The organism is Brevibacterium sp. OS20 (assembly GCF_056837565.1).
The window spans coordinates 3,733,178-3,790,279 of sequence record NZ_CM166367.1; the positions used below are offsets into that span (position 1 = coordinate 3,733,178).

Annotated in this window: 49 protein-coding genes (1 of these 49 running past the window's edge); 24 read left to right on the forward strand and 25 right to left on the reverse strand. The window is 65.5% G+C overall.

Features of this window, described 5'->3' with window-relative positions; all coding sequences use genetic code 11:
* On the forward strand, positions 1-1,691 hold the 3' portion of the coding sequence (locus ACVZTU_RS16670; RefSeq protein WP_482400898.1) for an FAD-binding dehydrogenase. Its footprint begins 91 nt before the window's first position; 1,691 of the gene's 1,782 nt are visible here — the last part of the coding sequence; its start codon lies beyond the left edge, outside the window; the stop codon is at positions 1,689-1,691.
* A 54-nt stretch (positions 1,692-1,745) separates the two neighbouring features.
* On the forward strand, positions 1,746-2,585 hold the full coding sequence (locus ACVZTU_RS16675; RefSeq protein WP_482400899.1) for an SDR family oxidoreductase: 840 nt from the start codon (positions 1,746-1,748) through the stop codon (positions 2,583-2,585).
* A 26-nt stretch (positions 2,586-2,611) separates the two neighbouring features.
* On the opposite strand, the gene ACVZTU_RS16680 is transcribed toward ACVZTU_RS16675, so the two are convergent.
* Positions 2,612-3,544: an NAD-dependent epimerase/dehydratase family protein gene (locus tag ACVZTU_RS16680; protein WP_482400900.1), complete on the reverse strand. Its 933-nt coding sequence runs from the start codon at positions 3,542-3,544 to the stop codon at positions 2,612-2,614.
* Positions 3,545-3,577: 33 nt separating this feature from the next.
* Complete coding sequence (locus tag ACVZTU_RS16685; RefSeq protein ID WP_482400901.1) at positions 3,578-4,357, reverse strand: enoyl-CoA hydratase; 780 nt, start codon at positions 4,355-4,357, stop codon at positions 3,578-3,580.
* A gap of 108 nt (positions 4,358-4,465) precedes the next feature.
* Between ACVZTU_RS16685 and ACVZTU_RS16690 the strand changes: the two genes are divergently transcribed.
* A complete protein-coding gene (locus ACVZTU_RS16690) occupies positions 4,466-6,043 on the forward strand; it encodes a Na+/H+ antiporter (RefSeq protein WP_139469042.1) in 1,578 nt (525 codons plus the stop codon).
* Between the two features lie 187 nt (positions 6,044-6,230).
* The gene (gene clpB, locus ACVZTU_RS16695) at positions 6,231-8,837 is read left to right on the forward strand and encodes an ATP-dependent chaperone ClpB (protein WP_482400902.1); all 2,607 of its coding nucleotides are present in this window, start codon (positions 6,231-6,233) and stop codon (positions 8,835-8,837) included.
* A 226-nt stretch (positions 8,838-9,063) separates the two neighbouring features.
* Here the strand turns inward: clpB and ACVZTU_RS16700 are convergent, their stop codons facing one another.
* The 3 genes from ACVZTU_RS16700 to ACVZTU_RS16710 form a co-directional block, all read right to left on the reverse strand.
* Entirely contained in the window at positions 9,064-10,416 is a 1,353-nt protein-coding gene (locus tag ACVZTU_RS16700; RefSeq protein ID WP_482400903.1) for an HTTM domain-containing protein, read from the reverse strand.
* Positions 10,406-11,149, reverse strand: coding sequence for a DUF5819 family protein (locus ACVZTU_RS16705; protein ID WP_229664072.1), 744 nt, complete (start codon positions 11,147-11,149; stop codon positions 10,406-10,408). The genes ACVZTU_RS16700 and ACVZTU_RS16705 overlap by 11 nt, the downstream gene beginning before the upstream one ends.
* 260 nt (positions 11,150-11,409) lie before the next feature.
* On the reverse strand, positions 11,410-12,579 hold the full coding sequence (locus ACVZTU_RS16710) for a CaiB/BaiF CoA transferase family protein (protein WP_482400904.1): 1,170 nt from the start codon (positions 12,577-12,579) through the stop codon (positions 11,410-11,412).
* Between the two features lie 200 nt (positions 12,580-12,779).
* Between ACVZTU_RS16710 and ACVZTU_RS16715 the strand changes: the two genes are divergently transcribed.
* Together ACVZTU_RS16715 and ACVZTU_RS16720 are read left to right on the forward strand one after the other, a co-directional pair.
* Positions 12,780-13,814 carry an agmatine deiminase family protein gene (locus tag ACVZTU_RS16715; protein ID WP_139469038.1) on the forward strand — a complete coding sequence of 345 codons (1,035 nt, stop codon included), beginning with the start codon at positions 12,780-12,782 and terminating at the stop codon, positions 13,812-13,814.
* A 258-nt stretch (positions 13,815-14,072) separates the two neighbouring features.
* On the forward strand, positions 14,073-14,513 hold the full coding sequence (locus ACVZTU_RS16720; RefSeq protein WP_139469037.1) for a hypothetical protein: 441 nt from the start codon (positions 14,073-14,075) through the stop codon (positions 14,511-14,513).
* Between the two features lie 124 nt (positions 14,514-14,637).
* Here ACVZTU_RS16720 and cls read toward each other — a convergent pair whose 3' ends face one another.
* Positions 14,638-16,134, reverse strand: coding sequence for a cardiolipin synthase (gene cls, locus ACVZTU_RS16725; RefSeq protein WP_139469036.1), 1,497 nt, complete (start codon positions 16,132-16,134; stop codon positions 14,638-14,640).
* Positions 16,135-16,323: 189 nt separating this feature from the next.
* On the opposite strand from cls, the gene ACVZTU_RS16730 reads away from it, so the two are divergent.
* The gene (locus ACVZTU_RS16730; RefSeq protein ID WP_482400905.1) at positions 16,324-17,025 is read left to right on the forward strand and encodes an NUDIX hydrolase; all 702 of its coding nucleotides are present in this window, start codon (positions 16,324-16,326) and stop codon (positions 17,023-17,025) included.
* Between the two features lies 1 nt (position 17,026).
* Here ACVZTU_RS16730 and ACVZTU_RS16735 read toward each other — a convergent pair whose 3' ends face one another.
* Both ACVZTU_RS16735 and ACVZTU_RS16740 read right to left on the reverse strand, forming a co-directional pair.
* Complete coding sequence (locus ACVZTU_RS16735) at positions 17,027-17,911, reverse strand: enoyl-CoA hydratase-related protein (RefSeq protein WP_482400906.1); 885 nt, start codon at positions 17,909-17,911, stop codon at positions 17,027-17,029.
* Between the two features lie 107 nt (positions 17,912-18,018).
* Positions 18,019-19,413, reverse strand: coding sequence for an MFS transporter (locus tag ACVZTU_RS16740; RefSeq protein ID WP_482400907.1), 1,395 nt, complete (start codon positions 19,411-19,413; stop codon positions 18,019-18,021).
* 233 nt (positions 19,414-19,646) lie between these two features.
* Here ACVZTU_RS16740 and ACVZTU_RS16745 point away from each other — a divergent pair, with 233 nt between their 5' ends.
* The 3 genes from ACVZTU_RS16745 to ACVZTU_RS16755 all read left to right on the forward strand — a co-directional run bounded on the left by ACVZTU_RS16745 (position 19,647) and on the right by ACVZTU_RS16755 (position 22,440).
* Entirely contained in the window at positions 19,647-20,126 is a 480-nt protein-coding gene (locus ACVZTU_RS16745; protein WP_482400908.1) for a TM2 domain-containing protein, read from the forward strand.
* 146 nt (positions 20,127-20,272) lie between these two features.
* On the forward strand, positions 20,273-21,856 hold the full coding sequence (locus tag ACVZTU_RS16750) for an FMN-binding glutamate synthase family protein (protein WP_482400909.1): 1,584 nt from the start codon (positions 20,273-20,275) through the stop codon (positions 21,854-21,856).
* Positions 21,857-21,870: 14 nt separating this feature from the next.
* Positions 21,871-22,440 (forward strand): dienelactone hydrolase family protein, encoded by a 570-nt coding sequence (locus tag ACVZTU_RS16755; protein WP_482400910.1) that lies wholly within the window; start codon positions 21,871-21,873, stop codon positions 22,438-22,440.
* Between the two features lie 102 nt (positions 22,441-22,542).
* On the opposite strand, the gene ACVZTU_RS16760 is transcribed toward ACVZTU_RS16755, so the two are convergent.
* The gene (locus ACVZTU_RS16760) at positions 22,543-23,346 is read right to left on the reverse strand and encodes a 3-oxoacyl-ACP reductase (RefSeq protein WP_180987753.1); all 804 of its coding nucleotides are present in this window, start codon (positions 23,344-23,346) and stop codon (positions 22,543-22,545) included.
* A 296-nt stretch (positions 23,347-23,642) separates the two neighbouring features.
* Here ACVZTU_RS16760 and ACVZTU_RS16765 point away from each other — a divergent pair, with 296 nt between their 5' ends.
* The 4 genes from ACVZTU_RS16765 to ACVZTU_RS16780 all read left to right on the forward strand — a co-directional run bounded on the left by ACVZTU_RS16765 (position 23,643) and on the right by ACVZTU_RS16780 (position 29,629).
* A complete protein-coding gene (locus tag ACVZTU_RS16765; RefSeq protein ID WP_482400911.1) occupies positions 23,643-24,665 on the forward strand; it encodes a hypothetical protein in 1,023 nt (340 codons plus the stop codon).
* Between the two features lie 122 nt (positions 24,666-24,787).
* Positions 24,788-25,816 (forward strand): 3-oxoacyl-ACP synthase III, encoded by a 1,029-nt coding sequence (locus ACVZTU_RS16770; RefSeq protein WP_482400912.1) that lies wholly within the window; start codon positions 24,788-24,790, stop codon positions 25,814-25,816.
* Positions 25,817-25,823: 7 nt separating this feature from the next.
* Positions 25,824-28,598 carry an alpha/beta fold hydrolase gene (locus ACVZTU_RS16775; protein ID WP_482400913.1) on the forward strand — a complete coding sequence of 925 codons (2,775 nt, stop codon included), beginning with the start codon at positions 25,824-25,826 and terminating at the stop codon, positions 28,596-28,598.
* A gap of 62 nt (positions 28,599-28,660) precedes the next feature.
* Positions 28,661-29,629: an NAD-dependent epimerase/dehydratase family protein gene (locus tag ACVZTU_RS16780; RefSeq protein WP_482400914.1), complete on the forward strand. Its 969-nt coding sequence runs from the start codon at positions 28,661-28,663 to the stop codon at positions 29,627-29,629.
* Here the strand turns inward: ACVZTU_RS16780 and ACVZTU_RS16785 are convergent, their stop codons facing one another.
* From ACVZTU_RS16785 to ACVZTU_RS16795, 3 genes are all read right to left on the reverse strand, one after another.
* The gene (locus ACVZTU_RS16785; protein ID WP_167854476.1) at positions 29,630-29,845 is read right to left on the reverse strand and encodes a ferredoxin; all 216 of its coding nucleotides are present in this window, start codon (positions 29,843-29,845) and stop codon (positions 29,630-29,632) included.
* A 56-nt stretch (positions 29,846-29,901) separates the two neighbouring features.
* On the reverse strand, positions 29,902-30,879 hold the full coding sequence (locus ACVZTU_RS16790; RefSeq protein ID WP_482400915.1) for a fatty acid desaturase family protein: 978 nt from the start codon (positions 30,877-30,879) through the stop codon (positions 29,902-29,904).
* A 417-nt stretch (positions 30,880-31,296) separates the two neighbouring features.
* The gene (locus ACVZTU_RS16795) at positions 31,297-32,658 is read right to left on the reverse strand and encodes a hypothetical protein (RefSeq protein ID WP_434592143.1); all 1,362 of its coding nucleotides are present in this window, start codon (positions 32,656-32,658) and stop codon (positions 31,297-31,299) included.
* 122 nt (positions 32,659-32,780) lie between these two features.
* Here ACVZTU_RS16795 and ACVZTU_RS16800 point away from each other — a divergent pair, with 122 nt between their 5' ends.
* Positions 32,781-34,712: an acetate--CoA ligase gene (locus ACVZTU_RS16800; RefSeq protein ID WP_482400916.1), complete on the forward strand. Its 1,932-nt coding sequence runs from the start codon at positions 32,781-32,783 to the stop codon at positions 34,710-34,712.
* Positions 34,713-34,991: 279 nt separating this feature from the next.
* On the opposite strand, the gene ACVZTU_RS16805 is transcribed toward ACVZTU_RS16800, so the two are convergent.
* Entirely contained in the window at positions 34,992-35,939 is a 948-nt protein-coding gene (locus tag ACVZTU_RS16805; RefSeq protein ID WP_482400917.1) for a hypothetical protein, read from the reverse strand.
* 85 nt (positions 35,940-36,024) lie between these two features.
* Here ACVZTU_RS16805 and ACVZTU_RS16810 point away from each other — a divergent pair, with 85 nt between their 5' ends.
* Entirely contained in the window at positions 36,025-36,612 is a 588-nt protein-coding gene (locus tag ACVZTU_RS16810; RefSeq protein WP_482400918.1) for a MarR family winged helix-turn-helix transcriptional regulator, read from the forward strand.
* 107 nt (positions 36,613-36,719) lie between these two features.
* Here the strand turns inward: ACVZTU_RS16810 and ACVZTU_RS16815 are convergent, their stop codons facing one another.
* The 4 genes from ACVZTU_RS16815 to ACVZTU_RS16830 form a co-directional block, all read right to left on the reverse strand.
* Positions 36,720-37,205 carry an SRPBCC family protein gene (locus tag ACVZTU_RS16815; RefSeq protein WP_259358412.1) on the reverse strand — a complete coding sequence of 162 codons (486 nt, stop codon included), beginning with the start codon at positions 37,203-37,205 and terminating at the stop codon, positions 36,720-36,722.
* Positions 37,206-37,360: 155 nt separating this feature from the next.
* Entirely contained in the window at positions 37,361-38,830 is a 1,470-nt protein-coding gene (locus ACVZTU_RS16820) for an LssY C-terminal domain-containing protein (RefSeq protein WP_139469019.1), read from the reverse strand.
* A gap of 167 nt (positions 38,831-38,997) precedes the next feature.
* Positions 38,998-40,089, reverse strand: coding sequence for a MerR family transcriptional regulator (locus ACVZTU_RS16825; protein WP_482400919.1), 1,092 nt, complete (start codon positions 40,087-40,089; stop codon positions 38,998-39,000).
* Positions 40,090-40,297: 208 nt separating this feature from the next.
* Positions 40,298-40,987, reverse strand: a complete 690-nt coding sequence (locus ACVZTU_RS16830; protein ID WP_482400920.1) for a HEAT repeat domain-containing protein — start codon at positions 40,985-40,987, stop codon at positions 40,298-40,300.
* A gap of 99 nt (positions 40,988-41,086) precedes the next feature.
* Here ACVZTU_RS16830 and ACVZTU_RS16835 point away from each other — a divergent pair, with 99 nt between their 5' ends.
* Positions 41,087-41,710, forward strand: coding sequence for a GyrI-like domain-containing protein (locus ACVZTU_RS16835; RefSeq protein ID WP_259358414.1), 624 nt, complete (start codon positions 41,087-41,089; stop codon positions 41,708-41,710).
* Positions 41,711-41,792: 82 nt separating this feature from the next.
* Here the strand turns inward: ACVZTU_RS16835 and ACVZTU_RS16840 are convergent, their stop codons facing one another.
* Positions 41,793-42,059, reverse strand: a complete 267-nt coding sequence (locus ACVZTU_RS16840; protein ID WP_482400921.1) for a hypothetical protein — start codon at positions 42,057-42,059, stop codon at positions 41,793-41,795.
* A gap of 151 nt (positions 42,060-42,210) precedes the next feature.
* Here ACVZTU_RS16840 and ACVZTU_RS16845 point away from each other — a divergent pair, with 151 nt between their 5' ends.
* Positions 42,211-42,798: a peptidoglycan-binding protein gene (locus ACVZTU_RS16845; protein ID WP_240811993.1), complete on the forward strand. Its 588-nt coding sequence runs from the start codon at positions 42,211-42,213 to the stop codon at positions 42,796-42,798.
* Between the two features lie 100 nt (positions 42,799-42,898).
* Positions 42,899-43,258, forward strand: coding sequence for an ArsR/SmtB family transcription factor (locus ACVZTU_RS16850; protein ID WP_139909298.1), 360 nt, complete (start codon positions 42,899-42,901; stop codon positions 43,256-43,258).
* A gap of 97 nt (positions 43,259-43,355) precedes the next feature.
* Here the strand turns inward: ACVZTU_RS16850 and ACVZTU_RS16855 are convergent, their stop codons facing one another.
* The 3 genes from ACVZTU_RS16855 to ACVZTU_RS16865 all read right to left on the reverse strand — a co-directional run bounded on the left by ACVZTU_RS16855 (position 43,356) and on the right by ACVZTU_RS16865 (position 46,171).
* Positions 43,356-44,291 carry a DMT family transporter gene (locus ACVZTU_RS16855; protein ID WP_482400922.1) on the reverse strand — a complete coding sequence of 312 codons (936 nt, stop codon included), beginning with the start codon at positions 44,289-44,291 and terminating at the stop codon, positions 43,356-43,358.
* A gap of 40 nt (positions 44,292-44,331) precedes the next feature.
* Positions 44,332-45,465 carry a pyridoxal phosphate-dependent aminotransferase gene (locus ACVZTU_RS16860; protein WP_482401762.1) on the reverse strand — a complete coding sequence of 378 codons (1,134 nt, stop codon included), beginning with the start codon at positions 45,463-45,465 and terminating at the stop codon, positions 44,332-44,334.
* A 133-nt stretch (positions 45,466-45,598) separates the two neighbouring features.
* A complete protein-coding gene (locus tag ACVZTU_RS16865; RefSeq protein ID WP_482400923.1) occupies positions 45,599-46,171 on the reverse strand; it encodes a peroxidase-related enzyme in 573 nt (190 codons plus the stop codon).
* A 119-nt stretch (positions 46,172-46,290) separates the two neighbouring features.
* Here ACVZTU_RS16865 and ACVZTU_RS16870 point away from each other — a divergent pair, with 119 nt between their 5' ends.
* On the forward strand, positions 46,291-46,596 hold the full coding sequence (locus ACVZTU_RS16870) for a cupin domain-containing protein (RefSeq protein ID WP_482400924.1): 306 nt from the start codon (positions 46,291-46,293) through the stop codon (positions 46,594-46,596).
* Positions 46,597-46,737: 141 nt separating this feature from the next.
* Here the strand turns inward: ACVZTU_RS16870 and ACVZTU_RS16875 are convergent, their stop codons facing one another.
* The gene (locus tag ACVZTU_RS16875) at positions 46,738-48,219 is read right to left on the reverse strand and encodes a glutamate-cysteine ligase family protein (protein ID WP_259358417.1); all 1,482 of its coding nucleotides are present in this window, start codon (positions 48,217-48,219) and stop codon (positions 46,738-46,740) included.
* Positions 48,220-48,414: 195 nt separating this feature from the next.
* Here ACVZTU_RS16875 and ACVZTU_RS16880 point away from each other — a divergent pair, with 195 nt between their 5' ends.
* On the forward strand, positions 48,415-49,587 hold the full coding sequence (locus tag ACVZTU_RS16880; protein ID WP_482400925.1) for a M20 family metallopeptidase: 1,173 nt from the start codon (positions 48,415-48,417) through the stop codon (positions 49,585-49,587).
* 155 nt (positions 49,588-49,742) lie between these two features.
* On the opposite strand, the gene ACVZTU_RS16885 is transcribed toward ACVZTU_RS16880, so the two are convergent.
* Entirely contained in the window at positions 49,743-50,753 is a 1,011-nt protein-coding gene (locus ACVZTU_RS16885; protein WP_482400926.1) for a class I SAM-dependent methyltransferase, read from the reverse strand.
* Positions 50,754-50,926: 173 nt separating this feature from the next.
* Here ACVZTU_RS16885 and menC point away from each other — a divergent pair, with 173 nt between their 5' ends.
* On the forward strand, positions 50,927-52,051 hold the full coding sequence (gene menC, locus ACVZTU_RS16890) for an o-succinylbenzoate synthase (RefSeq protein ID WP_482400927.1): 1,125 nt from the start codon (positions 50,927-50,929) through the stop codon (positions 52,049-52,051).
* Positions 52,052-52,139: 88 nt separating this feature from the next.
* On the opposite strand, the gene ACVZTU_RS16895 is transcribed toward menC, so the two are convergent.
* Positions 52,140-53,771 carry an SLC13 family permease gene (locus tag ACVZTU_RS16895; RefSeq protein WP_482400928.1) on the reverse strand — a complete coding sequence of 544 codons (1,632 nt, stop codon included), beginning with the start codon at positions 53,769-53,771 and terminating at the stop codon, positions 52,140-52,142.
* An 88-nt stretch (positions 53,772-53,859) separates the two neighbouring features.
* On the opposite strand from ACVZTU_RS16895, the gene ACVZTU_RS16900 reads away from it, so the two are divergent.
* Both ACVZTU_RS16900 and ACVZTU_RS16905 read left to right on the forward strand, forming a co-directional pair.
* The gene (locus ACVZTU_RS16900; protein ID WP_172172002.1) at positions 53,860-54,744 is read left to right on the forward strand and encodes a LysR family transcriptional regulator; all 885 of its coding nucleotides are present in this window, start codon (positions 53,860-53,862) and stop codon (positions 54,742-54,744) included.
* 137 nt (positions 54,745-54,881) lie between these two features.
* Positions 54,882-55,991 (forward strand): tartrate dehydrogenase, encoded by a 1,110-nt coding sequence (locus ACVZTU_RS16905; RefSeq protein WP_482400929.1) that lies wholly within the window; start codon positions 54,882-54,884, stop codon positions 55,989-55,991.
* A 79-nt stretch (positions 55,992-56,070) separates the two neighbouring features.
* Here the strand turns inward: ACVZTU_RS16905 and ACVZTU_RS16910 are convergent, their stop codons facing one another.
* Entirely contained in the window at positions 56,071-56,979 is a 909-nt protein-coding gene (locus ACVZTU_RS16910) for a cation diffusion facilitator family transporter (protein ID WP_482400930.1), read from the reverse strand.
* Positions 56,980-57,102 lie beyond the last annotated feature (123 nt).

The following is a 57,102-nucleotide window of genomic DNA, read 5'->3' on the forward strand; positions in this document are numbered from 1 at the left end:
CCCACGAACTCACCCAAGCCGGCAAGCGGGTGCTCATCCTCGACCAGGAGAACCGCACGAACCTCGGCGGACAGGCTTTCTGGTCGCTCGGCGGACTCTTCCTCATCGACTCCCCAGAACAGCGGCGGCTGCGCATCCACGATTCGCTCGAGCTCGCCAAGGATGACTGGGCCACCTCGGCGGGCTTCGACCGAGACGAGGACCATTGGCCCAGGAAGTGGGCGGAGGCCTACCTCGAGTTCGCGGCCGGCGAGAAGCGCGAGTACCTGCGTGACCTCGGACTGAAGCTGACGCCGATCGTCGGCTGGGCCGAACGCGGCGGCTCCGGGGCCGGCGAGCACGGCAATTCCGTCCCCCGCTTCCACCTGACCTGGGGCACCGGCCCCGAGGTGGTCCGGGTTTTCCGCGAACCCGTCGAATCCGCGGAGGCCGCCGGACTCGTCAAGTTCGCCTTCCGGCACCGCGTCGACGAACTCATCACCGAGGGTGGTGCCGTCGTCGGGGTCCGCGGACGCACACTGGCCCTCAGCCACACGGCCCGCGGAGTCGAGTCGAACCGGGAGGAAGTCGCGGACTTCGACCTCCGCGCTCCCGCCGTCATCGTCACCACCGGCGGCATCGGACACAATTTCGAGCTGATGAGGAAATACTGGCCGACCGACCGCCTCGGCGAGTTCCCGGATACGATGCTCGCCGGAGTCCCCGCGCACGTGGACGGGCGGATGCTGCAGATCGCCGAGGATGCCGGAGCCAGCCTCATCAACCGGGACCGCATCTGGGCATATACGGAGGGCATCGAGAACTGGAATCCGATCTGGCCGGGGCACGGGATCCGCATCATTCCGGGACCGTCGTCGCTGTGGTTCGACGCCGAGGGCAACCGCTTCCCGGCCCCGAACTACCCCGGTTTCGATACGAATCGGACGATGCGCACGATCCTGGACACCGGACACGACTATTCGTGGTTCGTGCTCAACGAGTCGATCATCCGCAAGGAATTCGCGCTCTCCGGTTCGGAGCAGAACCCGGACCTCACGGAGAAGGACATTCGGATCACGCTCGATCGGGTGCGCTCCTCCGATGCCCCGGGACCGATCGAGGCCTTCAAGAGGTACGGCTCCGACTTCGTCGTGGCCGAAACCACCGAGGAACTGGTCGCGGGAATGAACGAACGCTCCCGGGGCCCGGTCATCGATCATGACCACATCGTGGAGCAGATCCGGCAGCGGGACCGGCAGACCGAGCACGGCTTCTCCAAAGATGCGCAGGTCCAAGCCATCCACAATGCGCGGTCCTATCTGGGCGACAAGATCGTGCGCGCGGTCAAGCCGCACAAGATCCTCGACCCCGCGCACGGACCGCTCATCGCGGTGCGGCTGAGCCTGCTCTCGCGCAAGACGCTCGGAGGGCTGGAGACGAACCTCGACGGGCAGGTCCTGGCGGGATCCGGCCCGGCTGCACTCGGCGGGCCCGGTGGCGGCGACAATGCAGGTGGTCCAGGCGCCGAAGACTTCAACACACCGATCCCCGGCCTGTATGCGGCCGGCGAGGTGACCGGTTTCGGCGGCGGCGGAATGCACGGCTACAACGCGCTCGAGGGCACCTTCCTCGGCGGGTGCATCTTCTCCGGCATGCGCGCCGGCCGCGCTGCTGCCAAGCAGGGCCGGGCCGGCGGCGCAGGTGAGTCTTGAGGCGACGCCTGGACACCCGCAAACCTCATCCGCACCCAACGATGGAGAACACACATGACCACCACCGCGCAGGCAGACCTCACCATCCTTGTCACGGGCGGCACCTCGGGCATCGGCCGAGCCCTCGCCGAGGCGCTGGCGGCGAAGGGCTGCACGGTACTGACGACCAGCCGGAACCCAGACCGCCTCGCACCTGCCGAGCGGATCCCCGGTGTCCGGTATCTGCGACTCGATCTGGCCGACCCGGATGGTCCGGTCGCCCTGGCAGAGGAACTCGAGGATCTCGGCCTGCTCGACGACATCGATGTGCTCATCAACAACGCCGGTGAGAGCCAGTCGGGTCCGTTCGAAGAGCTGCCGGCCGAGGCCATTGAGCGACTCTTCCGCACCAACGTGTTCGGACCCGTTCGGCTGAGCCAGCTCGTTCTGCCCGGTATGCGTGCGCGCGGCCGGGGGCGCATCATCATGGTCGGGTCGATGCTCGGCAGCTTTCCCTTGGCCCACCGCAGTTCGTATTCAGCGGCGAAGGCGGCTCTGCGTACTTTCGCCACGGCGGCACGGCAGGAGCTTTCACCCTTCGGTGTGTGGGTGAGCACCGTCGAACCGGGTTCGATCGCCACGGGAATCGGGCTGCGGCGGACGAAGTACCTCGAGGAGGGCTCACCCTATACGGACGACGTCACGACGATGCTCGAGCATCTCGATGCCAACGAACGCGGAGGCATTCCTGCTGAGAAGGTCGCCGCCACGATCGTCGATGCGATGGTCGCGCCGAGGCCGCGAGAGTTCTACGCCGTCGGCAGCAGGGCACCGCTTCCGTTTCTGCTCAAGCGCGCACTTCCGCGCGAACTCCTGTCGAAGATCGTCGCCGCCCAGCACGGTCTGAAGCGGTGAGCGCAGGCGGTCCGTTCCCAGCCGCCCTACTGCAGGCGGGACGGGATGAGGTGTTGGGTGGTCGAGATGCCGAGCACCCGCTGCTGCCGGGACAGGTTGTACGTCCGATCCGACTGCAGGTATCTGACGAGGAAGAGCTTCGCTCGGTCCCCGCGCTTGAACACGCCCTTGATCTTGAGTCCCAGCTTCGCCGACACCAGCGCCTTGTCCTTCGCGACACCCTCGATGACGACCTGGTCATAGCCCATCCGAGCAAAGTGAGTGACCACAGCCTCTTTGAGCCGGTACGGAATCGGGTCACCGATATTGAAGGGACCCGCCGCCGAAGGCACGTCGAGGCAGGCGAGCGCTGCCCGCACCACATTGCCGACATGCGTCAGGGTGATCTTCTGTCGTCCGCCGCCGGGCAGCCGCAGCACACCCTTCTTCGACATCCGCGACAGGAACGGCATGAGCATCGTCTCCCCCGGACCGTAGACAGCCGCAGGACGCAGGATCGCAGCATCGGGACGGAGCCTCATGACGAGCTGCTCGGCGAGAGCATGGGTGCGAGAGTACGCGTCGTCGAAGTCGTTGGGGTCCTTCGGCCCGGCCTCCTCCCACAGCTCTGCGTGGGGTTCGGACTCGGAGTACACCGTCGTCGAGGACACATGGACGATGCGAGCCGTCGGGAAGGCGTCGAGGACATTGCGCGTGCCCGTCACCTTCACGTCATAGAGAGCGTCGTCATCGGCGCTGACGGAGGCGATTCCGGCACAGTGGAAGACCGCGGTCACATTCTTGGCCAACGAGGTCACCGCGGCGGACGCGGGTTCGGTGATGTCCCAGTCCTGGAAGTTCACCCCGGGGATCTCGGGATCTCGCCGGCACAGCGCGTAGACCGTTTCGCCCCTTTCGACGAGCGCCCGTGCAATGGCACCACCGATGAAGCCGCTGGCTCCGGTCACTATCACCGCCACGACGTTCCCTCTCTCATCTTCACATCCACCGCCTCAGCGACGGTGCTGCCACTGCGGCTCCCTCTTCGTCAGAAAGGCGTCGATCCCCTCCTGCGCATCGGCCGCGACGGCATTGTCCGCCATCACCTGCGACATCCGCGCATAGGCATCAGCCACAGGCAGCTCCCGCTGTTCGTAGAACGCGGCCTTTCCTAGAGCAACTGTAGCCGACGAGGCGGACGCGACCTTGAGAGCCAATTCCAAGGTGGCGGACTCGAGGTCGGCGTCGGCGACGACATCGGAGACGAGACCGAACTTCAGCGCATCCTCGGCGGTCACGAAATCACCGGTCAGCAGCATCCGCATCGCCTGCTTCGCCGGCACCGCACGGGAGAGGGCCACCATCGGAGTCGAACAGAACAGACCGATCTTCACTCCCGGAGTTGCGAATCTGGCGGACTCGGCGGCAACGGCCAGATCGCAGGTCGCCACCAGCTGGCAGCCGGCCGCCGTGGCCACACCCTGCACCTGCGCGATGACCGGCTGTGGGATGGATCGGATGACCTGCATCAGTCGGGCACAGGCGTCGAACGTGGTCTGCTGCGTCTCCAGATCCGCCCCGCGGATCTCGGTGAGGTCATGACCGGAGCTGAACACATGACCGGCGGTGATGAGGATGACCGCGCGCACATCGGTGCGGTCGGCCACCTCGGTGAGGGTGTCGATGAGGTCTTCCATGACCTCACGCGACAGTGCGTTGCGCGTGGACGGCCGGTTGATCGTCACGGAGGCGACTCCGTCGTCGAGCTGCGCGAATACAATTGATTCCGACATAGCCTCATTCTGCCAAAGGTCGCCGGGCCCGGCGCGGAATCTGCGCAGACGATTTCCGCCCGCCTCCGGACACATCTGCCCCGGTGGGAGCGATTCGGAGGGACTGGCATGACCACACTGCTGATGATCATCGGATTCGGTGCCGCCACCTCGGTGGTGGTCGGATTGGGGCAGAAGCTCAAGCTCCCGTGGCCGGCGCTCATGGTCCTCATCGGCATCGCCGGTGCGTTCATCCCCACCTTCGCCGAGGTGGCCATCGATCCGGAGCTCGTCCTCCCTCTCTTCCTGCCGCCCCTGCTCTTCGCCGCCGCACAGAAGACATCGTGGGCGCTGTTCGCGATCCGGTGGCGCACGATCCTCGGCATGTCCGTGGCTCTCGTCGGTGTGACCGTGGCCGCCGTCGCCGGGTCCGCGGTCTTCCTCGTCCCCGGAATCACCATCGCCGCGGCCATCGCGCTCGGCGCCATGCTCGCCCCACCCGACCCGGTCGCTGTCGAAGCCGTGGCCAGCACCGTGTCGATCCCCCGCCGCATCATGTCGACCCTGCAGAGCGAAGGTCTGTTCAACGATGCCGCCTCCCTGGTCATCTTCCAGACCGCAATGGCCGCAGTATTGGCCGGCACCGAGGTGGACTACGCAGATCTGGCCGTGTCGTTCGTCGTCTCCGCCGTCGTGGCGATCATCGTCGGCCTGGTGCTGTCCTTCGCCGCCTGGTGGGTGATGGAGAAGATCGATCACACGATCGCTCGGTCCTCCCTCATGCTCGTCCTGCCCTTCGGCGTCTACCTCGTGGCCGAGCACTTCCACGCCAGCGGGGTCATCGCCGTCGTCGTGGCCGCCCTCGAAGTGCGGCGCCGCGATGTCGAGGGGAACTCGGCGGAGCGGGTGACGCAGAACTCGACGTGGCAGGTCCTCGAGATGCTCATCACCGGAATCGCCTTCGGACTCATCGGCCTCGATCTGCGTCTCATCGTCGAATCCGAACACGCCGACCTCGGGCGAGCGCTGCTCGTCGGCGCGCTCATCGCTCTCATCGTCGTCGCCGTCCGCTTCGTCTGGCTGCTGCTCGGCACTGTCATCGAACGCAAGAGACGCGAGGAGGATCCGGATGCCGCACCTTTGAGCGTCCGCGATGCCACGCTGATGACCTGGGGCGGGATGCGCGGCCTCGCCACGGTCGCCTTGGCGCTGTCGATCCCGGCCACGACGAGTTCCGGTGCCCCGTTCCCCGGGCGGTCCTATGTCGTCGTCGCGGCCGCGGTGGTCCTGCTGCTCACTCTGGTGCTGGCGGGCCTGAGCTTTCCGACCGTCGTCGCTCTCCTCGGCATCGACGACGAGGCGGAGAAGGAACATCAGGCGACCAGGGACATCGCTCTGCGTGCCTACAAGGCTGCGATGCGCGAGATCAAGAACGATGACAGTCTGCCCGACGACGTCATCGAACCCCTGCGGGCGAGGTTCAAAGTCCTGCACGATCAGCTCAGCGGAACCACCGATGACCAGGCGAGCTCGGAGCAGGCGATGGCGTTCAAGGAACACCGGGAGCAGATGCTGGCCGTGCAGAAGAAGGCCATGCAGTCCGCGCGCGCCGAGGTGCTCAAGGCCCGGCGCGAACGCGGCACCGATCCGGAGATCGCCGACCGCGTGCTCCACCGCTTCGACCTCCAGTCGGTCATCACGAGGTAGGGCCGGGCTAGTCCCGGCCGGGCAGGTTTCCGGGCCGGTCCCGGCTGGACAGGGACACGTATCCGGGCGGGCCGCCTCGGCGAAGTTCTTCTCGATTTTCAAAGTTGAGCGGAATAGACTCAACTTTGCCGGTGTTGTTCTTTTCGAGAGCTGAAATCAGCACAGAATTTGAGAAGGAGATGCGTACATGGACGCACAGATGACAACCAAATCCCGGGAGGCGCTGCAGACTGCGGTCAACGACGTCGTCGCCCGGAAGAACAATCAGATCGAACCGGCCCACCTCGTCGCGGCCCTGCTCGGCCAGCCCGATTCGCTCGCCGCGACCCTGCTGACGAAGGTCGGTGCTGAGCCGCAGACCGTGCTGCGGTCCATCGAGTCCGTGATCAGCGGATTCCCCACCGTCAGCGGTTCCACCGTCAGCCAGCCGGGACTCTCCCGCGCCGGCCTGGAGATGATGAACCTCGCGCAGGAGGAGATGACGGCCCTCGGCGACCAGTTCGTCTCGACCGAACACCTGCTGCTCGCCGCTGCGGCCGGCAAGGACGGCGCCGGTGAGGCGCTGCGCGCGAATGGGGCCAACAGGGACGCGCTGCTCGCGGCCCTGCCCGAACTGCGTGCCGGAAAGAAGGTCACTTCGGAGAACCCCGAGGAGACGATGCAGTCGCTGGAGAAGTTCGGCATCGATCTCACCGCCGTCGCCCGGGAAGGCAAGCTCGACCCGGTGATCGGCCGCGACAAAGAGGTTCGCCGCGTCGTCCAGGTGCTCTCGCGGAGGACGAAGAACAACCCCGTTCTCATCGGTGAACCCGGCGTCGGCAAGACCTCCGTCGTCGAAGGCCTGGCCCAGCGGATCGTGGCCGGAGACGTGCCCGAATCGCTGCGCGACAAGACGCTCATCAGCCTCGACCTGTCCGCCATGGTCGCCGGCGCGAAGTACCGCGGTGAGTTCGAGGAGCGGTTCAAGGCCGTGCTCGAGGAGATCAAGAACGCCGACGGTCGGATCATCACCTTCATCGACGAGCTCCACACGATCGTCGGTGCCGGTGCCGGCGGAGACTCCTCGATGGACGCAGGCAATATGCTCAAGCCGATGCTCGCCCGCGGTGAGCTGCGGATGATCGGTGCCACCACGTTGGACGAATACCGCGAGAACATCGAGAAGGATCCCGCTCTGGAGCGCCGGTTCCAGCAGGTCTTCGTCGGTGAGCCCAGCGTCGAGGACACGATCGCGATTCTGCGCGGGCTCAAGGAACGCTACGAAGCTCACCACAAGGTCTCGATCAACGACGGCGCCCTGGTCGCGGCCGCAACGATGTCGAACCGGTACATCACCGGCAGGCAGCTGCCGGACAAGGCCATCGACCTCGTCGACGAGGCGGCTTCCCGCCTGCGGATGGAGATCGATTCGGCTCCGGTCGAGATCGATGAGCTCCGCCGCGCCGTGGACCGCCTGAAGATGGAGGACATGGCCCTGGCCAAGGAGACAGACTCCGCGTCGATCGAGCGGTTGAGCGCCCTGCGCGCCGATCTCGCCGACAAGGAGGAGGAGCTGCGCGGACTCGAGGCCACCTGGGAGTCCCAGCGTGCCGGCCTCAACCGGGTCGGTGAGCTGAAGACGAAGCTCGACGAGCTGCGTTCGGCCGCCGAGAAGGCTCAGCGCGACACGGACCTCGAGACCGCATCCCGTCTGCTCTACGGCGAGATCCCTGCCGTGCAGAAGGAGATCGCCGAGGCCGAAGCCGCCGAGGCCCAGGCCGAGGCGGGAGCGAATTCCGATCAGATGGTCTCGGACAAGGTCTCGAGCAACGACATCGCCGAGGTGGTCTCCTCGTGGACGGGCATCCCCGCCGGACGCCTCGTCCAGGGCGAGGTCGAGAAGCTGCTGGGAGCCGAGGGCATCCTCGGTGAGCGTCTCATCGGGCAGAAGAACGCCGTCGCCGCGGTCTCCGACGCCATCCGCCGTTCGCGGGCCGGGGTCGCCGACCCGGATCGCCCGACCGGTTCGTTCCTGTTCCTCGGACCCACCGGCGTCGGCAAGACGGAGCTCGCGAAGTCGCTCGCGGACTTCCTCTTCGACGACGAGAAGGCCCTGATCAGGATCGATATGAGCGAATACGGTGAGAAGCACACCGTGTCCCGCCTCGTCGGTGCCCCTCCGGGCTACGTCGGATACGACGAGGGCGGCCAACTCACCGAGGCGGTCCGCCGTCGCCCGTACTCCGTCGTGCTGCTCGACGAGGTCGAGAAGGCGCACCCGTCCGTGTTCGACATCCTGCTGCAGGTCCTCGATGACGGTCGGCTCACCGACGGTCAGGGACGCACGGTCGACTTCAGGAACACCATCCTGATCCTGACCTCGAACCTCGGTTCGCAGTTCCTCGTCGACAAGAGCCTGTCGACCGAGGAGCAGCGGAGCAAGGTGCTCGATGTCGTGCATGCGACGTTCAAGCCCGAGTTCCTCAACCGTCTCGATGACATCGTGCTCTTCGACGCGCTCAGCCAGACCGAACTCGCGTCGATCGTCGATCTGCAGATCTCGCACATGTCGCGCCGGCTCTCCGACCGTCGTGTCTCGCTCGAGGTCACTCAGGGAGCCGAGGACTGGTTGGCGCTCGAAGGCTACGATCCGGCGTTCGGTGCCCGGCCGCTGCGCAGGCTGGTCCAGCGCGAGATCGGCGACAAGCTGGCCCGCGCTCTGCTCGCCGGCGACATCGTCGACGGGGACACCGTGGTCGTCAACCTGCCCGAAGACCCCGAGGCCACCGGCCTGGAGCTGCGCCCCAAGCGGTAAGGCTCCCGGCTGGGGCGTGCTGCGCGGAATCAGCCCAGTTTGAGTTGAATAGCACCTATTTGAACATGGGCTATTCAACTCAAACTGGGCTGTTTCGCTGACCGCAGCGCGGCACAGCACAGAAATGGGACACCCTGCTCTGGATCGCTCACTTTCTTCGGTGAGAATTTCAGAGCAGGGTGTCCCATTTCAGCATCTGCCGGTTGCTGAGCGCTATGCGCGACGGTTACTTGCCGCGAGAGCCTGCGGACGACCGCGTACGAGTCTTCGCAGACCCGCCCTTGGCAGCACCCGAACCACCGCGAGCACCCGAACCGCCGCGGCCACCGGCGGAACCACCACCATCCCCACCAGCACCCCGCGGGGCCGATGAGGTCCACCAATGCCGCAGATAGGCGCTGACCTTCGCGAATGAACGGTCGCGGATGAAGATCGCATCGACGGCGATCATCGTCAGCGAGAACCACGGCAGGCCCATGAGCAGCGCGATGCCCAAGTGGAAGGACAGGATGCCCAGCAGCGCGATGATGCGGGTGTAGCGGTTGAACAGCATGAACGGGAAGGCGCACTGGAAGAGGATCGATCCCCACGAGATCGCTACGACCATCGGCCCCCACGCCGTCATCAGGTCCGACAGCACCGGCCACGTGCCGAACTGCTGAGTGTGCAGCGGGTTGTACACGGCGAATCCGTGCTGCCAGGCCTCGCCTCCGGCCTTGTACAGACCGCCGGACATGTAGATTGCGCACACCTGGAACGCGAGCACGACGATGGCGAGATTGTTGGCCATGATGAGCGCCCAGCGCCACTGCCCGCCGTCGTTGTCCGGGAACTCCGGGTTCCGCGCGCGCCGCCTGGCGTCGAGGGACCATCTGCGGGTCGTATCGGCGAAGAGCATGGCGATCATAAACATCCGGTAGGCGTTGTCGCCCTGATCCCCTGCCCCGTCGTTGAGCTCGATGAAGCTCACCCACAGCACGAGGTAGATCGGCAGGACGATCCTTGTGCGCCACCCGAGGATGATGACGATCGCCAGCAGCGCGAGCCCGATCATCATCGCCGTGAACAGCGGCGGCGTCGTCACCGCTCGGTGGAAGAGGGAGAAGAGCCAGATGGTCGGGAAATCGCTCTTGGGTTCGGCGATCTCCCCGTTCCAGGCCGATCCCACACCGAAGGTGTAATGCCGAGCGCTGAAGTTCGTGAGGATGAGGCCGAGACCGGCGAATCCGATGAGGATCCGTGTCACCGCCAGCCCGTATGTCGCGTGGTACCGGCCGGTGAGCATCTCCTCGAGCCAGTTCCACCCCTGCGCGAGCTTCGTCCGCACGAGGGTCGTCACCGGGACCAGCCCGAATTCAGGAGCCGAATCACTCGCCGAGGCGGTCCCATCGTTTCCGCGGCCGGCGGAGTCCGAACCGTGGTCCTTCTCCGGTTTCCGCGCCGAGGCGGTGCCGGCGTTCGCGTGGCCCGCGGAGTCCTTCACCCGGCCCTGCGCCGAGGCGGCCGTGCCGGTCCGCTGGTCAGTGACCTCTGCATCGTGGTCGTCCCCGCCTGTGCGGGTCGTGTCATCACTGTTCACCGACGCACCTCACTTCGTCCGAGGCACAGAAGTACTTCGTGAATTCCTCTTGGGACTGATGATCTTCGACGACGAGTGCGCGCCATCCCACGGGGACGGGTTGGATGTTCGGACGCTTCGCGTCTTTGTCGTTGCGTTCGGCGAAAGGCACGACGTTCTGACGGGCGGCCTGGTATTGGACGCGCTGGACGTCGTCGCCCCAGATGGCCTTCGCCACCTGCGTCGCATACGCCGTGGCCAGATGTTCGCTCTCCAGGTAGGCGGGAATCGCGTTCTCCGGGTCGTCGTATTCCCCCAGCTTCGTCTCCAGCCGGTCGACGGAATCGTCGCCCTTGAAGTAGTCGAGTTTGACGATCGCCTTCTGATCGTCGGGCAGATCTTCCCACGAACCTTTGATGTCCGAGGCCACTCCGATGCCCAGCCCCGCCGACCGCGGCGGGAACAGCTTGTATGTCGAGTGGTCGAGTTCGACATCGGTAGCCCGCACCCATTGAGTGATCTCTTCGCCGCTGTCGGTCTTGATCACCGCGCGCACATCGAAGTAGTAGTCGCCGTTGATCGGCTCGGGGGCGAACACGCTCCACGACTGTCCCCACAGCGGGATCATGTATTTGGAGAGCAGGTCACCGGGAATCACCTCCCTCGCCGTCGAGGCAGGGGCGATCCACAGGAAGCTGGCGAAGATATGGAACCCTGTGATCGCCATCGCGATGACCATCAGGGTCCGTTTCACCGCCGAACGTCTCCGAGGTGTGACCTCGGTCGACTCATTGTCCATCTCGGTTCCGGAATTCTCTTGGGAATACGACTGCCGTCACCGCAGGTCCCGCGCCTCATCGGTCGCTTGGCAGATCTCTCGGTGACAACGCACAGTCAATAGGGTACTTCAGCTGTGGCACTGCCCGCCCGGGCAGCGGCAGAATCATTCGCGGTCATCAGGCGCAAGATGACTTCCTCACGATTACTTGCCGATTCGCGGCGCACGCCCGAGGTCTATTCGGCCGCCCTCAGCCACGCCTTGACCGCTTCCGTGGAATCGCCGAGCGTCGGCGGAGCCAGTTCGTAGCTCGGCGGGGTCTCGGACAACCGGATCGGGTTGCGGACGGTGGGGATGACGCGATCGCCCTGACCCGCCTCGGCGACGGGCTCGAGTCCCAGCGACGATGCCAGGTCCACACCCTGAGCGATCGAGTTGATCGGCGCGCAGGGCAGCCCTGCCTCGGTGAGGATGTCGAACCATTCCTGGTTCGTCTTCTCACTCAACGCGGCGATGAGCTCGGGCTCGAGGTCATCGCGGTTGACGTTGCGGTCGGCGAAGTTCGCGAACCGTTCATCGGTCGCCCATTCGGGGTGGCCGAGCACCTCGGCGAGCCGGGCGAACTGCTTGTCGTTGCCGCACGCGATGATGATCTGGCCCTCCGCCGTGGGCATCGGCTGGTACGGGTAGAGGCTCGGGTGCTTATTGCCCATCGCCTGCGGAGTCACGCCGCCGGCCACATATGCCGAGGTCTGGTTCGCCAGCCCGGACAGCGCCGAGGACAGCAGATTCGTCTCGACCAGCTGACCGATCCCGGTGTCCTTGCGGTGGTTGAGCGCGCCGAGGATGCCGACCGCCGTATGCAGTCCCGTGATCACGTCGACGACAGCGACACCCGCCTTGACCGGGCCCGACTCCTCGGAGCCGGTGACCGACATGAATCCGGACAGACCCTGGATGAGCAGATCGTAGCCCGGCTGAGGATTGTCGCGACCGAAACCCGTCACCGAGGCGTAGACGATGCCCGGATTGACCGCGCTGACCGTCTCATAGTCGAGGCCGTACTTCGCCAGTCCCCCGGCCTTGAAGTTCTCCACGAGCACATCCGCGCGAGCAGCGAGCTGCTGGGCGAAGGAGAGGTCGTCGGAGTCCTTGAAATCGAGGACGACGGAGTGCTTGTTCCGGTTCGCCGTGAGGAAATACGTCGCATCATCCCCTCGCCGAGGCGGCGCCCAGTGACGTGTATCGTCCCCGGTCTTCCCCTCCACCTTGATGACCGTGGCACCCAGATCCGCAAGCATCATCGTCGCGTAGGGGCCGGCGAGGACTCGGGAGAAATCGGCCACGATGGTTCCGGCCAGAGGCCCCGTCCCCTGCCGTCCGAATGCTGCGTCTGCTGCTGACACTTGATGCCTCCTTTGGCACGTTCTGCTTGCCTGTTCTTCGCCTGACTATACGGAATCGACATGGCCGCCCTGGCCTGTGGGGTGAGCGTCCGCGGAAACGAGCCGAGAGCCGGGCGGGCGGCAACGAAATCCGTCGACCGCCTCGGCGAGATTCTGGCTACACTCGGCTCAGCGACAGTCCACCAGCGAAGGGACGAACGATGACGTTGCACATGCCGGCGGAGACCGCCGCCCAGGACCGAGTCTGGATGGCGTTCCCGTCCTCCGGCTACGCGCTCGGCGACACGGAAGCCGAGGCCGAGGCGGCACGCGCCACGTGGGCCGCAGTTGCCCGCGCCACCAGCGAATTCACCCCTGTCACGGTCGTCGTGACCAGTGCACAGACCGATCATGCCAAGCGCCACCTCGGCGAGGGGATCAACCACGAGATCACGCTCGTCAACGCCGAACTCGATGATGCGTGGATGCGCGATATCGGGCCGAGCTTCGTCGTCGACGAGGCGGGTGCGCTGCACGCTGTGGACTGGGTGTTCAACGGGTGGGGCGCGCAGGAGTGGGCGACGTGGGATCACGATGAGCACATCGGAGAATTCGTCGCAGGCCTCGCCGGGACTCCCGTGGTGTCCTCGGATCTGCGCAACGAAGGCGGCGGATTCCACGTCGACGGTCAGGGCACGGTGCTCGCGACGCGCAGCGTCCAGCTCGACCCCGGCCGCAATCCGGGACTCACCGAAGCCGATGTGGAAGCCGAATTCGCGCGCACGATCGGGGCCAAGAAGGTCATCTGGCTCGACCGCGGACTCCACCGGGACAATCAGACCTTCGGCACCCGTGGACACGTCGACATCGTCGCCGCGATGCCCAGCCCCGGCGTCGTCCTCGTCCACGATCAGCGCAATCCCGAACATCCGGACTTCGAATTCAGTCGCGCACTCAAGGAGCAGTTCGCGGCCGAGACCACCGCCGACGGCACGCCCTTCGAGGTGGTGCCGATCCCGGCGCCCGAGGTGCTGCGCGACGAAGAAGGGTGGGTCGACTATTCGTATGTCAATCACCTCGTCACCAACGGCGGGGTCATCGCCTGCACCTTCGACGATCCGATGGACGCCGAGGCGGCAGCCGTGCTCGAGCGCGTCTACCCGGGGCGGAAGGTCGTCGGGGTCGATGCACGCGAACTCTTCGCCCGCGGCGGCGGAATCCACTGCATCACCCAGCAGCAGCCGAGCCTCGGCTGAGTCGAGCCGGAACCTGCTGCAGGTCCCGGCTTCCAACCCCCGGGCCACGCGTGCCGAGCCGGGATCCCGCGTGCCGAACCCGGGATCGTCGAGAATCTGCGATGACGGCGCGGGTGAATCCATACCCGTACGAGCACGACTCGGTATAAGCTGGATCTTGAGGGCACAGTGCCCGTGCGCTGCCACATCGTTGCCCGGATCTGTGTCGCACAGCAGAGCCGAATACGGTGACGTCGAGTTGCGAAGAGGAGCAAGACCATGAAGAAGAGATTGATTCTCCTGGCCGGTCTCGGAGTCGGATTCATTCTGGGATCACGCACCGGGCGCCAGAGCTACGAACGGCTGAAGGCCCAGGCTCAGGATCTGTGGACCGACCCGCGCGTCCAGGACACCGTCGAGAAGGCCAACCAGTCTATCCGCGAGAAGTCGCCGGCAGTCGCCGATGCCGTTCAGACCGCGGCCGACAAGGTCAACGCCGCCGCTGCCACGAACACTCCCGTCTCCGAATTCGACGGCGACGAGGACTCGACTGGTGCGAAGGCAGACACGACCGCGAAGAGCACCACCGCCGCGCAGGAAACAGCGAAGTCGAACACCACGGCGAAGCACAAGCCGTCGCCGAAGGCCCAGGACTCGATCACCGATCCCGAGCGTCACCTCGACGACGAAGGACCGGCAGGAGTCGCCGACGACGACTGAGCAACGGCAGACTGGCTGAGTCAGTCGGCAACAGCCCAGGAAAAGGTGAACAGCCCATGTTTGAAACAGGGCTGTTCACCTTTTTCTGGGCTGTTCGCGGAATCCGCCGCTGGTGGGCCGGCGCCTACAGCAGCGAGCTCGTCAGGCGGGCCACGTTCTCCAGATACTTCTTCAGCAGCGGCCGCGCCTGCCATTCCTCGGCATTGAGCTCGACCGAATTCGGTGCATAGCGTTCGGCCTCGAGGTCGTACATGCGCTGCGTGAATTCCTTGTTGACGATGAAGAGCGTGACCTCGAGGTTCATCGCGAAGGACCTCTCGTCCATATTCGACGAGCCGATGATCGAGACCTCGTCGTCGATCATGAGGAACTTCGAGTGCAGCACCGTCGGAGCGTGGTACATGAAGATCCGCACCCCGGCGCGCACCAACTCGTCATAGTACGACTGCTGCGCCTTGTGGGTCAGCCAATGGTCGCTCGTCTCGCCGACGTACAGACGCACATCGACTCCCGATCTGGCCTCGGTCGTCAGCGCGTGCAGCAGGGACTCGTCGGGCACGAAATACGGTGAGCAGACGACGACGCGACGATTCGCGTTGTAGATGAGGTGGTTGAACAGGCGCAGATTGTTCTCGTCCTCGAAGCCGGGACCCGACGGCACGATCTGCGCCTGGACGCCGCCGAACTCGGGGGCCTCGAGCTCGAAGCTGTCGGGTTCGTCGAGGATCTCGTCGGTCTCCGAATACCAGTCGGTGATGAACACGGCATCGAGCTCTTCGACGACCGGCCCACGGCATTCCACCGACAGGTCCTTCCACTGGAAGCCCTTCCGGCGGTTGCGAGCCTTGTTGTAAGTGCGGTCGATGATGTTCTGCGAACCGGTGAACGCGACCTCCCCGTCGACGACGAGGATCTTGCGGTGATTGCGCAGGTCGGGCCGCTGGTATTCGCCCCTCCAGGGGCGGATCGGCAGGGCACGGCGCCAGCTGATGCCCGAACCGTCGAGCTTCTTCACCAGTTCCGAGTAGCCCGGGTAGCCCAGCGATCCCACATGGTCGATGAGGACCCGCACACTCACACCGCGCCGGTGCGCGGCCAGCAGCGATTCGAGCAGCCGCCTCGTCGTGTCATCGATGGCGACGATGTAGAACTCGAAGTGGACGAACCGCTGTGCTCGGTCGACGGCATCGGCCATCGCCTCCATGCAGGCGTGGTTGTCGACGTGGAGGTCGAAGGAGTTGCCGTGGGTCATCGGCAGGGCACCGAGATCGAAGTTGAGCTGCGCTGCGGTGCTCAGCGGTTCGGGCATATGGTCCTGGCGTCCGACGATCGCCTGGTGGCGGATCTGATCCCGGAAGAGGTCATTCATCTTCGACTGTTTGTCCCGCCGCCGCTTCGGCAGCTTCGACGATCCCAGCAGCAGGAACGCCGCAATGCCCACATACGGGATGAGGAAGATCGCAAGCAGCCAGCCCAGCGCGACCGACGGCCTGCGATTGTGCGGAATCCACCCGAGCGCGATGATGCGGATGATCATGTCGACCAACAGCAGGATGACGATCAGCCAGTTCGGCCAAGCCTGATTGATGTTGAAGAACGGATAGATCCCGAAACTGCTCATATAGTGCCCGTTCAGCCCCGCCCTGTTCGTCACCGGTTGGGTTATCGGCCTCAGATGGAGGATGTCAGATTGCCATCCATCGTATCCTGCCCGCCCCGCGCGCACTCGCCCCACCCCACCGTCGGCCCTCTGCCCGAGCCCGGGCATACTGGAAGCAGACATCAATTGCTGAGAGCGAAGGTGCTGAACGTGATTCGAGACATCAACCCCGAGGGTTCCGACCGTTCGGATACCGCCGACAGCGCGAGCCGCGGTCCCGATATCGCCGACGCCGAGGCGGTCCCGATCAGGCCCGCCGTCAGCGTGCTCATGCTCCGCGACGGGGACGAAGGGATCGAGGTGTTCGTCCAGCACCGGGTGTCGACGATGGATTTCGCGGCCGGCGTCGTCGTCTTCCCCGGTGGCCGCGTCGACCCCGTCGATGCGACGACCGCACCGACCATCACCGTCCCCGATCCGCAGGTGCACACGTCCGCGTGGTCCGACTCGACCATCGCCGAGGATGCCGAAGGGTGGCGCGTCCTGCTGGCCACCGCTGTGCGCGAGGTCGAGGAGGAGACGGGCGCGGTCCTCGACCCGGCCGGGCTCAAGCCGTGGGCGAACTGGGTGACTCCATTGGGTCGGCCCAAGCGCTTCGATACGTACTTCTATACGATCGCGGCTCCCGAGCTCGCCGCCGCCCAGCATCAGACGACGGAGGCGCACACGAGCGAGTGGCGCTCGGTGACCGGGATCCTCGCAGATGAGGGAGCCGGACGGCTGAAGCTCATGCGTCCGACGTTCGTGCTGCTGCGTGAACTCGCGGAATTCCCCACCGTCGCCGAGGCGATCACCTCCGAGAGGATCATCGATCCAGTCCGCCCGGAGTTCCCCTCCAACCGCGGGTCCTGACTCAGCCCTTGGCGCGGGCCTTCATCGCGGCCAGGCGAGTGGCGACGACCTGCTTCTGCTCGTCGGTGCCCAACAGCGCGGCGAGCGCTTCCTGTTCGGCGTCGAGTCCGGTGCTGAAGTCGGAGTCATAGGACAGGTCAACAAGCCGCTTCGCCCACACCAGCGCCGACCGTGACTGGCCCGCGATCTGCCCGGCCAGTTCGAGAGCACGGGCCAGAGGGTCCTCGACGACTTCTTCGACGAGGCCGATGCGCAGAGCTTCTTCGGCACCGATCGTGACGGCGGTGACGATGAGCTTCTTCGCCTGAGCGGGTCCCACGAGTCGCGGCAACAGCTGGGTGCCGCACATATCGGGGATGATTCCCCAATTGAGTTCCATGAGTGAGAGCTTCGCGTCTGGTCCGGCCACACGCATGTCCGCACCGAGAGCGATCTGCAGCCCGCCGCCGAGCGCCGGTCCGCGCACGGCAGCGATGACCGGAACCTCGACGAGTGACCACACGTGCACGGCTTTCTGCGCCAGGGCCCGGGCCGAACCGAGCCGCTCGCCGATATCGACGGCGGTGGCCACGGAGTCCGCCGCTTCCGATTCACCGGCACCGGCGGCCTGCTCGGCTGCTTCCTCAGCGGATGAGCGGGTCGCTGCTCCGGCCTCGGCGATCCGGGCCATCTCGGTGAAGTCGAGACCGGCGCTGAAGGCACGACCGCGACCGGACAGGACCACGGCCTTGACTTCGCTCGAACCTTTAAGTGCCAGCCCCGCCTCGACGAGGTCTTCGAATACCTCGCGAGTGAGCGAATTGAGCTTGTCGGCACGGTCGATCTCGACGTGGGCGACGCCGTCGGTGATCGCGTAGACGACGGTCGAGTTGGTGGTCTCAGACATGAATGGGCCTTTCGACGACGATGCCGGTGCGCAAACCACCGGCACAAGCGGAACATGACGCAGCCGCAGGCGACAGGCCACCGACGCCGGCGACACTGAACGAGCGATCAGCTGCGTTTCCTGAAGCCTAGCGGAGCACCGGTCAGGGTCAAGACGAAGACCACTATGAGTGAGCTCGCGCACATGGCGACGACTCCCGGCCAAGCGAAGTCGGCGAAGAGGACCGCCGAGAGCCAGGCGCCGAGGCTCGTGCCCAGGTAGTAGACGGTGAGGTAGATGGCTGCAGAACGGGTCGAGTCGACTCCCGGCCGGGCGGCACTCGCCGCCGCGGAGGCACCCGTATGTCCGAGGAAGAATCCGGCGGTGAGCAGCGACATGCCGATGATGATCACCACGAGCGAATCGACCAGAGTCAGCCCCGCACCGGCGAGCGCGATGACCATTCCCGCCAGGGTGATCCGAGTGCGTGGGTACTTCGTGGCCAAGCGGCCGTAATACGTGGTGACGACGGTGCCGACGAGGTAGATGAGGAAGAACAGCGCGACTGCGCCCTCGCTCAGGTGCCACGGATCCTGCTGGAGGCGGGTGCCGAGCATCGTGAACGATCCGCCGAAGACGATCATGCACAGGAACCCGGTGAGGTAGATCCTCCACAGACCTCCGCGCAGCGGAATCGCTCGCCGAGGCGGCTGCGCGCTCCCAGCCCCACCGTCGTCGGCGGCGGCGTCGCCGGAAGAGTCGGCATCGCCGTCGACGGACCCATCGGTGGCGGCCGGGACGCCGTCACCGTCGGCGAGAGCATTGCTGGCACTGCCGTCACCTTCGGTGACAGCGTCAGGGTCGGCCGCCTCGGCGAGGGTGGGATTCGTGTCGGACGGAATGGAGTCGTCCGTGTCGAGGACAGCCCGGCTGCGGGCGGTGGAGAAGAGATCGTGGCGCAGCAGCCAGACGACGATGAGCCCGAAGATCAGCGACACGACCGCGGTGAACGCAAGCCCACCGTGCCAGCCGAGGAATTCCGACGCCAGCCCGGTGAGCAACCTCGAGCAGAGCCCGCCGATCGTGTTGCCGGCGATGTAGACCCCGATCGCCCCGGGCAGCGCGGCCGGCGGCAGACGAAGCGACAGATAGGCCATGGCCGTGGCCGGCACCGAGGCGATCGCCAGTCCCTGGAGGAACCGGACGACGATGAGCAGCTCCGGGGTCGGAGTGAAGGGAAGGACGAGCGCGAGGATCGCCGCGACGATCACCCCAGCACCGATCTGGCGGGCGTGGCCGATCCGCGGGGCGAGCATGGAGAAGGGAATGAGGAAACAGGCCATGGCCACGTTCGTCGCGGACACGGTCAGGCTCGCCGTCGGACCGTCGATTCCGTAGGCGTCGCGGATCGCCGGCAGCAGGCCCTGGGTCTCGTAGAGGACGAGGAAGACGGAGACTCCCGCGAGGAAGACCGCGGCTACGGTACGCCGAGTGCTCGTCGGACTCGGCTCACCTGTGCTCATGAGCCCTACGCTATGCCTCCGGCATTCGCGGCTCAAACGATTCCGGGTCCCGGACCGTGTGAGTCCGGACACCGCGGGTGGCTGTGGGCACCCGACGCCGGTGTGCCCCGCGTGTACCTGCGGGATCGCACAACACCGCGGGGATGCGGAGGATAACCCCATCGCGGAGGCGGCCCTGCGACTTCTAGGCTGAAGACCATAAGTTCGACGAGCAGTGAATGGACGTGCCAGCGATGACGGCGACCAGCGAGATTCCCGCACTCAGCGCAGACCCCGCGAACCGCTCTGCCGCACCCTCTGACTCACCCTTTGCTCCACAGAACCCAGCCGCGCCCTCCCCCGGTGACCCCACCTCGTCCCTGGAATCGCTTGCGCCTTCCGAAAGCCAGCCCGCGGACGTGCCCGGCAACCGCTCCTTCGTCATCACCTGGCTGCTGTCGATGCTCTTCGGGGTCCTCGGTCTTGATCGGTTCTACACCGGCCGATACCTCACGGGCGCGCTCAAGCTGCTCAGCCTCGGCGGGTTGGGGATCTGGTGGCTCATCGATCTCGGCATCGTTCTCGCCGGCGGCCTGCGTTATCGGCGGGAGCCGCTGCGCGGTTACGCGCAGGACAAGGAGATCGCGTGGATTGCCACCGGATTCACCCTCATCGTCGCCTATTCGATGCAGATCGACGAGCTCGTGACAACGCTGCTCGGCAGCCTCTTCTGAGACGATCCAGCCTCCGGTTCTGATGCGTCTCGGCAGCCTGTTCTGAGACGGTTCGCCGACAGTTCACGACTGTCTCAGGTCTGCCTTTCCTGAAAACTGCACGTTCTCGGTCTAGGCTCGAGATCAGGACAGTCCAAGGAGGCACAATGAAACGGCAATTCCCCATTGTCCGGATGGTCACCGGCGACACGGCAGGCAAGCAGATCGCCGGAGCGGCGGCGGCCGCCTCGGCGCTCGGACTCGGCGCGCTGGCAGCATGGGATCTCACGCAGAAGAAGCATTCGATCCTGCGCAACTATCCGATCGCTGGGCACGCCCGATTCCTGCTGGAGTCGATCCGGCCGGAGATCCAGCAGTACTTCATCGAACGAAACTGGGACGGACGCCCGTTCAATCGCGACACCCGCACCACCATCTACGAACGAGCCAAAGGCACCCACTCGGAACACGCGTTCGGCACCGAGCACGATGTCGACCGCGCCGGCTACGAGGCGCTCATGCACTCGAACATGCCGATCCCCAATCCGCCCAGGCCACCACGCGTGCGCATCGGCGGTGACGAGTGCACTCAGCCCTACGACATCTCGTTGCTCAACGTCTCGGCGATGAGCTTCGGCTCGCTGAGCAACAACGCCATCCGGGCCCTGAACAAGGGTGCGGCGCTGGGCGGATTCGCCCACGACACCGGTGAGGGATCGATCTCGCCGTATCACCGTGAGCACGGCGGCGACCTCATCTGGGAGCTCGGCACCGGATACTTCGGCGCCCGCACCCCCGAAGGAGAATTCTCCCCCGAGATCTTCGCCGAGAAAGCGCAGGACCCGCAGGTGAAGATGGTCTCGCTCAAGCTCTCCCAGGGTGCGAAGCCGGGCATCGGCGGCGTGCTGCCCGGGCCGAAGGTCACCGAGGAGATCTCCGAGATCCGCGGCATCCCCGTCGGCCAGACCTGCATCAGCCCTCCCGGACACACGGTGTTCTCGACTCCGATCGAGCTGCTCGAGTTCATCCGGCAGATGCGTGAGCTCTCCGGCGGCAAACCCGCCGGATTCAAACTGTGCATCGGCTCGCGCACGGAGTTCCTCTCGATCGTCAAGGCCATGGTGGAGACCCAGATCCTGCCGGACTTCATCATCGTCGACGGCTCCGAAGGCGGCACCGGTGCTGCACCGTTGGAGTTCGAGGACAATGTCGGTCTGCCTCTGACTCAGGGGCTGATGATCGTCCACAACGCGCTCGTCGGCGCGGGCCTGCGGAAGAAGATCAAGGTCGGCGCCTCGGGCAAGATCGCCACTGGCACCGATATCGTCAAACGCCTCATCCAGGGTGCGGACTTCACGAACTCCGCCCGCGCGATGATGATGGCCGTCGGCTGCATCCAGGCCCAGGCCTGCCACACGGGCAAATGCCCCGTAGGCGTCGCCACACAGGATCCGCGGCGAGCGCGCGCCATCGACGTTCCCACCAAGGCCGAACGTGTGCGCAACTACCACGACGGAGTCGTCGCCGAGGCGGTCCGCCTCATGGCATCGATGGGTGCGGCCGCACCGGACGAGCTGGAGCCGACGATGCTGCGACGCAATGTCTCGGCCTCCGAATCCTGGTCCTATGCTCGCCTCTACGACTGGCTGAAGCCCGGCGAACTCCTTGATGACACCCCCTCGGAGTGGGCAGACGACTGGGCCACGGCCCGCGCGGACACCTTCACCATCCCCCGCGGACACAGCCGCTGAGTGAGAGGATTCCTATGACCACTCTTGTCCTTCTCCATTCGGCTCTGGGGCGGACGTCCGGGATGGATGCCATCGCCGAACGCTTCGCCCTGGCCGGATGTGCCGTGCACACTCCCGACGTCTATGCGGGCAGGACCTTCGACGACGCAGAATCGGGAGTCGCCCACTCCCAGGAGCTCGGGTTCTCGACCCTCGTCGATCGGGTGAAGGACGCCTGCGAGGACCTCGGCGACGATCTCGTCTTCGGCGGATTCTCGCTGGGGGCCGCCCTCGCTCAGCAGATGGGCAAGAACGATCCGCGCGCCCGCGGCGTCCTGCTCTTCCACGGCGGCGGCTTCCCGAAGCCGACGCGCTGGCAGGCCGGAGTTCCGGTGCAGGCTCATTTCGCCGTCGATGACTCCTGGCGTAGCCCGGGAACGATTGAGACGCTCATGGAGTCTGCGACGAAGGCGGGTGCGCAGGCGGAGTACTTCCTCTACCCGGGCAGCACCCACCTGTTCAGCGACCCGACCACCCCGGACTACCGCGAAGACAGCGCAGAACTGCTCTACGAACGGGCTTTGGCTTTCCTCGACCGTTTCTGAAGTCCACTTCCCGGCTCCGGGACGCCCTTGCACGCAGACCATCGGTTGTCCAGCCTCGTCCACGCTGGCGGGCGCGGCCCGCCCATGTCACAGTCGGCCGCCTCACCCCATGACGAGGCCGTTGTCGACGATGAGGTTCTGGCCGGTCACCGCACGCGAGGCGGGAGAGGCGAAGAACACCACCGCCGAGGCGAAGTCCTCCGGAGTCGTCACCCGTCGCAGCGCACTGGCGGCGGCGATCTGGTCGAAGACCTCTTCGGGCGTCGCCGAGGACGCATCGGTGGTGCGCAGCAGTCCGCCGGAGACCATGTTCACCCGCACCCCGGCCGGGCCGAGGTCCTTCGCGAACGTCCTGGTCAGCGACAGCAGCGCCGCCTTGCCTGCCGTGTAGTCGTGGTACGGCACGACCGGGTCCTGGAACAGGTTGGTGCCGATGTTGATGACGCGGCCGGAACCGAGCTCGCGGAAACCGTGCATCGCGGCCTGGATCGTGTTGACCGCACCTTCGACCGAACCGCGGAACTGATCGGCGAAATCCGAATAATCGATCTCGTCGGCCGGTTGGCGTTCATCGCCGTTGAACGAGAAATCTGCGAGAGCATTGTTGACCACAGTGGATACGGGAGAACCGAACTCGGCGGCCGCGGTTTCGAACATGGCGTCGACGGCGCGGGAATCGGTGACATCGGCTTCGATGGCCACCGCACGTCCACCGCGAGCGCGGACCGCCTCGGCGAGTTCTTCTGCGGTCTCGGCCGAGTACCGGTAGTTGATGACCAGGGCCGCACCCTCGGGCGCGAAGGCCTTCGCGATCGCAGCGCCCAGGCCGCGACCGGACCCGGTGACGAGCACGACCTGCTCATCGAGTGGCAGGGCCTCGGAGGTGAATGCCTGTGGGTTGCTCATCGCGTGTCTCCTTCGGACGTCGGTGGGCGGATCCTGACCCCACCATACCCAGGAACCGCCAGCACCGAAGCCGAGCGCCGCGAGACGGTCTGCAGCGCGGCCGAGCGCCGCGAGACGGTCTGCAGCGCGACAGATGTTGGGTCGATCCACGGTGATATCGCGGCCCAGAACACCGTGGATCGACCAGCAAATCGCTGCGAACCGCGCGCACATGGGCCACGGAACGTGCTCTGAGCGGCATGAGTCCATAGACTGAAAAGAAGACCACCGTTGTCCATCCCCAGGAAGTCACCCTTATGAACGAGCTCGGCGCCGGCATCTCCATCGGAGTCCTCGCGGCTCTCGTCGTCTTCGTCATCTACTTCATCGGAGCGAAGCTCGGACGATGGCAGCCCAGGAACCCCGCCAGTGGAGGCGGTGCTCAGGGCGGCTACCCACAGACTCAGTACGGTCAGAACCCCTACGGCCAGCCCGGCTACGACCAGTCCGGTCGCCCGTGGAGCAGCGAGGACGAGACCCGCGTTCTTCCCAGCAACGCGCAGGGCTACAACGCACAGGGCTACGACGACGCCGATCTGCCGCGAGCGACGAAGAACGAACTCGCCGCCAACGTCCAGCACTCCGGCCAGATGATCGAGGCCAACCGACGGGCTGCCACCGCGGCCAACGGCGACACCGTCGCAGTGTTCACCTACATCCTCGGTGCCGCACTCATCGCCGTCGTCGCCTTCGTGTTCTTCAACAACCTGCTGCTGCCGGCCACCATCGGCGCGCTGACGGGCGCGATCATCTGCGTGGCGCTGTCGGCGACCTACACGATCAAGCACCTGGACTTCTGGCCGGACAATGCGACGATCTCGATCATCAACCTGCTCGTCGCCCTGGCCGCGTCGATCTTCATGTACATCGGGTCCGTGCAGACTGTGCGCGACAACATCAGCCTGTCCACGATCACCGACTCGTTCGACGCCCTGCCCTTCGGCGACGGCTTCTCCGCCTTCGCCGTGGCCATCGGCGACCGGGTGGTGACGTTCTTCAAGGACTTCGGCTTCTTCGGCTTCGTGTTCCTGCTGTTCATGGGCATCGGCTGCATCATCGTCTTCACCCTCGCCGCTAAGTCGCTCGTCGACGTCATGGATTGGCGGATCTTCGCCCAGTTCGGCCACAACGTCACCGATCGTCCTATGTCGTATTCGCGTGCCGTGCGCTTCCAGACGTCGAAGGTCTCGCACACTGTGACCTCGCTCGTTCTCGCCGTCATCGCTGTGCTCGCCGCCACAGGATTGCTCTATGACGGCTTCACCTGGTTCACACGCTGATGAACATCTCAGAAACCGGGCGGTAAGATAGGTCCGGAATTCCCCCGTCGTGACGCGTCACGCGCGCCTCTGCGGCCGATATCGACACCGACGAACGACCCGAAAAGGGATGAGTACTTCAATTGGCGAATGGCAATGCAACATTTCGGCACTCGAACGTGGCCCTGCTCGGCCTGACCGAGACCCTGGCCCCGAACGAAGTGACCTCGCAGGAATTCGACGAGCGCCTCGCCGATACGCTGTCATCCCTCAACCTGCCGCAGGGTCTGCTCCAACGAGTCGCCGGTGTGTACGCCCGCCGCAACTGGGATGAGCCCCACCAGTTCGCCGATGGTGCGATCACGGCCGGAAAGAAGGCCCTCGCCGAGGCGGGGGTCCCTCCCGACGCCATCGGACTGATGGTCAACACCTCCGTGACCCGCGAACACCTGGAACCGTCTGTGGCCGTCGGCGTCCACGCCGGCATCGGGCTCGGCCCCCAGGCGATGAACTTCGACATCGCCAACGCCTGCCTCGGATTCGTCAACGGAATGACCCTGGCCGCGAACATGATCGACGCCGGGCAGATCGAATACGCCCTCATCGTCGCCGGCGAAGACGCCTCCCGTGTTCAGGAGGCGACGCTGCGTCGCCTCAACCGTCCGGGCATCACCCGCGAGGAATACCTCAACGAATTCGCGTCTCTGACCCTGGGTTCCGGCGCTGCCGCCGCCGTCCTCGGCCCTGCCGACAAACATCCGGAGGGCCACCGCATCCTCGGCGGCATCACCCGTGCGGCCACCCAGCATCACGAGCTGTGCGTCGGTGACCACAACGGAATGTTCACCGACACGAAGGGGTTGCTCTCCGGCGGCATGGAACTCGTCGTCGCCGCGTGGGAGGAAGCCCACGAGACCGGTTGGAACTGGCGGGAGATGGACCGCTACGTCATGCACCAGGTCTCCGATGTGCACACGAATTCGATCACGAAGGCCGCGAACCTCGACCCCGACCGGATTCCCGTGAGCTATCCGGAGCTGGGCAACGTCGGCCCCGCCTCCCTGCCCATCACCCTGTCCCGTGAGGCCGAGAACCTCAAACCCGGCGACCGCATCCTGTGCATGGGCGTCGGCTCCGGCCTCAACACCGCCATGACCGAGATCGAGTGGTAGAGACTTCATGAGATTTCCTGCACGGCCGGCCACGACTCCCCCGCAGCTGCCCGAGTGGGACCCCGCCTGGTCCCGAATCGTCGAGGCGGAAACCTCCGACGGGACGCACGCGTTCCATGTGCTCGACACGCTGCCGGCCCTGACCGCTGCCGGGGTGGAGCCGACGGGCACGATCGTTGCCCTCCACGGCAACCCGACCTGGTCGTATCTGTGGCGCAGGCTGGCGCAGGCCACCATCGATGCCGCACAGTCCGGCGGCCGCGCCTGGCGGCTCATCGCCCCCGACCAGCTCGAGATGGGCTTCTCCGAACGGCTCGCCCACTCCTCGATGCCGGCCCCGAAATCCGCAGAGGTCCGTCGCATCGCCGATCGCATCGCTGATTTCGACGCGGTCGTCTCAAACCTGTTCGCCGAGGTGGCCGCCACCGGATCCGCCACCCACCCGATCGTGACGATCGGTCACGACTGGGGCGGAGTCCTCTCCCTCGGCTGGGCCGCCAGGAACACCGAACTGGTGTCCGCGGCGATCAGCCTCAACACGGCCGTCCACCAGCCCGAGGACGCCCCGGTGCCCGCACCGCTGCGCGCGACCCTGGCCGGGCCCATGCTGCCTGCGGCCACCGTTCTCACCGACGGTTTCCTACGCGTCACCCTCGCTTTGGGTGACCTCGATGCCGAGATCAAGGACGCCTTCCACGCCCCGTACCGGAGGGCAGAGGACCGATGGGCGATCGGCAACTTCGTCGCCGATATCCCCGTCGATGGCACTCATGCCTCCGATCCCGAACTCCAGCGCATCGGCCAGGACATCGCTGCCTTCGACAAGCCGGCCTTGCTCGTCTGGGGCCCGAAGGATCCGGTGTTCCTCGAACGCTATCTGCGCGACCTGCGCCAGCGCCTGCCGCAGGCCGATGTGCACCGATTCGAAACGGCCTCCCACCTCGTCAGCGAAGACCACGACGTGCCCGGTCTCGTCCTCGACTGGCTGAGCGCCCAGTTCGATGCGCCCACCACCGCGAACACCCCCACCGAGGCGGCCCCCGCGAAGGGATCGTCCGAGCGGAAGGGCACGGCCGCCTCGGCGACGGGATCGATCCCTGCCGCCGCCGGCTCAGCGTCCGAGGCTGATATCCGCCCCGTCACGGCGATCCTCGATGCCCGCCGTGAGGACGAGGCGATCGCCTCGGTCGACTTCGCGCAGAATCCGGCGCAGCAGATCACGTGGCGCCATCTGTGGCACGTGACGACGTCGATCGCGAACGGGCTGCTCGACCTCGGGGTGAAGCCCGGGGACCGGGTGTCCATGCTTGTGCCTCCGGGCAACAACCTCACCGCCGCCCTCTATGCGTGCCTGAAGATCGGTGCGGTCGCCGTCGTCGCCGATGCCGGACTCGGCCCGAAGGGAATGACTCGGGCGATCACCTCGGCTGATCCGCAGTGGATCATCGGCGAACTACCCGGACTCGCTCTGGCCCGCGCCTTCGGCTGGCCGGGACGACGCATCTCCGTACGTCCGCTCGGGCCTGTGCGTTCCCGGATGTTCAAGGCGGAGACGAGCCTGACGGCACTCTCCCGCACCCCGCACCGGGCCGAGCTGCCGACCCCGTCACCGGATGCCGATGCGGCGATCCTCTTCACCTCCGGGTCGACGGGACCGGCGAAGGGCGTGCGCTATACGCATGCGGACATCTCCGCGCTGGCGGCCATGCTGACCAGGACCTTCAACGTCACCGAAGGCACCGGTCTGGTGGCTGGGTTCCCACCGTTCGCCCTGTTGGGACCGGCCATCGGGGCCACCTCGGTGACACCGGACATGTCGGTGACGAAACCGAAGACGCTCACGGCCACAGCGATCGCCGATGCGATCATCGCCGGACGGGCCACCATGGTCTTCGCCTCCCCTGCCGCATACTCGAATGTCGCCGCGACCGCCGGAGAGCTCGACGAGCAGCAGCGGGAAGCGTGCGCCGGGGTCGAACTCGTGCTCTCGGCGGGTGCGCCCGTGCCGCTGGAGCTTATGGATGCCATTGCCGAGGTGTTCCCGAACGCGTCCATCCACTCCCCATATGGCATGACCGAGGGGCTCCTGCTCACCGACATCGACCGTGACGGCGTGGCCGCCGCCGATGCCACCGGTGGTCTCGGGGTCTGCGTGGGGCAGCCGATCGACGGCGTCGAACTCGCCCTGGCCCCCATCGATGAGTCGGGACGTTCGGCCGATGAGCTGCTGCAGGGTGCGGCCGTACAGGGCCGCCTCGGCGAATTCGTCGTCAGTGCCGCCCATATCAAGTCTGGCTACGACAACCTCTGGCGCACCAGTGCGGATTCTGCGCGTGATGATCTGCACGGTCTGACATGGCACCGCACGAACGACATCGGCCACATCGATGAGAACGGTCGCGTGTGGCTCGAGGGACGTCTGCAGCATGTCGTCACGACCCCGCGCGGGCCGGTCGGGCCCGGAGGCCTCGAAGCGCTCATCGACGCCGATGCCCAGGTCTCCCGCAACTCTGTCGTCGGCATCGGTCCCGTCGGCACCCAGGCGCTCGTGGCGGTGCTCGATGCCGAGGGCACCTCGCTGTCTCCCGGTCTGGCGCCCTTGGACCTGACAGCGCGCCTGCGGGAGAAGGTCGCCGAGGCGGTCGGTCATGATCTGACCGCTGTGCTCGTGGCACCCGAGTTCCCCACCGACATCCGCCACAATTCGAAGATCGACCGCTCCCGACTCGCCGCCTGGGCCGACAGCGCCCTGGCTGGTGGGCCGGTGCGGGGAAGCTTCTAGAGGCATCGCCGATATCTGCGCCACCCCCGAATCTGCGTCGTCCCCGTTCACGAGGAGCTGAAGTGAGAATCACCGTCACCGGAGCCTCCGGGCTGCTCGGTTCGTCCGTCGCGCGTGCGCTCGTCAACGCCGGTCACGAGGTCACCACTCTGCAGCGTCGCCCCTCAGGGGTCGACGGTGCCGTCGATGTCATCGGTTCGGTGACCGATGCGGCCGCCGTCGATCAGGCCGTCACCGGCGCCGAGGCGGTCGTTCATTTGGCCGCGAAGGTGTCCATGATGGGTGATCCCAAGGATTTCGAGGCCGTGAACATCGGCGGGACCCGCACACTCGTCGATGCGGCGCGGGCCGCCGGCGTGCAGCGTCTGGTCCATATCTCATCTCCTTCAGTGGCGCATACCGGTGAGTCGATCATCGGCGACGGTGCTGAACCGGCATCTCCGGAGTCTGCGCGCGGCGAGTATGCGCGGACCAAGGGGGCCGGTGAGCGGATTGCCCTGGGAGCGGACTCGTCCGACTTCCGGGTACTCGTCCTGCGGCCCCACCTCATGTGGGGTCCTGGTGACACTCAGCTCACGGAACGGGTCATCGATCGCGCCCGATCGGGGCGGATGCCGGTGCTCGGTTCGGGAGCGGCGTTGGTCGACACCCTGTTCGTCGACAATGCAGTGGAGGCGATCGTCGCGGCGGTGACCGCGGTCGATTCCACCCATGGTGAGGCATTGGTGGTGACGAACGGTCAGCCTCGGCCGATCGGTGAGCTGATGTCACGCATCGCGATCGCCGGCGGTGCGGCGGAGCCGAAGCTGCGCATTCCGGTGGCACCGGCGCTGGCAGCAGGGTCTGTGGTCGAAAAGGTGTGGGAGTTCGGAGAGCATGACGACGAACCGCCGTTGACGAGGTTCCTCGCCGAACAGCTGTCGACCGCGCATTGGTTCGATCAGCGGCGGACGCAGGAAGTCCTCGGTTGGGCTCCCCGAGTCAGCATCGAAGAGGGGCTGGAGAAGTTGGCACAGCACTACCGGCCCTGATCAGCGCGGAGGGATCTGATGCTCGTCGAGCTGGATCGCCTTCGACGGGCACAGGTACTCTGCTGCCCGGACGGCCTCCCGCTGCGATTCGGGAGGTGACGTGTCGTTGAGCTTCGCAAATCCCTCATTCTCATCTGGGTTCGAAAAGACTTCGGGCGCGACGAATCCGCAATTGCCGGACGCAACGCACATGCTCGAATGCAGTGTGATCTTCATCGGTTCGCTCCTGAGTGGTGGATGCGGCACATCGGTTTGAGGATCAGGCATGGACGTCACCCTCGGTATCGTCGCACGAGCGGACAGGTGTAGGGATCCTGTCCTCTCACGCCGACCTGGCTGAGATAGGCGACAACCGTGGCCGCTGCCTCGGTCAGTGTCCTCTCCGTGTACGGGATGTCGTAGCGGGCGCAGCGCTCGCGGACGATCGTCTGCATCTTCGGGAGGCTGGTGCGCGGCGCGGCCGGGAACAGGTGATGTTCGATCTGGAACTGCAGACCGCCGAGGAAGAATCGTGCCACCGGCCCGTCCTTGATATTCCTGGACATGACCACCTGCCTGCGCAGGAAGTCGATGTGGATTCCCTTCTCGACGGTGGGCATCCCGATGTGGTTGAGGGCGAAGGCCCCACCGAGAAGGATCCCGAAGAAGCCGACCTGCACACCGAAGAACGCGCACGCCATGCCGAATGGCAGCACAACGAAGAGAAGCGAGAGATAGCCTCCATGCCGGACCGCGATCAGCACGATCTCGGTGATGCGGTGAGGCACATTCGGAGCCGAGAACAGGGTCTTCAGCGATGCGTAATGAAGGTTCGCTCCCTCCAAGAACAGCAGGGGGACGAAGAACGCGCCCTGGTGACTGGAGAGAAAGGCTCCTATCCCTCTGCGACGGCCCGCGGCGTTGGGGGTCATTGCAATGAGACTGGAGTCGATGTCGGGGTCGACACCCTCCTGATTCGGATAGGCGTGATGCGTGTTGTGTTTGGCCATCCACCAGCTGAAGCTCAGCCCCATGAACAATCCCGCGATGATGCGCGATGTCCACTCGTTCCATGCCCTGGAGGCGAAGATCTCACGATGCGCCGCTTCGTGGGAGAGGAAACCGAGCTGTGCCATAACCATCCCGATCAGACCGGCGGTGATCAGTTGGAACCAGCTGGTCCCGAAGACGATGACGGCGGCGAGCAGACCGGCCAAAACCACCAGCCAGGCAGCGATCCGACTGATATAGAAGGTTCGGTTTCGAGTCATCAGACCGGCATCATGGATGGTTTCGCTGAGTTGCCGATACGACTCGACGTATTTGGCGACCGCCATTGATTTCACCCCGCCCGAGAATGGTCGACGGGTTCACAGGCTGGAGCCATTGTCCAGTGCCGTTCTAAACCCTTTTCAACATCGTAGGTTCGCTGGTCGTAAACAGCAATGGACGAGTCTCATAGACAGACCACGCACAGCCAGGGGTCGTGCCTCACATAGATTTCCCCGCGGAACTCTTCGCTCTCAAACGTCGACACAACGACGGGATCTCGGCTTTCTCCGTCCCGTCATCAGAAGCGGTGCCCGGCGAGTCAGCTTCAGCAAGCTCATCCGCTGACTTACTGGGTTCCCCTGCCCGCAGGGCGACTTCGATGTCGTCGAGACTCACCCCGCGTCGGCGCGAGGGCTTCAGAGCCGGTACTGGTTGTTCTCCTCGGCTGAGGGACCTCTGCGTTCCGGTGCCGCAGCTTCCTCAGCTTGTTCATCGGCAGGCTCTTCTTCAGCCGAGTCTGCCGAATCCTCGGCCTCGTCCGGCATCTTGCCGGAGAGCGCGTCGGCCGACATTCCGGGTTCACCGGTCGGCGGCGCCTCGAGCGAGGAGCCACTGGCGGATTCGTCGAATTCCTCGGGGTCGAGCGTCGCCGGGTCTTCGGCGGGTCCTTCGAGTTCGGGGTCGGACGCCGAGGCGGACCCGCTGTCACTGACATCGTCCTTATTCAGCGACGGAGCCGCGGACATGTCGTCGTTCTTCGCATCGGTTGCACCGGCCTGCGGGGCGCTGGTGGGTAGAGAGGGGAACGACGGCGGCATCGGCGGAGGCGGGGGCAGTTCGGACGAATCCCCTGACTGCGCGGCAGGCTTTTCAGCGGGCCGAGCCGGTTCATCCTCGACAGCGGCTGTGCCGGCGGTTTCGGTGTCACCGACGCGGGTGCTTCCCGCTTCGGTGTCTGCGGCGCTGGCGTTGGCGGCTTCGGAGCCGCCGGACGGCGCGGAGGCTGATGGCTGCGCGGAAGTGACGGGTGCTGCCGACTGTGCGGGCTTCACCACCACTGTGGGCTTCGCAGAATCCGTGGGTCGTCCCTCTTCTTGCGGGGCCTCGCCGCTTTCGGTTCCGTCAGATTCCAGCGACGATTCCGTCTCGCTGTTCTGCTCATCTGCGTGCTCGGCCGCGTCGGCCTCAGACGCTTTCGACCCGGCGGTCGTCGCCTCGTTCGGCGCAACGGTCGCCGCACCGTCGGCAGCGGCGCTGGTCTCAGCAGACTCCTCGCCCTCGGTCGTCGCCGCGGCCCCAGCCGCGTCCGAGCCTTCAGCTGTCGCACTGCCAGCGGACTCGCTCGCAGTCGGAATCGCCTCGGTGGGTGTCGACTGAGCCGATGCACCCTCGGCGGAAGCCCCCTCGGTGGAAGCCTCCTCGGCTGACCCATCGGACGAGGCCGCCTCCGACGATTGGGCGGTCGACCCCGGCAGGGCACCGTCGATGCCTTCGAGGCTCACTCCCGCCTCGGCGGCGAGTCGGGCACGTCGTTCGGCACGGGCCTTCGCCCGCTCGTCTTCGCTCTTCTGCGCCTTCGCCTTTGCCTTCGCCGATTCGCCCTTCGGCTGGGTCGGGCGCACGGCCTCCCAGATGAGCAGGACGACGAGCATTGTCAGCCCGACGATGACGCCCATGAGGATCGAACCCCACGGTCGCGCCATCGCGAAGAAGTCGAAGATGGCGTTCAGACCGAACATGACGGCGAGGCCGAGGATCAGTGCAACCAGGAATCTCATATCCCCATTGTGCCCTCTCCTGGTCCGAGTGCAGGGAAATGGGTCCACTTTCGTGCCGGTGGCGATCCCCGAGGATGCGCCCCACCTCAGCGAATGACTGTGCCATGCGTCACAATGGGAGCATGAATACCACCATCGAGAACTCCGCTGAAAGCTACGACGACGTCGTGGCCCGCATCGCCGAGGACCCAGAGGTCTTCTGGCTCGAGCAGGCCAAGAACCACATCGACTGGGTCACCGAACCGACGAAGGCCGTCGACGATTCGAATGCGCCGATCTATCGCTGGTTCCCCGACGGCGAGCTCAACGTCTGTTACAACGCGCTCGACCGACATGTCGCGAACGGCCGCGGCGACCAGGCCGCCATCATCTACGATTCGCCGGTCACCGACACAGTCCGTTCGATTACCTACGCCGTGCTTCTCGACGAGGTCTCCCGCTTCGCTCGGGCCCTGGCGGACAGAGGGGTGACCAAGGGCGATCGCGTCGTCATCTACATGCCGATGATCCCCGAGGCAGCCGTGGCCATGCTCGCGTGCGCCCGCCTCGGCGCGATCCACTCGGTCGTCTTCGGCGGCTTCGCGCCGAACGAGCTCGCCGTGCGCATCGACGACACCGCCCCGAAAGCCGTCATCTCCACTTCCTGCGGAGTCGAGAAGAGCCGAGTCCTCGAATACAAGCCGATGCTCGATGAGGCCATCGAGATCGCTGAGAACAAACCGGACTTCACCGTCATCGTCCAGCGCGACGAACATCGCTGCGAACTCGGCGAGAACGACCTCGACTACGCCGAACTGCTCGCCCAGACGCCCGAGGGCATCGACCCGGTGACCGTGAAGGCCACCGACGAGCTCTACGTCCTCTACACCTCGGGCACCACTGGCAAACCGAAGGGAATCGTCCGCGATTCCGGCGGATATGCGGTGGCCGGAGCGTTCTCGATGCCGACCGTCTTCGGCCTCCACCCGGGCGACACGATGTTCACCGCCTCCGACGTCGGGTGGGTCGTCGGGCACACGTACATCATCTACGCACCCCTGCTGGCCGGCGTCACCTCGGTGCTCTATGAGGGCAAACCCGTGGGCACACCCGATGCCGGAGCCTTCTTCCGCGCCATCGAGCAGCACAAGGTCAACGTCCACTTCACCGCCCCGACCGCCATGCGCGTGGTGCGCAAGGAGGACCCGAACGGCGAGCTGATGAAGAAGTACGATCTGTCGAGTCTGCGTGCGGAATTCCTCGCTGGCGAGCGCCTCGATCCCGACACATATGAGTGGACGACGAAGATCCTCGCCGAGGCGACCGGACGCGACGTCCCCGTCGTCGACAATTGGTGGCAGACGGAGACCGGCTGGCCGATCACGGCGAATCCGCTGGGACTGACCCGGTTCCCGCTCAAGGCGGGATCCTCGACGAAGCCGACTCCCGGCTTCCACGTCGAGGTCGTCGACCCCGGCGGTCAGCCAGTTCCGGCCGGGGAGGAAGGACTCATCGTCATCCGGCTGCCGTTGCCTCCGGGCACCATGGCCACGGTGTGGGGTGACGACGAGCGGTTCATCTCCTCCTACCTCGCCGCCTTCGACGGCTATTACCTCACCGGCGATTCCGGCTATCTCGATGAGGATGGGTACGTCTTCGTCATGGGTCGCACCGACGATGTCATCAACGTCGCCGGCCACCGCCTGTCCACCGGCATCATCGAGGCGGTCGTCGCCTCCCACCCGGCCGTGGCCGAGGCCGCTGTCATCGGCGTCCACGATGATATGAAGGGACAGATCCCACGTGCGCTGGTCGTGCTCGGGGATTCCGCCGAGGCGGCCGACCCGGACACCGTCATCGACGAACTCGTGGCGCTCGTCCGCAAAGAGATCGGACCGGTCGCCGCATTCAAACGCGTCGACATCGTCGCGGGTCTGCCGAAGACCCGGTCGGGCAAGATCCTGCGGAAGACGATGCGGCAGATCGCCGATGGCGTCGACGATCCGGCAGTGCCGTCGACGATCGAGGATCGCAGCGTGCTCGATGATCTCGGGGCGGTGCTCTCCCGCAGCTGAGCGGTGAGCGGCCCGTGCTGCCGCATGATCGTTGCGCCGGCAGAAGTGCCGTGGATACGCCTGTGCACCGCGCGGGGAGTCTCGGCACACAGACGCAGACGCGATCCGGTGCGAACCGTGGAGGTTCGCACCGGATCGCGTCAATGTTTCACGGTGCCGTTCTGTTGATGGACAGCGCGGATGTGCGGGCCGGCATCGCGTTCTCGGGTGGTCGGGAGAGTGTCTTCGCACGACCCAACGGTCGGCCGCCGGCGGAGAGCACTCCACCGGCGGCGTCGCTTACGAGTTGCGTCCCTGTTCGAAGCCCGCGGCGAATCCGCGCTCGAAGGCCTCTTGGACCTCCTGTTCGCGGCTGCGGCGCTCATCGGCCCAGCCGAAGGGGTCGAATCCTCGTCGGCCCGGACCGAAGCCGGGACCGAAGTTCGGGCCGAATCCGCGCCGTCCGCGGCCTCCCCCGCGGCGGCGGTCGTGGTCGCCGTTCCCACCACGGGGTCCATGAGCCTCGTGACGGTCAGGGCCGCCTCGGTGATCGTCATGGTCGTGGGGGTGTTCGCGGTCGTACGGTCCGTTATGGCGGGCCGAGTCGTCGCCGCAGCGATCGGGGCCGAAGTTGTCGACGATCTTCGCCAGCGAGGCCTTGAGGTTCTCGAATTCTTCGGAGGTGAGCACCTCTTCGATGCGATCGCCGACTCCGTCGCGCATATCGCGGAAGCGCTGGCGCAGCTCTTCGGGATCGATGTTCTTCGATGGCCCCCATCCACCTCGGCCGCGCGGCGGACCGTAGGTCACAGGCTCTTCCGGGTAGGCGGCACCGTCGGCGACGACCTCATCGGAGTCCCAGCGGCGACGTCCTCGCCGCATACGTCCGAAGTCGCGAGGGTCGAATCCGGAGTCGACCGCAGCCGAGCGGAATTCGCGACGCAGCACGTGGCTGAACTCGCGCAGCAGCTGCGGCAGATCGGTGTCGGTGACATCGCCCTTGCCGTCGCCGGAATCGGCACCGTTCACGGGCTCAGTGCGTGCGGCCGAATCATTCTCCGCCGCATCGGTCTTGCCCGCTTCGCCCGGCTGTTCGCGATCGGAGCCGAGACTCGAGGCGCTGCCGGCGACGGTGTCCTCGTCGGTGTTCGGCGAGTCTGTCCGGCCATCGGCACCTGCTGCGCCGGCTCCTCCGGTCGGGGTGGTGAAGTCGTCGTTGTCATCGTTGAAGTCTTTGTTTTCAGTCATGTCATCTCCTTAGTTGTCATCTGACATGTACATGCAGAATGACATGCAATTCGATTGCATGTCAAGTGGCATGTAAAATCGAATCATGAGCACGAACGATGACATTCAGGCGATCGCCGAGGCGCTCACCCGCCTGCAGTGGCGGCGCGGGCCCGGCGGTCCGCGTGGATTCGGCCCCTTCGGCGGGCTCGGTGAGCACGGCGGCCCTGGCCAGCGCGGGGGCTTCGGTGAACGCGGTGGATTCGGAGACCGTGGTGGATTCGGCAGCGGCCGGAACTCAGACGATTTCCCCTTCGGCGGCAAGCGTCATCCCGGTGGGCCGTTCGCCGCACACGGCCGCGGGCGTGCACTCATCCGTCTGCTCGTCTCCCTCGTCCAGGCAGGCACGGCGCTGGGAGTCAGCGCACTCGGCGATGCGATCGGCGTCGATCAGCCGCGCGCGTCCAGGCTCGTATCCCAAGGCGTCGAGCTCGGACTACTGCGTCGCGAAGCAGACCCGGACGATGCCCGACGAACCCTCATCGCGCTGACGGACAAGGGCCGCGCGATCACCAACAGATTCCGCGGCGCCCAGCGTGACAACGTCGATCAGGCATTGAGCACATTCACCGAGGACGAACGGGCACAGCTGGCATCGCTGCTCACGCGCCTCGCCGACGCCTGGCCGAAATGAGTGCCTCTATCCGTCTGTTCTGACCGGACTGCTGTCCCGGCGGGACGGCCACTCGGATGCGGTGAGCAGTCAGGCCTCGGCCGCGGCTGTCTGCCAGGCGCCTGATCTCAGCCTTCGGCGAGCTGCTTGAGTCTCTTGAGCGAGGCGAGCAGATTCGCCGCGGTCGTCGACTGCGCCCGCGACAGACGCTTCGGATCGCGCAGCTCGGTCCAGTCATAGGTGTGACGAACCAAGACCGAGTCGTCCCCGGTCGATTCGATCTCCCACACCCACTTCTGACCGAACGGCTCTCCACCCACTTCGGAGGGCTTCCAGGCGATGAGCCTGCCCTCGGCGAAGTCGACGATGTGGTTCTCCCGGTCCACGCCCTTGGTCAGAGTCGTGACGAACGAGCTCCCGGCCCCCTGCACTCGCTGGCCCTCGACGGCCGAGCCGAGGTTGTCATTGCCGTCCCATTCCGGCTGACGCTGCGGGTCGGCGATGAGTTCGAAGACCGCCTCGGCGGGAGCTGAGATCTCGATCTCGGCGGTGACGACCTTGAGGACCGGATCGATCGAATCGAAGACGGAAGCATCGGGGGTCTGGTCGGTCATGGAGTCCTGCCTTCGTGTGTGGTCCAGCCTCGGCGTCGAGCTGAAGTGCGGAGTCCGGACTGGATCGGACACGGTCAGAATACACGGACCCGCCACCCCGGGCCCTGCGGGCGGGAACCCGCCGCCCCATTCCTCACGGGTGGGAACCCGCCGCGTCAGTCCTCGAGGGCGCGGTCCTGTCGTTCGGCACGCAGGGCTGCCGTGCTGAAGCGGGTGAACATCCGGGAGGAGTCGCTCGACAGCGCCAGCAGCACCGCCACCTGCATGGCGATGGTCGTCAGCGCATACATGTTCGTCGCCAGGTCGCGGTCTCCGGTGAAGTAGTTCGTCATCGACACGATCACGGAGATCGTCGAGAGCGTGAGGATCCACAGCCTGGCCCGGTTGCTGCCGCGGAACACCGACGTCGAAGCGATGACCTGCAGACAACCGATGAGGAGGCTGACGCCGACGAGCACTCCAGCGACGATGCGCGTGGCCGTGTCATCGCTGATGGCCGCGATGTCCGAGCTGTAGCCGACGACTTCGGAGCGCAATCCGTTCCAATCGAGAAGCATACTGATCACATCCCACGCCTGGAAGAGCAGCAGGACGAGCACGAGGGCGGCCCCGACGACGGTCTGCAGCGGGCGCTGTCGCCACAGCGTCTTCGTCACTTCGGACACGCTGCGTGAATCGGAGTAGATGCGGGTGGCGTCGAGCGCCAGCTCCAGGCGTTCGGGATGGTCGGCTTCGTCGGCGACCACCTCGGTGACGTCCACGATCGGCAGGTGCCCGTCGGTGATGATCGCATCGCCGCCGCCGTTGCGGGAGTGGTATCCGGTGGAGAAGTCCTTGATCCGATCGACCGCGATCACTTCATTGGCACGGGTGACTGTATCGACGATGTGGTCTCGTTCGACGTCGGTGTTCTCTTCGATCTTGTGGGTGAACTGGAGGGTGAACAGGGAGATGCCGACGGCTTTGTCATAGGTTCCGGCGGCCAGCCAATCGGCCTGATGTCCGCCGGGCAGCAGCCATCCGCGCGGGCATTTCCAGAACCGCACATGGTGGCGCTGGCCCGGATCTCCATCGACTTCCTGCTGGTAGGCGAAGTCCTGACGGCGGCCGAACAGCAGCAGCGGGGACACCGGCGCCTGCGGGTAGCTGCGCTTCGTCACCGTCGACCGGATGATCTCCCACGTCGATGCGGGAGTGATGCTGTCGGCGAGGATCCATCCGGCTTCGCGCATCGCATGGTGGATCTGCGCTTCCTCACCACGCCAGGCGAGATTGACCGGATCGCCGAGCAGACCGTCAGAGGTGCGTGTGCGGCCGATGAAGTAGTTCGGCACATAGATCTGAGACAGGATGCGGTGCAGCCTGGGCAGAGCCAGATAGGACACGACTCCCCAGAACACGAGCAGCGTGAGCACCTGCCACCAGCCGAGGCTGAATCCCTTGAGCAGGATGAGCAGCGCCAGCCAAGTCGAGGCCGCACCGGCGAACAGGAAGAACAGGTAGTCGAGCACTCCGGTGGGCGTGAAGTGGTGTCGCCGATAGACGAACGGCTGCCTCAGCCGCCGCTTCTGCCCGACCGCCGCACCGGCCGCATCCGTTCCGTCCGTCGTCCCGCCCGTTGTCATGAGGGCCAGTTTAGTGATCCGGCAACAGCCACCGGAATGAGGAAGACCCGACATCCCTTCGCCGAGGCGGCCGGAACGCAGATTCCCACCGCCCCTTCACCGAGGCGGTCGGAACGCGGATTCCCGTCTTCCCCTCACCGAGGCGGCCCGACCGAAATCGGCCAGGTTCACTCCTTGTCCGATGTCTGCTCCCGTCGTCGGCGATCGAGTGCGGCGAGCGCGGTGGCTGCGAGCTCCGGGCTGTCATCGCCGCTGAGCTCGGCAATGAGGTCACTGCTGCGGTTGCCGGAGATCTCGAGGAGGACTTGGAGCACCCGGAACCGTATCTGGGGATCGTGCGAGTCCGCTTGTCGGTGCAGTTCGATGAGAACCTTTTCTCCGATGTCGGCAGTCGGTCCGGTCGCGTCGACGATGAAGCCGAGGGTCTCGGCTGCCTCGATGTCCCTCGGTCCATTCATCGCCATGTCGAGCAGCACAGGAACAGCTTTCTCGTCACCTGAGCGGCCGAGGGTGAGCGCGGCGATGCTGCGGATATCAGAGTCGACATCGTCGAGTCCCTTGTCCAGTGCCTGACGGATCATCGATATCGAGCGTGAGTCGAGTTTCTCGTCCGGTGTGGTTCTGCGGATCTCGTCGAGGGCGAGCAGGGCATTGCGACGCACTTGGGCCGATGCGTCGTCCATTCCGACCACCACATGGGGCACGGCCTCGGCACCGGCTTGGGCGAGCGCCCACCGCATGGCCCCGGCCGCGTTGAGCACGGTCTCCTGCAGGACCGCCTGCGCCAAGGCCTCGATCGGCATTCCTCCGTCGACTCCGCTGCCGAGTGCGGCTTTGTGCCGTTGGATGACATCGCCGGATTCGAGAGAGCGCATGAGATCGATGGTGTACAGGAGAGACTCGCCGTCGGCTCGACCGAGCCGAGCGACGGACTGGAGGTGGTCGAGCAGACGCTGCTCGGCCGCGATCCGCTCACGTGCCTGGTCGATGAGGTCCCCGAGCACTGTGCCGGGGTCGAAGTCCGGCTCGGACAGCACCCGACCGACTTCGGTCAGAGACATCCCGAGTTTGCGCAGACCTTCGATGTGGAAGATGCGCCCGATGTCGGCGTCGGAGTACTCCCGATAGCCGCCAGGCGTCCGCTGGCTGGGCGAGACGAGGCCCAATGATTCGTAGTGGCGCAGCATGCGTGCGCTCACACCGGAGCGCCGGGCCACTTCGCCGATGAGCATTGCCACCTCTTCTCTGCTGTCAGCCACTCTATGCCGCGATCGCGGCCCTCCGGGTGCATTGTTCCGAAGTTCTTCGATGCCTGGGACCTTTCGGACGTCGTTCAACGGCCGCAGGCGGACTTCGCACAGGTGCTGGAACCGCGCACTGAAGGAAGGGATCCGAGACCTCGGCCGTGTGCCGACGGGCTTGCCCCGCCCGTCGGCACACGCGCGATCGGACCTTCCCTGTGCCGATCTAGACCGTGGCCTCGGACCCCAGTGCGACCACCCGCTTGGCTGCGTCCAAGGCGTGGGCGAAGCCGGCATCCGGGTCATCGAACATGTCCCGAGTCGCCATGGCGTGAGCCCGCACTGTGTCGTCCTCTGCATGAAGCCTCTCATCGACCACTGACACGAGATCCTCGCCGAGGGAGACAATCGCTCGACTGAGGCTCTTCTGCATCTCGAGATCTCCTCGCCCCAACTGCGTCACCAGGGCGGATGCCAGCTCTTCACGATCTTCACCGGGGACAAGGGCAACGGCGGCTCTCCACGCGCTGCGGGCCACCTCGGTGTCGGCATGGGCGATGAGGGCGGTGCCGATCCGGGCCGGGTCCATGGCCGGCCAGGCGCGGACGTCACCGATCTTCGACAGGGTGTGCAGGGATTGACTGATCGCCTGCGACAGCGGCGAGTCGAGTTCGGCGACGAGGCGGGCAACGGTGTCGCCGGCGGGCAGCCGAGTGAGCGCCCAGGTGAGCATGTCGCGGACGAAGAAGTCCGGTTCGATGCGGCACCGGGCGATGAGCACGTCGAGGTCACGGGGCTCGGCTCGTGTGCCGATGGCCATCGCCGCCTGCAGGCGCTGCTGCGGGGTCGACGCACTCAGCGCTTCGATCATGGGGTCGCCGGTGTCGGTCCGGTGGTGTTTGAGTGGATGTGTCATGGTCTCCACCTCCTTGCCACCCAGTGAAGACCCTGACATCGTGTCAAGGTCAAGCAGATCAGACCCATCCCTTTCCCAACCCACGGAGCGGAGCCTCGTATGGACAAGATCGATTTCAAGAGATCGCTGCCGAGTTTCCGCGCGAAGCAGGGGCGATTCGACCTCATCGAGGTGCCGGAATCGCAGTACATCATGATCGATGGCCACGGGGACCCGAACACCTCGCCGGATTTCGCATCGGCGCTGACGAGCCTCTATCCGATCGCCTATGGGCTGAAGTTCCTCAGCAAGCTCGAACTCGGTCGCGACTATGTCGTGCCACCGCTCGAGGGGCTGTGGTGGGCCGATGATATGGCGGCGTTCACGAGCGCTCGGGACAAGTCAGCGTGGGACTTCACCCTCATGCTGTTCGTCCCGGACTGGCTGGACGCAGGCCACGTCGACGGCGTCATCGACACGGTCCGGGCGAAGGGATCGGCGCCCCGCCTCGGCGAGATCCGATTCGACACGCTGCGGGAGGGAACGTGCGTCCAGACCCTGCATGTCGGACCCTTCGACGACGAAGGGCCCGTCCTCGAGCGCATGCACACCGATGCCATTCCCGAGGCAGGGATGACGATGGCGGGGAAACATCACGAGATCTACCTCAGCGACGTTCGCCGGACCGCGCCGGAGAAGCTGCGCACGATCCTCCGCCAGCCGGTGATCCCGCTGGGCGACTAAGGCTGATTCGGATCGGTGATCTGGACGGATGCCGACGATGCTGCTCGCCCGTCCTACCAGGGACTCAGCCGCGGCCCGAGACTCAGCCTCCGCTCGTCCAGCCTCCGGACACCGGGGCAGTGGTGCTCGGACCGGGGCCGCCGTCCGAATCGGAATCGGAGGATGAGGATCCGATCGACGAGGAGTCCGAGGTCGGCGATGAATCTGTCGACGATGACTCCGCGGAGAGGAAGATGATGGCGACGAGGATGCCGGCAACGGTCAGGATGCCGACAGCGACGAAGGAGAAGACCACAATGAGACAGGTCATCAGAGGTGGGCGGTTGTTGCGCCGAACGATTCTCACCATGGTTCAAGCCTAAGCTGTGCGGGGCCTTCCGAAACCGGTCCGCGATCGGCTCCGCTCGCACTCTCACCGCCGCCCGGCCGTGACCTTCCTGTGATAAAAACCTCGGCGTTGCCCCATGCACTCTTAAGTTTGTTGCATTATCGTTATATTCATGCCTCGTCTGACCTCATCTCGCAAGGGCCGCCGGTCCGTGCTCACTGGTGCCCTCATCGGGCTCGGGGCAGCAGTGATGGCACTGGTCGTGGGCGCCGTCATCATCCTCAATTCCCCCATTTCATTCGGTTCCACGAAGATCAGGCAGATGCAGATGGCTTCGGTCAACCAGCTCAGCGAACAGCAGATCGACAATGCTCGGCTCATCATCGGCGTCGGCCGCGGCGGAAACTTCGACGACCATGCGATCAGGATCGCCCTGATGACAGCGCTGCAGGAGTCCTCGCTGCGCAATCTGGATTCCGGCGACCGTGATTCGGTCGGTCTGTTCCAGCAGCGCCCGTCACAAGGCTGGGGCGAACCCCATCAGCTCACCGATCCCATCTACGCTGCCAAGGCGTTCTATGGGATCAATCCCGAGGTCGAGAACCCCGGCCTCAACCAGATCGACGGCTGGGATTCGATGTCACCGACCGAAGCGGCACAGTCCGTGCAGCGGTCGGCACTGCCGGACGCCTACGGTCAGTGGGAGACCTTGGCCGATGACCTCCTCGGCTCGCAGGCCGACGTCGAAGCCCTCGACTGAGGCGCTGGCTGCCCCGACCGCCCGAACCCCGCGACTGCCGCGACCGCCTCACGGTGCCGGATATCGCATGACCACGCCGGTTGTCCGGTAATCTGCACTCATGGCTTCCATTCCCGATTCCGTCCCCGTCAATGACGATGTCGAGCAGCTCCTGCTCAACCCCGAGGACCATCTCGAAGCCATCACCGAGACCGCCGACCTCTTCAAGGCACTCGCCACACCCTCCCGGCTGAAGATGCTGCTCGTCCTCACCCACGGCGAGGCCACGGTCACCCACATCGTCGAGGCGACCGGACTGTCCCAGCCGCTGGTGTCCCAGCACCTGAAGTTCCTCCGCGGACTCCACCTCGTCGGAGTCAATCGGATCGGCCGCGAAGCCTACTACTCGCTCAAGGACGACCACGTCGCCCACATCATCGTCGACGCCATCGCCCACACGATCGAGGCCCACGAACACTGAGTTCCACCCGCGACGCTGCTTCCGCAGCGATTCCTTCGCCGAGGCAGCCCACCGTTCCCAGCCCACAGCAGCGATCCTTCGCCGAGGCAGCCCATCCCTACCGACGTCGACGACGCGTGAGGGCCTCGGGTCCTCCACCGACGATCCAGACGATGAGGGCCACGAGGACGGCACCGATCCACTGTCCCGCCTGCAGCCGCTCCCCGGCGATGATGGATCCGAGCACGACTGCGGACAGCGGTTGGAGCAGCATGAGCGCCGCGGTCATCGGCACCGGCACCAGCGGGCTGGAGATGCTCAGCAGCACCCATGACAGGGCCTGACCGCAGACGGCCAGGGCGATCATCCAGCCCCAACCGGCCCAGCCGAGGTCGAAGTCGAGGCCGCCGAGGGTCAGCCCGGCGACCGCGGTCATCACCCCGGCGGAGATCGTGCCCACCTGGACCGGGGCGACGATGAAGTCTCCGGCGACCTTCCGGCTGTGGTGGATGCCGAAGATGTAGACGCCGTAGAGCACACCGGACAGGACCCCGAAGATCGCTCCCCGCATCGGATTCGCCGCCGTCTCGTCGGCGCCGAACACTCCCCCGGTCAGCAGCATGCCGATGATCATGATCGGCACGCAGCCGATGAACAGCCATCCCGGCCGGGAACCGCCGAACGCCCACACCAGCGCCGGGAACACGATCACTTGAACGCTGATGAGGACCGTGGACACGCCCAGACCGGCGTCGAGCACGCTCTGCGCCCACAGCACATAGTCGATTCCGAGCGCCGCTCCGGAGACCGCGGCGATGAGGATCGCCTTCGGCGGGAAACGACCGTGCCTGCGCAGCTCGAGCCACGCCAACGGGGCGAGCACAATGATCGCTATCCAACACCGCAGGAAGGCAGCTGTGGGGGCGGTCGCCTCGGCGAGGATGACGAACAGTCCGGCCGATCCGAGCAGGATGGCGGCCAGGATGATGCCGAGCACCGGCAGGGCCTTGCGGGCGGGAGGCGGCCCTCCCGCCCGCACATCCTCGGCGCTCATCGGATCCCCTCGGAAGGGCTCATCTCACGACGTTCAGGGCTCATCCCATGAAGTCGAGGATGCGGTCGATGGCTTCGGCCGTGCGGTCCGCTCCGACGGCCAGCGACAGGCGCACCGAACGGGAGCCGTCGACGGAGTCGAAGTCGTCACCGGGGGCGAGCGCGACGCCGGTGGCCTCGAGCACCCGCGCGCACCACTGGCCGGCAGTGGCAATTCCCGCGCGGTCGAGGATGTCGTCGATGCGGGCGTACATGTAGAAGGCGCCGTCGGGTGGGGCCATCTCGCCGAAGCCGAGGTCCGCGCGGGCGCCCAGGACATGTTCGCGTGCACCGGCGAACGAGGCCACTGCGGCCTCGCATTCGGCATAGGACTCGTCTGCAAACGCCGCGACCGCCGCGTACTGCGCCGGCACCGGGGCGCACAGGGAGAGGTTGCCCGTGACGTTCTGGGCCGGCGCGACGAGCGCTTCGGGCAGGATCGCCCAGCCGAGTCGCCACCCGGTCATGCCCCAGTATTTGGAGAACGAGGAGATGACGACGGCAGAGTCGTCGTGGGCGAGTGCGCATTCGCCGCGGGTGCCGATATAGCTGATGCCGTGGTAGATCTCATCGGAGATCACCTGCACTCCGTTGGCCCGGCACCAGTCGACGATCCGGCCGAGCGCCTCGGGGCCGATCATCGTGCCGGTCGGGTTCGCAGGTGAGGCGAGCATGAGCCCTTTGAGCGGGGCCTTCGCATGGGCGGCGGCCAAGAGGTCGACGGTGGGCTGGAACCCTTCGTCGGCACCGCAGTCGAGTTCGACGACCTCGCAGCCGAGGGCCGCGAGGATGTTCTTGTACGCCCCGTACCCGGGTCGGGCCAGGGCTACTCGGTCACCGACGTCGAAGCAGGTGAGGAACGTCGTCTGGAAGGCGCCGGAGGATCCGGTCGTCACGGCGATGCGGTCGGGTGCGATGTCGAGTCCGTACCAGTCGCGGTAGTGGGAGGCGATGGCTTCGCGCAGTTCGGGGATGCCGAAGATCGGCGAGTATCCGAGTCCGGTGCCGTCGGTCATGACCTCGGCGGCACGGGCGAGCACGGGGCCGGGCGCGCCCTGGGTCGGTTCGCCCAGGCACATGGCGATGGTGTCGCGGCCGGCGCGCTGCATCTGCCCGACGGTGGCGACGATGCCCATCGCGGCGAACGGTTTGACGAGCCCGGATCGGGCGGAGGCGGCCGGGATGGTTTCGGCGGAGGCGGCCGGACCGGAAACGGCGGAGGCACGGGTGGTGGGGTCCGCCTCGGCGGGAGTGGATGAGGTCATCGGTTCATTTCTTCTCACGCGGGAGGCGGCCGAGGGTGTAGAACTCCGGGTTCGGGAGCATTCCGGAGATGTGGGCCATGCGGTTGGACAGGCCGAAGAAGCCGGTGATCGCGGCGATGTCCCAGGCGTCTTCGGCGTCGAATCCGTGGTCGGCAAGCCTCTGGTGGTCGGCGTCTCCTACGGCCCACGGCTCTTCGCAGACCTTGACGGCGAAGTCGAGCATAGCCATCTGACGTGGGCTGATATCGGCTTGGCGATAGTTCGTGGCGACGACATCGGCGATGAGCGCGTCTTTCTGGAAGATCCGCAGCATCGCTCCGTGCGCGACGACGCAGTAGAGGCAGTGATTGATCGCCGAGGTGGCCACGATGATCATCTCCCGATCGGCCTTGGTCAGGTTCCCCGTCTCCTTCTCCATGAGCGCGTCATAGTAGGCGAAGAAGGCGCGGAATTCGTCCGGCCGGCGTGCCAGGGCGAGGAAGACGTTGGGCACGAAGCCCGACTTCTCGGCGACCTCGAGGATCTGGGCGCGGATGTCATCGTCGACGTTGTCGATGTCAGCAAGTGGGTATCGCATATCCCTCATGCTAGCCCGGGTGGATCGGTTCAAGTCGAGCCCGCTCAGGGCGATACAGTGAGTGCGTCAGGTCCGTCCCTGCTCTACCGCAAACCGCTCGCGTATCGAAGGAGATCACCATGACCGCAGACAAAGCAGCAGACACCGGTTCGACCGGCGAGGTCCAGCTCGACAACGGAGTGTTCCGGGTGACGAAGTGGACGATCTGCCCCGACGGCGTCATCCCGATGCACAAGCACGAGTACGAATACGTCGTCGTGCCGATGGTCACGGACACGATGCTCGTGCGCAATTCGGATGGTACCGAGATCCGCGCCGAACTCGAGGCCGGAGTCTCCTACACGCGTCCGGCAGGATCCGAGCATGAGGTCTCGAATCCCGGAGGCAGCGCTGACGTCGTCTTCGTCGAGGTCGAGCGTCTCTGAACCAAGTAGTTCATAAAGCACGTTCCCTGTGGGTGGATCCACCTCGATTTCTGCCGCGATATCGGTGTGGATCCACCTACAGGAGACATTTCAGCTCGCGTCACATCACTCGAGCGCCTCAGAGGCGACGAGAAATCAGCCTCAGCGGGTGGGGATCTCCCAGGTGTGGACGGGCTTCCCTGTCGCCTGGTTCGCGAGGTAGGCATCCATCATCGCCGTGATGCCCTCGGCGCGTTCGGGTGAGTCCTGGCGACTGCCTGGTGTGAGGCTCTCGAGGGCCTTCAGCTGCCAGGTCGCACCGTTGACGCGGCTTTCGGCACGGCCTTCGATGATCGACATGTATTCGTCGATGACGTCCTTGTCGATGTTCAGTCGTGAGAGTCCGCGCCTGGCCTGCGGTGCGAGCACATCGGTGACGAGGTCGGCCACGCCGATGCGTCCGATCTTCGGCCAGGTCACCCGGGCCTCGATCCCGTCTTTGGCGCAGGCGTTGAAGTTCTCCTCCGCCTCGGCGAATGACATCCGCGACCACACGGGACGGTTCTCCCCGACGAGGAACTCGGCCAGGCCGTAGTAGAAGGCGGCGTCGGCAACCATGTCGACCGGGGTCGGACCGGCCGGAAGCAGGCGGTTCTCGACACGGATGTGCGCGCCGCCGTCGCCGGAGTTGTAGATGGGGCGGTTCCAACGCCACACCGTGCCGTTGTGCAGATTGAGTTCGAAGAGCTTCGGAGCGTCGGCGGCACGGAATTCGACGAAGTCCTTGATCTCGGGCAGCAGCGGCGGGAAGTAGCGGACGTTCTCCTCGAAGAGGTCGAAGACGCTGGTGATCCACCGTTCGCCGAACCATACGCGGGGACGCACGCCCTGGTTGACGAGTTCGGGCGTGCGGGTGTCGATGGACTGCGCGAAGATCGGGATCCGGGATTCGTGCCACAGCTTGCGGCCGACGAACAGCGGTGAGTTCGCTGCCATCGCCACCTGCGCCCCGGCGATCGCCTGCGAGGCGTTCCACGCGTCGGCGAACCGGTTCGGCGCCACCTGCAGGTGCAGCTGCATCGACGTGCAGGAGGATTCCGGAGCGATATCGGCGAACTCCGCCTTGTACCGCTCTTCACGACCGAGTTCGATGCGGACATACTCGCCGCGGGCGTCGATGACCGAGTTGCTCAGCGCCTCGTAGCGGTTCTCCTCCGTCATCCACTTCTCGTCGGTGAGGAATTCGGTGGTCAGGGTCGGCAGGGTGCCGATCGACACCACCTTGAGTCCGTCTTCCTCGGCGGCCTTCTGCGCTTTCTCCAAGCGATGAGCGACACCGGCCTCCAAGGTCTTCAGCCCCCGCCCGGCCACTTGGAGCACCGGATGGTTGAGTTCGAGGTTGAAGCCGCCGATCTCGGACTGATACTCGTCATCGAGTCGATCGAGCACCTCCTTGTTCCGCAGGCTCGGCTGATTGCCCTCGCCGACGAGGTTGAGCTCGAGTTCGAGCCCGATCGTGCCCGCCGATTTGAAATCCGCATGACGAAGGTAGGTATCGAAGAGCTCGAGATTCTCCGCAAGCTTCTCCCGATACAGTGTGCGTTCCTCCGGCGTGTACCGCTTCGAGCTGACTGCCTCACCCATAGGACTAGCAAACCACAGACGGCCGGGTTTGTGCGCGGCCGCGGTCCACAGGCCATTCCGCACGGAGACCGCGATCCTTCCCACGGCGCACCGCACACCGATTCGGCCGCGGTGCGGACAAGCTGCGCATCGGGTCCGTCCTGCATCATTCGGACACCTGCGATGTCGGCAACCGGCCTTCCGTAGACTCGCCCTATGACTTCGACCACATCATCTGCGCCCCAGCCCGCTGACTTCGTCGAACAGGCGAAGCGACGTCTGCCCGACATGCTCGCCGACATCGAACGGGTCATCTCCATCGAGACCCCCTCACACGACAAGGCGGCCGTGGCCGCAGGAGCACGGGACTTCGCCGCGCTTCTGGGGGACCGCCTCGGCGCCGAGGCGGAACTGCTCGAGGTCGACGGCACCGCCCACCTGCGTCTGCGCTTCGGCACCGGGCCGGCCCGCGTCGTCCTGCTCAACCACCAGGACACGGTGTGGCCGCACGGCACCCTCGAACGCATCCCGTTCTCCACCGAGGACGGCATCCTCCGCGGTCCCGGCAGCTTCGACATGCTCACCGGGGCGATCATGAGCGTGCACGCGACCGCGATGGTGGCCGACCACCTCGGCGAGGGCGGACTGGACGGTCTGTCGATCCTCGTCACCGGCGATGAGGAGATCGGATCCGTATCCTCGTCGGACCTCATCCGCGCCGAGGCGGCCGAGGCGAAGGCTGTGTTCGTCATGGAGGCGAGCGCGGGCGGGGCGCTCAAACTCGAGCGGAAGGGCACGAGCAACTACGTGCTGAAGTTCACCGGCAAGGCCTCGCACGCGGGGCTCGAACCGGAGAAGGGCATCAACGCGGGAATGGCCCTGGCTCTGACTCTGCCGTTGGTGGCTGACCTGGCCGACGCCGAGGCGGGGACGACGGTGGTGCCGACCGTGATCAGCGCGGGGACCACGTCGAACACCGTGCCGGCCGAGGCCCGGGTGGACATCGATGTGCGAGCCCGGACTGCGGCTGAGCTCGAACGCGTGGATGCGCAGATCCGTGAGTTGGCTGCGAAGCCGCAGGTGGAGGGCTCGGCGATGGAGGTGCTCGGCGGAATCAACCGGCCTCCGTTCGAACCTGAGCAGTCGGCTGCGCTCTTCGAGCGGGCGACGTCCCTGGCCGGCGAACTCGGGCTGCCCGCGCCGCAGGGAGTGTCCGTGGGCGGCGCCTCGGACGGGAACTTCACCGCCGGTGACGGCATCGCCACTCTCGACGGTCTCGGTGCCGTCGGCGATGGGGCGCACGCCGAACACGAACACGCCGTCATCGATGAGATCGCCCCGCGTACCGCACTGCTGGCCGCTCTCATCGCCGATCAGCTGCAGGGCTGAAGCGGAGCGGCGAGCTGCTGCCTTTCGCTGCTGCCGTAGTTCCCAGACACCGACAGTGCGCCGGGGCCTTCCCTCCGTAGTTAAGTGTGCGCAGATTGCCAGTTTCGAGCCGAAGATGTGCAATCTGCGCACAGTTGACTATCGGCAGCAGGGCTTCAGTCGACCGGGTAGCCCGCCGCGCGCATCTGATCCGGTGATTTCAGCGTGAACAGCCAGTCGCGCAGGTGAGGATCCGGCCGAATCGTCGTCCGCGCGTACAGTCGATCTTCGCCGACGAGGTAGTAGCGATAGCCATGCTCGCCGAGGTGGCCCATGAGTTCGCGTGGTTTCGCGCGGTCATCGAGGACTTCGCAAAGGATGTCCGGGTACAGCGCAGCGAGGAAGTCCTGGCCGTGAGCGAAGACGTCGTTCTCACCGCCTTCGACGTCGATCTTCACCGTCACGCGCGGTGCCTCTCCTCGATTTGAAACGTCAGGAACACCTTCCCCGGCGTGCAGCTGCGGATCTCGCTCCGACGTCTCTGCCAGCACCTCGGTCAGGAGTGCGTCGAGAGAAGTGAAGCGCACCTCGGCGTCGGAGTCGAAGCGCATATCGGAGGAGTAGAACGACGGCAGCGCCGATCCTCCGTCCCCGATGGGCACCTTCATCCAGGTGTCGGGGCTGCCTACCCCGGTCGGGTGGACGGTCACGCGGCTGTTGAAGCCGTTGCGTTCGACGTTCTTCTCCACACCCGCGACGACGGCGGGGATGATCTCGAAGACGTGGGCGCGCACATTCTCGTTCGCGGCGAGGACTGCCATGGTGAAGACCCCGGTGTAGGCGCCGATGTCGAGGAAGGCATCGGCATCGGCGCTGAGCGCGACCATGAGGTCGAGGGCGAACGCGTCTTCGGGTTCGGTGCGTCTGCCCCTTCCCCAGTAGAACTCCTTGGCGATCTCGCAGCGGAAGGGCTCGACGAGGATGAAGTCCGCTCCGCCCGCTCTTCCGCGGATCTCGGTGAGTTCGATGGGGGCGGGAAGTCGACCGATCTTCAGCCCTCTGATCCGGGGCGCGATCGTTCGCAGCAGAGGGTGGAGCGCAGGTTGCGCGAGGGCGGTCTTGACCGGCAGCTTGAGGCCGAACCAGGACTGTCTGCGCGCGGTGAAAGTGCGCAGGTGGTCATTCACGACGGTGGCCCCCTTGCTGACAGGAAGACTTTTGTTCACACTATCAATCGCCGGCCCACTGCTCCAGGGTTCTTCCGGACCTGATTCGCGATACTCGCCGCCTCTTCGCGGACCGCTGGCATAAGGTGGAAGCGAAGACCCATCCGCCCCGTTGCAAAGCAGGAGCCCGGCATATGAAGCTCAAGTCAGTCACCCTCCACCAAGTCTCGATTCCTCTCGTCACCCCGTTCGAGACCTCGTTCATGCGGGAGACGGAGAAGGACTGCTACCTCGTCGAGGCTGTCTTCGACACCCCGCAAGGTGAGATCACCGGGTGGGGAGAGTCCGTGGCGATGATCTCTCCGCTCTACTCCTCCGAATATGTGGCCGCCGGCATCGATGTCACTCGCCGCTGGCTGGCACCGCTGCTCTTCGACGTCGACAACCTCACTGCGGAGACCGTCGGCTGGCACCTGCGTCATGTCATCGGCCACCCGATGGCGAAGTCGGCTCTGGAGATGGCCGTCATCGAGGCCCAGCTCAAGCTCAACAACCAGTCGTTCAAGGACTACCTCGGCGGAGTGGTCAACTCCGTGCCTTCAGGAGTTTCGGTGGGCATTCAGGATTCCGTCGAGGAGACCGTCAAGGTCATCGGCGGCTACCTCGAAGAGGGCTACGCCCGGATCAAGCTGAAGATCAAACCCGGCAAGGACATCGCCCCGGTGGCCGCCGTGCGCAAGGCCTTCGGCGACGACTTCGGCTTCCAGGTCGATGCGAACGCCGCCTACACCCTCGTCGACGCCGCACACCTGCGCCGCCTCGACGACTACGGTCTCCTGCTCATCGAACAGCCCCTCGGCGAAGCCGACATCCGCCAGCACGCCGAACTCGCCAAACTCATGGACACCCCGATGTGCCTCGACGAGTCGATCGTCTCCGCCGAGGCTGCCGCGGACGCGATCATGCTCGGCGCCACCTCGGTGATCAACATCAAGCCCGGACGGGTCGGCGGGTTCATCGAGGCGAAGAAGATCCACGATCTCGCCGCCGCCCACGGCGTCGCCGTCTGGCACGGCGGAATGGTCGAAACCGGACTGGGGCGGGCGGCGAACGCGGCGCTGGCATCACTGCCGGGCTTCACCCTGCCCGGCGACATCTCCGGCTCGAATCGGTTCTTCCACGAGGACATCACCGAGGAGATCGTCATGTACGACGGCAAGGTCGACGTGCCCACCGGCATCGGCTTCGGCGTCTCCATCGACCCGGCCAAGCTCGAACGCTTCCGCACGGATTCGCTGGAGATCCTGCCCGGACAGTAGGACAAGGTTCGCCGAGGCGGCCCTCCCGTGACCGGTCACTGACCGGCAGGTTGGGCCGCCTTCACTGCAGGATCCCGCCGGTGCGACCTCACTGACCGAGGCCGACGACCCCGATCATCACCGGCACCAGTGCCACGATGAGGATGGCTCCGGCGATGTCGAAGGAGAATCCAGTGCGGATCATCTTCGTGATCGGCACGGCTCCGGTGCCGTAGACGATCGCGTTCTGCGGCGTCGAGACCGGGAGCATGAAACCGAACGACGCTGCGAAGGTCGCGGCCATCGCCGGAACGAACGGATCGATGCCCGCCGCCTGGCACAGCGGGATGACGATCGGCACGATCACGGCCGCTGCGGCGGTGTTCGACGTCGTCTCCGAGATGAGGATCGCCAACACAACGGACACTGCGGTGATGGCGAGCAGACTCGTCACGCCCAGGCCGTCGGCGAATCCTGTGCCGATCGTCTCGGCCAGACCGGTGTCGGCCAGCAGGGCTCCGAAGATGATGCCGCAGCCGAAGAGGATGATCGTGCCCCAATCGATCTTCGCCGCCTGGGTCCAGGTCAGCGTGGGCTCGCGACGCTTCCAGTCGACGGGAAGAATGAAGAGCAGCGAGGCGCCGATGACGGCGACGATCCCTTCGTCGAGGCGGGAGTCGAGGAACTCGTAGATCGCCGAATCGGTGCCTGTGAACAGGGCCGCGAATGCCGGCAGAAGCCACAGCACCACGGTGACTCCGAAAGCGAAGAGGGTGTTCTTCTCCGCACGGGACACGGGACCGAGGTCGGCGAGCTCCTTCTTCACATACTCTTCGACGCCTTCGATCTTCCGGATCTCCGGCTTGTTGAGCAGGAACAGCACGACGGCGAGGATGACGAACATCGCCACGCAGATCGGCAGGGCCACAGCCATCCACTGGCCGAAGGAGATCTTCGTCCCCGTCGCCTCCTCGATGAGTCCGCGTCCGATGAGGTTCGGAGGTGAACCGACTGGAGTGAGCAGCCCGCCGACGCTCGCGCCGTAGGCCAGCATGAGCAGCAGTGCCGCACCGACCCGGAGCCGCAGCGGGTCGAAGTCCTTCTTCACGATGCCGCGCTCCTGCATGAGCTCGGCGATCACGGCGAGGATGCCCAACGCCGTGGGCATGAGCATCGCCACAGTCGCCGTGTTGGACACGAAGGCGGAGAGTACACAGGTGATGAGGCCGAAGGCGAGGATCACACGGTAGACCGACTTCCCGACACCGGGCAGTGCGAGAACGGTCAATGCCAGCCTTTGGGCGATTCCGTGGTGGAGCATCGCTTGGGCGAGGATGAACGCACCGATGAAGGTGAAGATCGTCGAAGAGCCGAAAGGCCCGACCGCATCTGCGGCCGGCACGATCCCGAGGACGACGACTGCGCCGACGCCGATGAGACCGCCAATGGGGATCGGCACCGGTTCGGTGATCCAGAGGACGATGACGCCGAGGAGGATCGCCGCCAGCATGTGCTGCTGATTACTCAGCCCCATCGGGATGAGTGCGAAGACGATCGCCACAAGCGGAGCAAGGATGAACCCCGAAGTCATCCGAGCCCGTTCGAACTTCTCCTCCCGCGGAGAGAGCTTCTGCTCGCTCAGACTTCGAAATGTCTTGCCGCCCAGCAGGGCCTCACGCACATCGGTCATCAGCCCTGACGAACCGTTGCTGCCGTATTTCTGCGAAGTACTCACCGTCATTGGTCCTTTCATCGCCGTCGTTTCAGCCTGACGGACCGGGCTCGAATAGTCCAAGGCTATTTTTCGATGCAATCGATAGTCTTGACCTATGGATATTCGTCAGATCCGCCATTTCCTCGCCGTCGTCGACACCGGCAGCTTCACGAAAGCTGCGGAGTCGCTTCTCGTCGCGCAGCCCTCCCTGTCGCAGACGATCAAAGGGCTCGAACGGGAGCTCGGTGTGACACTCTTCCACCGGGTCGGACGTCGCATCACGCTCAGCGAAGCGGGCAGGGAACTCGAGGGACCGGCCAGGCTCGTCATCCGCGACCTCGAGACGGCGGAAGCGCACGTGCGAGGCCTGCGCGGACTGCGGTCGGGTCGGATCCAGATCGCGGCGATGCCCACCCCGAGCATCGAGCCGCTGACCTCTCTGCTGTCGACTTTCACGCGTGAACACCCACAGGTCTCGTTCGATCTCAACGGCACGTTCACCGTCGACGAGACGGTCGAAGCCGTTCGCTACGGTCGCGCCGAGATCGGATTCCTCGGCGGACGCGGCCCTCTGCTGGTCAGCGACCTTCAGGTCGTCCCGTTGGCGGACCAGCCCCTCATGCTCGCCACCGGCCCGTCCATGTCCGCTTCATTCGATGCCGAGGCGTTCACCCCGGAATCCCTCGCCGGCACACGACTCATCGTCTCCCACAGGGGCTCGCTCATGCGCGCGTACGTCGACGAGCTCATCGGGCGCGGCATCGATATCGACATCGTCGCCGAGGTGACTCACCGCAATTCGATCCTCCCCCTCGTCAGGGCCGGCATCGGCCAAGCGGTGCTGCCCGCCTCCTGGCAGAGCTTTGCCGCCGAAGGCCAGGTGCGCCTGGCCCCGATCTCCGGCGCACCGTCTCTGCACGTCTCGGCCATCGCACGTCAAGAAGGTCTGACGCCCGCGGCAGCTCGACTGCTGCAGCTGGCGATCGATCTTCAGCTATAGGCACCACCTATCTGAATCATCACAATCCGATCTTGGACTTATCAACGGATCGAGTGCTCAATGGAGTCAGAGCGATACGCCCGGGCGCCGCAGGCGCCACGAGCTCTCCACTCCCTTCGACCAAGGACGAAAGAATCATGACGGAATCACAGACCTTCTCGATCGCCTCCATCCCCGGTGACGGCATCGGCGGCGAGGTCGTCGCCGCCGGACTGCGCGTGCTCGACACCATCGCCAAACAGTCCGAAGGGACAGTCGAGTTCGAGGTCACCGAGTATCCCTGGAGCTCGGAGTACTACCTGAAGAACGGCCGGTACATCCCCGAAGGCGGACTCGAGGAACTCGAGAAGCACGACGCCATCTACTTCGGTGCGGTCGGTTCGGCCGACGTCCCTGACCACACCAGCCTGTGGGGGCTGCGTCTGGCGATCACACAGCCCTTCGACCAGTGGGCGAACATCCGCCCCGTCACTTTCCTGCCCGGCGTCGAGTCCCCGCTGCGGAAGGCCGACGATACCGAGCTCGACTGGATCGTCGTCAGGGAGAACAGCGAAGGTGAGTACGCAGGGATGGGCGGCCGCAACCTCAGCGGACGCGGCCCCGGCAACGAGGTGGCGCTGCAGACCAGCCTGCACACGGAGAAGGGATGCGAACGGATCATCCGCTTCGCGTTCGATATCGCGCGCACTCGGGACGTGAAGAAGGTGTCCAGCGTGACGAAGTCGAACGCTCAGCAGTACGGAATGGTGCTGTGGGACGAAGTGTTCGTCCGTGTCGCCCAGGACTACCCCGATGTCGAGACCGAGAGCGTCCTCGTCGACGCGATGAGCGCGAAATTCGTCCTGCACCCGGAGCAGCTGTCCGTTGTCGTCGCATCCAACCTGCACGCCGACATCCTCTCGGATCTCGGCTCGGCGTTGGCCGGCAGCCTCGGCCTCGCAGCGAGCGCGAACCTCAACCCCGAGCGACGCTTCCCCTCGATGTTCGAACCTGTGCACGGCTCCGCCCCGGACATCGCCGGACAGGGAATTTCGAACCCGATCGGAGCGATCTCGTCGGCCGCACTCATGCTCGACCAGTTCGGACTGACAGCAGAGGCCGACCGCGTCCGCCGGGCCATCGAGAATGCCACCGGAGCCGGGATCCTGCCACGAGACTTGGGCGGCGAGTCGAATACCGTCGAGATGACCGAGGCGATCGTCGCTCAGCTCGAAGCCATCCACGCCGAGGATCACGCAGCCGTCTGAGCAGCGCCCGGCAGAGACCCGAATCCCACCGAGGCGGCCCTCCCTTCACCGGTCACCGACCCACACAGGGAGGGCCGCCTCAGTCGTGGGTGTGAGTCTCCTCGGCGGCGTCCTTCGCCCGATCGAACTGGAACGTCGAGTGTTCGATCGCGATCTTGTGGTGCTCCGTCAGGCATTCCTGCAGAGCCTTGAGGATGCGCGGAGCATGCCCGTCATAGAAGCATTCATCGGCGAGAACGACATGAGCGGTGAGCACCGGCAGGTTCGAGTCGATGCGGGTGATGTGGAGGTCGTGGACTTCCTGCACATGTTCGACTGCCTCGAGATGCTCGCGGACCTTGTCGAGGTCGAGCTCCTTCGGCGCCTCTTCGAGCAGGATCGATCCGGTCTCGCGCAGGATGGCGAACGCCCTGGGGACGATGAGCGCCGCGATGACCAGAGCAGCCACGGCGTCGGCCCGGTCCCAGCCGAAGAGCCAGATCGCCAGGGCTGCGAAGATCACGGCCACCGAGCCGAGCGCATCGGCGATGACCTCGAGGAATGCGGCCTTGAGATTGAGGGAGTCTTCCTTCGAGGAGCTGAGGATGACGATGGAGACGAGGTTGCCCACGAGGCCGATGGCACCGAAGAGCAGCAGGCCCGGTCCGGGCACCTCCGGCGGGACGAAGAACCGCTGGATGCCTTCGATGAGGCTGTAGACACCGAGCCCCAACAGCAGAGTCGCCTGGGCACCGGCCGCAAGCACTTCCGCCCGACGGAACCCCCAGGTCTTCTGTCCGCCCGTCGGTTTGCTGACCAAGCTCGCCGCGAAGAGTGCGATGCCGATGCCGATGAGATCGACGGCGTTGTGGCCGGTGTCGATGAGCAGCGCGAGACTGCCCGTGACCACCGAGCCGATGAGCTGAAACACGAAGATCGTCGCGACGATGCCGAAGACGATCCGCAGCTGCCGCCGCGAACCTGAACCATGTGCATGATCGTGAGCCATAGATACCTCCTCGACTCAAAACATTAACATATGCACATTTGTTTATGCATCTGATCGACCTCCACGAAAGAAGCGGCCGACGAGGATGTCCTCGGCGGCCGCTGCCTGCACGATGTGGGCGCC

What these genes read in the sequence shown, in the direction of transcription:
- ACVZTU_RS16675 (WP_482400899.1), top strand. Translation starts at nt 1,746, where the DNA reads ATGACCACCACCGCGCAGGCAGACCTCACCATCCTTGTCACGGGCGGC.
- ACVZTU_RS16685 (WP_482400901.1), bottom strand. Translation starts at nt 4,357, where the DNA reads ATGTCGGAATCAATTGTATTCGCGCAGCTCGACGACGGAGTCGCCTCC.
- ACVZTU_RS16690 (WP_139469042.1), top strand. Translation starts at nt 4,466, where the DNA reads ATGACCACACTGCTGATGATCATCGGATTCGGTGCCGCCACCTCGGTG.
- clpB (WP_482400902.1), top strand. Translation starts at nt 6,231, where the DNA reads ATGGACGCACAGATGACAACCAAATCCCGGGAGGCGCTGCAGACTGCG.
- ACVZTU_RS16715 (WP_139469038.1), top strand. Translation starts at nt 12,780, where the DNA reads ATGACGTTGCACATGCCGGCGGAGACCGCCGCCCAGGACCGAGTCTGG.
- ACVZTU_RS16720 (WP_139469037.1), top strand. Translation starts at nt 14,073, where the DNA reads ATGAAGAAGAGATTGATTCTCCTGGCCGGTCTCGGAGTCGGATTCATT.
- cls (WP_139469036.1), bottom strand. Translation starts at nt 16,134, where the DNA reads ATGAGCAGTTTCGGGATCTATCCGTTCTTCAACATCAATCAGGCTTGG.
- ACVZTU_RS16735 (WP_482400906.1), bottom strand. Translation starts at nt 17,911, where the DNA reads ATGTCTGAGACCACCAACTCGACCGTCGTCTACGCGATCACCGACGGC.
- ACVZTU_RS16740 (WP_482400907.1), bottom strand. Translation starts at nt 19,413, where the DNA reads ATGAGCACAGGTGAGCCGAGTCCGACGAGCACTCGGCGTACCGTAGCC.
- ACVZTU_RS16745 (WP_482400908.1), top strand. Translation starts at nt 19,647, where the DNA reads ATGACGGCGACCAGCGAGATTCCCGCACTCAGCGCAGACCCCGCGAAC.
- ACVZTU_RS16750 (WP_482400909.1), top strand. Translation starts at nt 20,273, where the DNA reads ATGAAACGGCAATTCCCCATTGTCCGGATGGTCACCGGCGACACGGCA.
- ACVZTU_RS16755 (WP_482400910.1), top strand. Translation starts at nt 21,871, where the DNA reads ATGACCACTCTTGTCCTTCTCCATTCGGCTCTGGGGCGGACGTCCGGG.
- ACVZTU_RS16760 (WP_180987753.1), bottom strand. Translation starts at nt 23,346, where the DNA reads ATGAGCAACCCACAGGCATTCACCTCCGAGGCCCTGCCACTCGATGAG.
- ACVZTU_RS16765 (WP_482400911.1), top strand. Translation starts at nt 23,643, where the DNA reads ATGAACGAGCTCGGCGCCGGCATCTCCATCGGAGTCCTCGCGGCTCTC.
- ACVZTU_RS16775 (WP_482400913.1), top strand. Translation starts at nt 25,824, where the DNA reads ATGAGATTTCCTGCACGGCCGGCCACGACTCCCCCGCAGCTGCCCGAG.
- ACVZTU_RS16785 (WP_167854476.1), bottom strand. Translation starts at nt 29,845, where the DNA reads ATGAAGATCACACTGCATTCGAGCATGTGCGTTGCGTCCGGCAATTGC.
- ACVZTU_RS16790 (WP_482400915.1), bottom strand. Translation starts at nt 30,879, where the DNA reads ATGACTCGAAACCGAACCTTCTATATCAGTCGGATCGCTGCCTGGCTG.
- ACVZTU_RS16795 (WP_434592143.1), bottom strand. Translation starts at nt 32,658, where the DNA reads ATGAGATTCCTGGTTGCACTGATCCTCGGCCTCGCCGTCATGTTCGGT.
- ACVZTU_RS16800 (WP_482400916.1), top strand. Translation starts at nt 32,781, where the DNA reads ATGAATACCACCATCGAGAACTCCGCTGAAAGCTACGACGACGTCGTG.
- ACVZTU_RS16805 (WP_482400917.1), bottom strand. Translation starts at nt 35,939, where the DNA reads ATGACTGAAAACAAAGACTTCAACGATGACAACGACGACTTCACCACC.
- ACVZTU_RS16810 (WP_482400918.1), top strand. Translation starts at nt 36,025, where the DNA reads ATGAGCACGAACGATGACATTCAGGCGATCGCCGAGGCGCTCACCCGC.
- ACVZTU_RS16815 (WP_259358412.1), bottom strand. Translation starts at nt 37,205, where the DNA reads ATGACCGACCAGACCCCCGATGCTTCCGTCTTCGATTCGATCGATCCG.
- ACVZTU_RS16820 (WP_139469019.1), bottom strand. Translation starts at nt 38,830, where the DNA reads ATGACAACGGGCGGGACGACGGACGGAACGGATGCGGCCGGTGCGGCG.
- ACVZTU_RS16830 (WP_482400920.1), bottom strand. Translation starts at nt 40,987, where the DNA reads ATGACACATCCACTCAAACACCACCGGACCGACACCGGCGACCCCATG.
- ACVZTU_RS16835 (WP_259358414.1), top strand. Translation starts at nt 41,087, where the DNA reads ATGGACAAGATCGATTTCAAGAGATCGCTGCCGAGTTTCCGCGCGAAG.
- ACVZTU_RS16840 (WP_482400921.1), bottom strand. Translation starts at nt 42,059, where the DNA reads ATGGTGAGAATCGTTCGGCGCAACAACCGCCCACCTCTGATGACCTGT.
- ACVZTU_RS16845 (WP_240811993.1), top strand. Translation starts at nt 42,211, where the DNA reads ATGCCTCGTCTGACCTCATCTCGCAAGGGCCGCCGGTCCGTGCTCACT.
- ACVZTU_RS16850 (WP_139909298.1), top strand. Translation starts at nt 42,899, where the DNA reads ATGGCTTCCATTCCCGATTCCGTCCCCGTCAATGACGATGTCGAGCAG.
- ACVZTU_RS16855 (WP_482400922.1), bottom strand. Translation starts at nt 44,291, where the DNA reads ATGAGCGCCGAGGATGTGCGGGCGGGAGGGCCGCCTCCCGCCCGCAAG.
- ACVZTU_RS16860 (WP_482401762.1), bottom strand. Translation starts at nt 45,465, where the DNA reads ATGGGCATCGTCGCCACCGTCGGGCAGATGCAGCGCGCCGGCCGCGAC.
- ACVZTU_RS16865 (WP_482400923.1), bottom strand. Translation starts at nt 46,171, where the DNA reads ATGCGATACCCACTTGCTGACATCGACAACGTCGACGATGACATCCGC.
- ACVZTU_RS16870 (WP_482400924.1), top strand. Translation starts at nt 46,291, where the DNA reads ATGACCGCAGACAAAGCAGCAGACACCGGTTCGACCGGCGAGGTCCAG.
- ACVZTU_RS16875 (WP_259358417.1), bottom strand. Translation starts at nt 48,219, where the DNA reads ATGGGTGAGGCAGTCAGCTCGAAGCGGTACACGCCGGAGGAACGCACA.
- ACVZTU_RS16880 (WP_482400925.1), top strand. Translation starts at nt 48,415, where the DNA reads ATGACTTCGACCACATCATCTGCGCCCCAGCCCGCTGACTTCGTCGAA.
- menC (WP_482400927.1), top strand. Translation starts at nt 50,927, where the DNA reads ATGAAGCTCAAGTCAGTCACCCTCCACCAAGTCTCGATTCCTCTCGTC.
- ACVZTU_RS16895 (WP_482400928.1), bottom strand. Translation starts at nt 53,771, where the DNA reads ATGACGGTGAGTACTTCGCAGAAATACGGCAGCAACGGTTCGTCAGGG.
- ACVZTU_RS16900 (WP_172172002.1), top strand. Translation starts at nt 53,860, where the DNA reads ATGGATATTCGTCAGATCCGCCATTTCCTCGCCGTCGTCGACACCGGC.
- ACVZTU_RS16905 (WP_482400929.1), top strand. Translation starts at nt 54,882, where the DNA reads ATGACGGAATCACAGACCTTCTCGATCGCCTCCATCCCCGGTGACGGC.
- ACVZTU_RS16910 (WP_482400930.1), bottom strand. Translation starts at nt 56,979, where the DNA reads ATGGCTCACGATCATGCACATGGTTCAGGTTCGCGGCGGCAGCTGCGG.